At 71.3% G+C, this 56,903-nt stretch carries 52 protein-coding genes, 1 tRNA gene and 1 other RNA gene (1 of these 54 only partly in view); 17 read left to right on the top strand and 37 right to left on the bottom strand.

What is annotated here, in order from left to right; translation table 11 throughout:
• Positions 1–24: 24 nt before the first annotated feature.
• Both AB0K10_RS01465 and AB0K10_RS01460 read right to left on the bottom strand, forming a co-directional pair.
• Positions 25–1,407: a fatty acid--CoA ligase family protein gene (locus AB0K10_RS01465; protein WP_363678799.1), complete on the bottom strand. Its 1,383-nt coding sequence runs from the start codon at positions 1,405–1,407 to the stop codon at positions 25–27.
• Positions 1,397–2,935 (bottom strand): NAD(P)-binding domain-containing protein, encoded by a 1,539-nt coding sequence (locus tag AB0K10_RS01460; protein ID WP_363678796.1) that lies wholly within the window; start codon positions 2,933–2,935, stop codon positions 1,397–1,399. The genes AB0K10_RS01465 and AB0K10_RS01460 overlap by 11 nt, the downstream gene beginning before the upstream one ends.
• Before the next feature lie 63 nt (positions 2,936–2,998).
• On the opposite strand from AB0K10_RS01460, the gene AB0K10_RS01455 reads away from it, so the two are divergent.
• The 8 genes from AB0K10_RS01455 (at position 2,999) to AB0K10_RS01420 (ending at position 11,697) form a co-directional block, all read left to right on the top strand.
• Positions 2,999–4,513 (top strand): aromatic amino acid ammonia-lyase, encoded by a 1,515-nt coding sequence (locus AB0K10_RS01455; RefSeq protein WP_363678794.1) that lies wholly within the window; start codon positions 2,999–3,001, stop codon positions 4,511–4,513.
• Positions 4,503–6,068, top strand: a complete 1,566-nt coding sequence (locus tag AB0K10_RS01450) for an NAD(P)-binding domain-containing protein (RefSeq protein WP_363678792.1) — start codon at positions 4,503–4,505, stop codon at positions 6,066–6,068. Before AB0K10_RS01455 ends, AB0K10_RS01450 begins: the two co-directional genes overlap by 11 nt.
• Before the next feature lies 1 nt (position 6,069).
• Complete coding sequence (locus AB0K10_RS01445; protein ID WP_363678790.1) at positions 6,070–7,059, top strand: alpha-hydroxy acid oxidase; 990 nt, start codon at positions 6,070–6,072, stop codon at positions 7,057–7,059.
• The gene (locus AB0K10_RS01440; protein ID WP_363678788.1) at positions 7,056–8,309 is read left to right on the top strand and encodes a cytochrome P450; all 1,254 of its coding nucleotides are present in this window, start codon (positions 7,056–7,058) and stop codon (positions 8,307–8,309) included. The genes AB0K10_RS01445 and AB0K10_RS01440 overlap by 4 nt, the downstream gene beginning before the upstream one ends.
• Entirely contained in the window at positions 8,306–9,565 is a 1,260-nt protein-coding gene (locus AB0K10_RS01435) for a cation:proton antiporter (protein ID WP_363678786.1), read from the top strand. The genes AB0K10_RS01440 and AB0K10_RS01435 overlap by 4 nt, the downstream gene beginning before the upstream one ends.
• Before the next feature lie 64 nt (positions 9,566–9,629).
• Positions 9,630–10,286, top strand: coding sequence for a response regulator transcription factor (locus AB0K10_RS01430; RefSeq protein WP_266249139.1), 657 nt, complete (start codon positions 9,630–9,632; stop codon positions 10,284–10,286).
• Positions 10,283–11,491, top strand: a complete 1,209-nt coding sequence (locus AB0K10_RS01425) for a HAMP domain-containing sensor histidine kinase (protein ID WP_363678784.1) — start codon at positions 10,283–10,285, stop codon at positions 11,489–11,491. Before AB0K10_RS01430 ends, AB0K10_RS01425 begins: the two co-directional genes overlap by 4 nt.
• A gap of 83 nt (positions 11,492–11,574) precedes the next feature.
• Positions 11,575–11,697, top strand: coding sequence for a 50S ribosomal protein L36 (locus AB0K10_RS01420; RefSeq protein WP_030490864.1), 123 nt, complete (start codon positions 11,575–11,577; stop codon positions 11,695–11,697).
• An 81-nt stretch (positions 11,698–11,778) separates the two neighbouring features.
• On the opposite strand, the gene AB0K10_RS01415 is transcribed toward AB0K10_RS01420, so the two are convergent.
• Complete coding sequence (locus AB0K10_RS01415) at positions 11,779–12,429, bottom strand: hypothetical protein (RefSeq protein WP_363678782.1); 651 nt, start codon at positions 12,427–12,429, stop codon at positions 11,779–11,781.
• 10 nt (positions 12,430–12,439) lie between these two features.
• Positions 12,440–12,922, bottom strand: coding sequence for a sigma-70 family RNA polymerase sigma factor (locus tag AB0K10_RS01410; RefSeq protein ID WP_363678780.1), 483 nt, complete (start codon positions 12,920–12,922; stop codon positions 12,440–12,442).
• A gap of 240 nt (positions 12,923–13,162) precedes the next feature.
• Between AB0K10_RS01410 and AB0K10_RS01405 the strand changes: the two genes are divergently transcribed.
• A complete protein-coding gene (locus AB0K10_RS01405; RefSeq protein WP_363678778.1) occupies positions 13,163–14,422 on the top strand; it encodes a hypothetical protein in 1,260 nt (419 codons plus the stop codon).
• A gap of 24 nt (positions 14,423–14,446) precedes the next feature.
• Here the strand turns inward: AB0K10_RS01405 and AB0K10_RS01400 are convergent, their stop codons facing one another.
• The 3 genes from AB0K10_RS01400 to AB0K10_RS01390 form a co-directional block, all read right to left on the bottom strand.
• Complete coding sequence (locus tag AB0K10_RS01400) at positions 14,447–14,809, bottom strand: SdpI family protein (RefSeq protein ID WP_363678776.1); 363 nt, start codon at positions 14,807–14,809, stop codon at positions 14,447–14,449.
• A gap of 132 nt (positions 14,810–14,941) precedes the next feature.
• A tRNA-Ala gene (locus tag AB0K10_RS01395) sits at positions 14,942–15,014 on the bottom strand.
• Between the two features lie 87 nt (positions 15,015–15,101).
• Positions 15,102–15,692, bottom strand: coding sequence for a YqgE/AlgH family protein (locus AB0K10_RS01390; RefSeq protein ID WP_234583082.1), 591 nt, complete (start codon positions 15,690–15,692; stop codon positions 15,102–15,104).
• Positions 15,693–15,865: 173 nt separating this feature from the next.
• Between AB0K10_RS01390 and AB0K10_RS01385 the strand changes: the two genes are divergently transcribed.
• Together AB0K10_RS01385 and mdlC are read left to right on the top strand one after the other, a co-directional pair.
• Positions 15,866–16,666: an S-methyl-5'-thioadenosine phosphorylase gene (locus tag AB0K10_RS01385; protein WP_363678774.1), complete on the top strand. Its 801-nt coding sequence runs from the start codon at positions 15,866–15,868 to the stop codon at positions 16,664–16,666.
• 142 nt (positions 16,667–16,808) lie between these two features.
• Positions 16,809–18,404 carry a benzoylformate decarboxylase gene (gene mdlC / locus AB0K10_RS01380; RefSeq protein ID WP_363678772.1) on the top strand — a complete coding sequence of 532 codons (1,596 nt, stop codon included), beginning with the start codon at positions 16,809–16,811 and terminating at the stop codon, positions 18,402–18,404.
• Between the two features lie 19 nt (positions 18,405–18,423).
• Here the strand turns inward: mdlC and AB0K10_RS01375 are convergent, their stop codons facing one another.
• From AB0K10_RS01375 to pruA, 10 genes are all read right to left on the bottom strand, one after another.
• Entirely contained in the window at positions 18,424–19,386 is a 963-nt protein-coding gene (locus tag AB0K10_RS01375) for a hypothetical protein (protein WP_363678770.1), read from the bottom strand.
• A gap of 44 nt (positions 19,387–19,430) precedes the next feature.
• Positions 19,431–19,919, bottom strand: coding sequence for a hypothetical protein (locus tag AB0K10_RS01370; RefSeq protein WP_363678768.1), 489 nt, complete (start codon positions 19,917–19,919; stop codon positions 19,431–19,433).
• Between the two features lie 141 nt (positions 19,920–20,060).
• Positions 20,061–20,702, bottom strand: a complete 642-nt coding sequence (locus AB0K10_RS01365) for a hypothetical protein (protein ID WP_363678766.1) — start codon at positions 20,700–20,702, stop codon at positions 20,061–20,063.
• Between the two features lie 150 nt (positions 20,703–20,852).
• Positions 20,853–21,228: a transfer-messenger RNA gene (gene ssrA, locus AB0K10_RS01360) on the bottom strand.
• Between the two features lie 105 nt (positions 21,229–21,333).
• Entirely contained in the window at positions 21,334–21,813 is a 480-nt protein-coding gene (gene smpB, locus AB0K10_RS01355) for an SsrA-binding protein SmpB (RefSeq protein ID WP_007455863.1), read from the bottom strand.
• A gap of 151 nt (positions 21,814–21,964) precedes the next feature.
• On the bottom strand, positions 21,965–22,840 hold the full coding sequence (gene ftsX / locus AB0K10_RS01350; protein WP_363678763.1) for a permease-like cell division protein FtsX: 876 nt from the start codon (positions 22,838–22,840) through the stop codon (positions 21,965–21,967).
• Between the two features lie 67 nt (positions 22,841–22,907).
• Positions 22,908–23,588 (bottom strand): cell division ATP-binding protein FtsE, encoded by a 681-nt coding sequence (ftsE, locus tag AB0K10_RS01345; RefSeq protein WP_007455859.1) that lies wholly within the window; start codon positions 23,586–23,588, stop codon positions 22,908–22,910.
• Positions 23,589–23,706: 118 nt separating this feature from the next.
• Positions 23,707–24,828, bottom strand: coding sequence for a peptide chain release factor 2 (prfB, locus tag AB0K10_RS01340; RefSeq protein WP_363678761.1), 1,122 nt, complete (start codon positions 24,826–24,828; stop codon positions 23,707–23,709).
• Positions 24,829–24,949: 121 nt separating this feature from the next.
• Positions 24,950–25,465, bottom strand: a complete 516-nt coding sequence (locus AB0K10_RS01335) for a PadR family transcriptional regulator (protein WP_363678759.1) — start codon at positions 25,463–25,465, stop codon at positions 24,950–24,952.
• A gap of 175 nt (positions 25,466–25,640) precedes the next feature.
• Positions 25,641–27,269: an L-glutamate gamma-semialdehyde dehydrogenase gene (gene pruA, locus AB0K10_RS01330; protein ID WP_363678757.1), complete on the bottom strand. Its 1,629-nt coding sequence runs from the start codon at positions 27,267–27,269 to the stop codon at positions 25,641–25,643.
• Positions 27,270–27,764: 495 nt separating this feature from the next.
• Here pruA and AB0K10_RS01325 point away from each other — a divergent pair, with 495 nt between their 5' ends.
• The gene (locus AB0K10_RS01325) at positions 27,765–28,913 is read left to right on the top strand and encodes a hypothetical protein (RefSeq protein ID WP_363678755.1); all 1,149 of its coding nucleotides are present in this window, start codon (positions 27,765–27,767) and stop codon (positions 28,911–28,913) included.
• 286 nt (positions 28,914–29,199) lie between these two features.
• Here AB0K10_RS01325 and AB0K10_RS01320 read toward each other — a convergent pair whose 3' ends face one another.
• The gene (locus tag AB0K10_RS01320; protein WP_363678753.1) at positions 29,200–29,709 is read right to left on the bottom strand and encodes a hypothetical protein; all 510 of its coding nucleotides are present in this window, start codon (positions 29,707–29,709) and stop codon (positions 29,200–29,202) included.
• Between the two features lie 218 nt (positions 29,710–29,927).
• Here AB0K10_RS01320 and AB0K10_RS01315 point away from each other — a divergent pair, with 218 nt between their 5' ends.
• Both AB0K10_RS01315 and AB0K10_RS01310 read left to right on the top strand, forming a co-directional pair.
• Complete coding sequence (locus AB0K10_RS01315) at positions 29,928–30,155, top strand: helix-turn-helix domain-containing protein (protein WP_363678751.1); 228 nt, start codon at positions 29,928–29,930, stop codon at positions 30,153–30,155.
• Between the two features lie 218 nt (positions 30,156–30,373).
• Complete coding sequence (locus AB0K10_RS01310) at positions 30,374–30,955, top strand: Rv3235 family protein (RefSeq protein ID WP_363678749.1); 582 nt, start codon at positions 30,374–30,376, stop codon at positions 30,953–30,955.
• Between the two features lie 573 nt (positions 30,956–31,528).
• Here the strand turns inward: AB0K10_RS01310 and secA are convergent.
• Positions 31,529–34,450 carry a preprotein translocase subunit SecA gene (gene secA / locus AB0K10_RS01305; RefSeq protein WP_363678747.1) on the bottom strand — a complete coding sequence of 974 codons (2,922 nt, stop codon included), beginning with the start codon at positions 34,448–34,450 and terminating at the stop codon, positions 31,529–31,531.
• Positions 34,451–34,618: 168 nt separating this feature from the next.
• On the opposite strand from secA, the gene AB0K10_RS01300 reads away from it, so the two are divergent.
• Both AB0K10_RS01300 and AB0K10_RS01295 read left to right on the top strand, forming a co-directional pair.
• A complete protein-coding gene (locus AB0K10_RS01300) occupies positions 34,619–35,770 on the top strand; it encodes a GNAT family N-acetyltransferase (protein ID WP_363678745.1) in 1,152 nt (383 codons plus the stop codon).
• Positions 35,767–36,879: a GNAT family N-acetyltransferase gene (locus AB0K10_RS01295; RefSeq protein WP_363678743.1), complete on the top strand. Its 1,113-nt coding sequence runs from the start codon at positions 35,767–35,769 to the stop codon at positions 36,877–36,879. The genes AB0K10_RS01300 and AB0K10_RS01295 overlap by 4 nt, the downstream gene beginning before the upstream one ends.
• 63 nt (positions 36,880–36,942) lie before the next feature.
• Here the strand turns inward: AB0K10_RS01295 and raiA are convergent, their stop codons facing one another.
• The 8 genes from raiA to efeU form a co-directional block, all read right to left on the bottom strand.
• Positions 36,943–37,575: a ribosome-associated translation inhibitor RaiA gene (raiA, locus tag AB0K10_RS01290; protein WP_363678740.1), complete on the bottom strand. Its 633-nt coding sequence runs from the start codon at positions 37,573–37,575 to the stop codon at positions 36,943–36,945.
• Between the two features lie 246 nt (positions 37,576–37,821).
• Positions 37,822–38,529 carry a ComF family protein gene (locus AB0K10_RS01285; protein ID WP_363678738.1) on the bottom strand — a complete coding sequence of 236 codons (708 nt, stop codon included), beginning with the start codon at positions 38,527–38,529 and terminating at the stop codon, positions 37,822–37,824.
• Positions 38,530–38,533: 4 nt separating this feature from the next.
• Positions 38,534–40,351, bottom strand: a complete 1,818-nt coding sequence (locus tag AB0K10_RS01280) for an LpqB family beta-propeller domain-containing protein (RefSeq protein ID WP_363678736.1) — start codon at positions 40,349–40,351, stop codon at positions 38,534–38,536.
• The gene (gene mtrB, locus AB0K10_RS01275) at positions 40,348–42,105 is read right to left on the bottom strand and encodes an MtrAB system histidine kinase MtrB (protein ID WP_363678734.1); all 1,758 of its coding nucleotides are present in this window, start codon (positions 42,103–42,105) and stop codon (positions 40,348–40,350) included. The genes AB0K10_RS01280 and mtrB overlap by 4 nt, the downstream gene beginning before the upstream one ends.
• A gap of 12 nt (positions 42,106–42,117) precedes the next feature.
• Positions 42,118–42,807: an MtrAB system response regulator MtrA gene (gene mtrA, locus AB0K10_RS01270; RefSeq protein WP_007455837.1), complete on the bottom strand. Its 690-nt coding sequence runs from the start codon at positions 42,805–42,807 to the stop codon at positions 42,118–42,120.
• A 242-nt stretch (positions 42,808–43,049) separates the two neighbouring features.
• Complete coding sequence (gene efeB, locus AB0K10_RS01265) at positions 43,050–44,327, bottom strand: iron uptake transporter deferrochelatase/peroxidase subunit (RefSeq protein ID WP_363678731.1); 1,278 nt, start codon at positions 44,325–44,327, stop codon at positions 43,050–43,052.
• 25 nt (positions 44,328–44,352) lie between these two features.
• Positions 44,353–45,486 carry an iron uptake system protein EfeO gene (gene efeO, locus AB0K10_RS01260; protein WP_363678729.1) on the bottom strand — a complete coding sequence of 378 codons (1,134 nt, stop codon included), beginning with the start codon at positions 45,484–45,486 and terminating at the stop codon, positions 44,353–44,355.
• Between the two features lie 23 nt (positions 45,487–45,509).
• Complete coding sequence (efeU, locus tag AB0K10_RS01255) at positions 45,510–46,499, bottom strand: iron uptake transporter permease EfeU (RefSeq protein ID WP_363678727.1); 990 nt, start codon at positions 46,497–46,499, stop codon at positions 45,510–45,512.
• Positions 46,500–46,667: 168 nt separating this feature from the next.
• Here efeU and AB0K10_RS01250 point away from each other — a divergent pair, with 168 nt between their 5' ends.
• Positions 46,668–46,826, top strand: coding sequence for a hypothetical protein (locus tag AB0K10_RS01250; protein WP_363678725.1), 159 nt, complete (start codon positions 46,668–46,670; stop codon positions 46,824–46,826).
• Positions 46,827–46,904: 78 nt separating this feature from the next.
• Here AB0K10_RS01250 and ahcY read toward each other — a convergent pair whose 3' ends face one another.
• From ahcY to AB0K10_RS01200, 10 genes are all read right to left on the bottom strand, one after another.
• On the bottom strand, positions 46,905–48,404 hold the full coding sequence (gene ahcY, locus AB0K10_RS01245; RefSeq protein WP_363678723.1) for an adenosylhomocysteinase: 1,500 nt from the start codon (positions 48,402–48,404) through the stop codon (positions 46,905–46,907).
• A 264-nt stretch (positions 48,405–48,668) separates the two neighbouring features.
• Complete coding sequence (manA, locus tag AB0K10_RS01240) at positions 48,669–49,832, bottom strand: mannose-6-phosphate isomerase, class I (protein ID WP_363678721.1); 1,164 nt, start codon at positions 49,830–49,832, stop codon at positions 48,669–48,671.
• Between the two features lie 3 nt (positions 49,833–49,835).
• On the bottom strand, positions 49,836–50,843 hold the full coding sequence (locus tag AB0K10_RS01235; protein WP_363678719.1) for a cation diffusion facilitator family transporter: 1,008 nt from the start codon (positions 50,841–50,843) through the stop codon (positions 49,836–49,838).
• Between the two features lie 58 nt (positions 50,844–50,901).
• Positions 50,902–52,101, bottom strand: coding sequence for an SIS domain-containing protein (locus tag AB0K10_RS01230; RefSeq protein WP_363678717.1), 1,200 nt, complete (start codon positions 52,099–52,101; stop codon positions 50,902–50,904).
• The gene (locus AB0K10_RS01225; RefSeq protein WP_030490836.1) at positions 52,098–52,283 is read right to left on the bottom strand and encodes a Trm112 family protein; all 186 of its coding nucleotides are present in this window, start codon (positions 52,281–52,283) and stop codon (positions 52,098–52,100) included. Before AB0K10_RS01225 ends, AB0K10_RS01230 begins: the two co-directional genes overlap by 4 nt.
• Positions 52,284–52,344: 61 nt before the next feature.
• Positions 52,345–53,730: a phosphomannomutase/phosphoglucomutase gene (locus AB0K10_RS01220; protein ID WP_363678715.1), complete on the bottom strand. Its 1,386-nt coding sequence runs from the start codon at positions 53,728–53,730 to the stop codon at positions 52,345–52,347.
• A gap of 69 nt (positions 53,731–53,799) precedes the next feature.
• Positions 53,800–54,864: a hypothetical protein gene (locus AB0K10_RS01215; RefSeq protein ID WP_363678713.1), complete on the bottom strand. Its 1,065-nt coding sequence runs from the start codon at positions 54,862–54,864 to the stop codon at positions 53,800–53,802.
• A 215-nt stretch (positions 54,865–55,079) separates the two neighbouring features.
• Positions 55,080–55,775: an endonuclease V gene (locus AB0K10_RS01210; RefSeq protein ID WP_363678711.1), complete on the bottom strand. Its 696-nt coding sequence runs from the start codon at positions 55,773–55,775 to the stop codon at positions 55,080–55,082.
• A gap of 110 nt (positions 55,776–55,885) precedes the next feature.
• Entirely contained in the window at positions 55,886–56,197 is a 312-nt protein-coding gene (locus AB0K10_RS01205) for a hypothetical protein (RefSeq protein WP_363678709.1), read from the bottom strand.
• 131 nt (positions 56,198–56,328) lie between these two features.
• Positions 56,329–56,903, bottom strand: partial view of a tetratricopeptide repeat protein gene (locus AB0K10_RS01200; protein WP_363678707.1) — the 3' portion only. The gene runs 82 nt beyond the window's last position; 575 of the gene's 657 nt are visible here — the last part of the coding sequence; its start codon lies beyond the right edge, outside the window; it ends in the stop codon at positions 56,329–56,331.

Here is a 56,903-nt window from a genome sequence, read left to right as displayed (position 1 = left end):
CGGTGTTGCAATACCGGCGCACCGTCATCGAGCTTGCAGGAGTTGACTCTTGTCCGGCTTGCCGCTGGGCGCGAGCGGGACCCGATCGATGACCGTGACGGTTCGCGGCACCGCGAGATCGTTCACCTGTGCGGCCACCAGCTTGCACAACACGTCCGGGTCGGGCGTTCTGCCGGCCACCGGCACCACGTAGGCGTGCACGGCCTCACCTGTCGTCTCGTCCGGACCTCCGACGACGTACGCCTCAGCGACCGCGGCATCGGCGGCGAGCGCCCGCTCCACCGGCCCGGCGTAGACGATCTGCGCGTTGACGATGATCACGTCGCGCACCCGCCCGAGCAACCGCAGGTATCCGTCGACGCCGAGCTCCCCCAGGTCACGGGTACGCACCCAGCCGTCCACGAACACCTCGGCCGACTCGTCCGGGTCCTGCCAGTACGAGGATGCCTGCGCGGGTGTGCGGACGTAGATCTCCCCGTCGCGAAGGGAGACGTCCACGGCCGGACGACCGACAGTGGCGAGCGTGGCGACGTCGGCCAGCATCTCGGCGGGGGTCACCATGGCGATCATCGATGTCTCGGTCTGCCCGTAACCGTGGAAGAGCACCGGGCCCAGCACGTCGAGCGCCTCCGCCAGGCGTCCCGGCGCGAGTGGCGACCCGGAGACCATCAGCGCCCGCAGGTGACGCAGGTCCACCGGGTTGGCGCGCTGGTCCCGGATCAGCTGGTGCAGCTTGCCGACGGTGATCACGCTCGCCGTGGCCCGGTGTTCGGCCAGGGCAGCCGGGAAGACCGGCCGGGGCGCCACGACGAGGGTGCCGCCCGCGGCGAGGGCGAGGACGCCGTACTCCAGCATCACCTGACTGGCCAGCGAGCCGAAGACCAGGTAGCGCCGCAACCGGGTGGCCAGTTCGGCGACGGCCGGGGGCCATCGGTCCGGGTACGGGGCCCAGGCCGCCGACATCGCCGCGTAGGTCTGCACCGCGCCCTTCGGCGTCCCCGTGCTGCCGCTGGTCCAGATGATCCGCGCGGGATCCTCAGCCCGTCCCGCTGCGACAAGTGGCAGCCCGTCGTCGGGATGCTCGGCGAGCGAGGCCAGCCGAGCCGAGTCGACCACGAGCGAGCCGGAGAGCTGTGCCGGGCTCAGGTCGGCACGCCACCCGGACACCCGCGCCCCGACGGCGAAGGCGGCCATCGTGGCGGCGAAGGCGGCGGCGGTGACCGGCAGATCGAGCGCGACACCCACCCCGGGTCCGGCGCCGGACAAGCGCAGCCCGGCGGCGATGCGCCGGATCAGGCCCGCCATCTCCGAGGCTGTCGTGACGATCGGTCCGTCCTCGAAGACCGGCCGGTCCCCGCCGGCTGCCAGGAGGTCGAGGACGGGCTGCGGCCAGACGTCAGCGGGCATCGGCGAGGACGCCCTTGACGAAGACCTCGAGGGGCTGCCGATGCACGGTCGGCAGGTCCCAGTTGTTCTCCAGGTTCTCCGCCAGGTGGTGCATGGCGACGATCTGCCCGTCGCGCAGCACCCGGACGACGGGGTGGAGATAGCTGGCGTCGTGCGCGGCGTTCGCGTCGTTCTCGGCCGGACGCGGCACGGTGATGTCGAACGGGTCGACCTGGTCGTGGTCGGGGCCGTACTCGAGGGTGATCAGGAACGCGAACACGTCCGGCTCCGCGTCCCGCAGATAGGCGACCGGCACCTCCTCGCGGTAGCGGGCGGTTTCGCCCTCGACCGTGATGACATCGCCGAGCACCGCGAACTGCTGCCACAGTGCCGAGGTCACGTTGATCCGGGTGATGATCGAATCGGCGATCGCCTCCGGCGTCGGGGCGATCTGCCGGGACGGCCAGGGCTGCCCGTGGTGCCGCTCGCGGAGGATGTGGTGCAGCGCGCGGGTGGCATAGCGGAAGCCGTGGATGAAGCCGTTCGTGGACTTCTTGAAATCACGCTGCTGACTGAGGGTGCCGGCGAAGTAGAGACCGGGGACGTTCACCGACTCGAAGGCAGGCGTCTGCGCCGGGAACCGATCCTTGATGACCAGCTCCGGCCGGGCGGACTCGGCAAAGATGGTCGCGTCGAAGCGGAATCCGGTACAGAGGATGACCCGGTCGTACTCGAGCTCGCGCAGATTCTCGACCGTTCGGGCGTACCGGAAAAGCACCCGGAACCCGCCGCCCTCCCGCTGGCTGATCTGTTCCACCGTGCCGTCCAGGACGGCGTTCTGTGACTTGAGCTGATAGGTGTCCAGGAAGTTGTTGTTCACCGCCCGCAGGTGCCCGACGTAATGGGTCTGCCAGGCCAGCTTGATGGAGTGCGGCCCGGCGACGTGAATCGTGGCGGCGGTCTCGACGAGCGCGTCCGCGGTCTCGAAGGCCGAGTTGCCCTTACCGACGATCAACACGCGCTGGTTGACGAAATCGGCGGGTTCGACGCTGACGGTGTCGTACCGTTCGGCCAGGTGAGCGCCCTCGATCGGTGGCACGTAGAGCTCGGAGACGCCGGTGGCGACGACGACCCTGCGTGCCGTCCAGCTCTGGTCGCCGGCCTGCACGGTGAACACGTCGTCGGCCTTCGACACAGAGGTCACCCGGGTGTCGTAAACGACGTTCAGACCCCGCGCAAAGTCGGCGAGATACCGCACGAGATCGTCCGCGGCGGGAAAGTAGCGTGTGCTGTAGCGCTTGAAGAGCAGCGCCGGATCGTCGGTCAACAGCGAGTTCCAGTCCGACCGTAGATTGAACTCCGGGTCCTCCGACCCGGTCCACACCTTGTTGATCGAGATCAGCTGGCGATGCCGCGGATAGGTCTCGAAGAATGTACCCGCCCGTGGGCCGCCCTCCAGCACCACGTAGTCGTGACCGTCGCGCTTGAGCAGGGCTGCGAGCTGCAGGCCTGCCGGCCCGGCTCCGATGATCAGGCAATCGTGCGTCATGGGCCGCAATTTACTGAGGCAATTTCAGAGTGCTCTGAGAAATTGCCTCTAGCATCCGCTCCCATGACGATTGAGGTGGATCTGGCCTTACCCCTGCGCCTCGCCGACCTGCGTGTCGCCGCAGGCCCGGTCACGGTCGTGGTCGGCGAGGAGGTGCGCGGTCGAGTGGCGACCGGCCGCACATTCCTCGCCAAGGCACTCGGCGACGACAGGGCGATCTACGGTGCCACCACCGGCTTCGGGGCGCTCGTCGGTTACGCGGGCCGCGCCGACCAGCGCGACCAGGCCGACAACACCCTCGCTCACCTCGGGGCGGGCCAGGGCCCGGACCTCGCCCCGGACGTCGTGCGCGCGACGCTGCTGGTCCGCGCCTGGTCCCTGGCCCGGGGCGCCTCGGGGGTCTCGCCGCACGTGATCGACGCGCTCGCGGCCATGCTTGGCACGACGTTCACGCCGGCGATGCCCCGGCTCGGATCGGTGGGAGCCAGCGGTGACCTGATCCCGCTCGGTGCCGCCGCTCAGGCGTTGCGCGGTCGCGGGCACGCCTACCTGGACGGCGTCCGGATGCCCGCCGGGGATGCCCTGACGAAGGCCGGCCTGGAGCCGCTGCCGCTCGATGGCCGGGATGCGCTCGCGCTTGTCAACGGCACGTCGCTCACCACGGCGGCGCTGGCCCTCGCCCTGGGCCGGGTCCGCATCTCGCACCGCGTGGTGCAGACGTTGACCTGTCTGCTCGCAGACCTGCTCGGCTGTGATCCGCAGTTTCTCGATCCCGCCCTCCTCGGCGCCTACGGTCACCCGGGCGCCATCGGGGTCGGCGCCGCGATGCGGGCGACCTCCGCCGGCCTGCGGAAGTCCGGCACGAGAGCGTTGCAGGAGCCCTACAGCATCCGTTGCGCGCCGCAGCTACTCGGAGCGGCCGAGGACGCCCTGCGCTATGTCGACGGCGTCGTGTCGGCGGACCTCGGCGGGGTGAGCGACAACCCCCTGTTCTTCCCGGCCGACGACAAGGTCGTGCACGGTGGCAACTTCTTCGGCCAGCCCGCCGCGTTCGCCGCCGACGTCCTGTCCATGGTGATCGCCCAGGTCGGCAACCTCGCCGAGCGCCAACTCGACCTGCTCGTGGATCCCGGACGCAACGGCGGACTGCCGCCGATGCTCGCGGCGGGACCAGGTCAGCAGCACGGGCTGCAGGGCGTACAGCTCGCGTCGACCGCGCTCATCACCGAGATCAGGCGCGACTGTGTGCCCGCAAGCCTGCAGAGCCTTCCCACCAACCTGCACAACCAGGACGTCATCCCGCTCGGCACGCAGGCTGCTCTGCGCGCCCTGGACCAGGCGGAATTGTTGCGCCTGATCACCGGGTCGCTCGGGCTCGGGCTGCGCCAGGCGGTGCACGTGGGGGCGCGCCGGCCCACGGCGGCGGGCTGTGACGGCATCCTCCGAGCCTTGGAGGAGATCCCCCCGATCGACCCGGACCGGCCGCTCGACTCCGACGTGCGAAGGGCAGCCGCGATTCTGGAAGAGCTTGAAATCTCTCTGAATTCCGGCTCGTACGGTGAGCGCCGTGACGCTTGATTACCTGATCATCGGGGCCGGTCCGGCCGGCCTTCAACTCGCCGCCCTGCTCGAGGCCGAGGGCAGGTCTGACTATGTGGTCCTGGAGGGCGCCGACGGGCCGGGGGCGTTCTTCGCCACCTATCCGCGGCACCGCCAACTCATCTCGATCAACAAGCCACACACGGGCACGGACGACCCCGAGCTGAATCTGCGGCTCGACTGGAATTCCCTGCTCACCGACGACCCGGCGCTGCTGTTCACGCAGTACACCGAGCGGTACTTCCCGGATGCCGAGGTGATGGTGCGCTACCTCGCCGACTTCGCGGCGAAGACCGGCGTCAAGGTCAGTTACGACACTCGGGTGACGCGTGTGTCCAGGCACGACGACGTGTTCACGGTCGAGGCCGGCGACCGGCGCTGGGAGGCCCGCGCGGTGATCGTCGCCACCGGTGTGTCGAAGACCTACGAGCCGGACATCCCGGGGTTCGACCTGGCCGAGGGGTACGACGTGATGAGCGTCGAGCCACGGGACTACCTCGACCAGAAGGTGTTGATCATCGGCAAGGGCAACTCGGCCTTCGAGACCGCCGAGAACCTCATGGAGACCACGACACTGATCCACGTCGCGGGGCCCAGTTCGGTCCGGATGGCGTGGCGCACCCACTACGTCGGGCACCTGCGCGCGGTGAACAACAACTTCCTCGACACCTATCAGCTCAAGTCGGCAAACGCGATCCTGGACGGCACGATCAAGAGCATCGAGCGCGACGGCACGGGCTACAAGGTCGCGTTCAGCTTCTCGCGGGCGAACGAGGTCGTGAAGGAGCTGCATTACGACCGGGTGCTGGCGTGTACGGGATTCCGTTTCGACGACTCGATCTTCGACTCCTCGGCGCGGCCACAGCTCGCCATCTCAGACCGGTTCCCGGCACAGACCGAGGCCTGGGAGTCGGTGAACGTCCCCGGGCTGTTCTTCGCCGGGACGATCTCTCAGGAGCGCGACTTCAAGAAGTCCACAAGCGGCTTCGTGCACGGTTTCCGCTATGCCGTGCGCGCACTGCACAGGATCCTGTCCCGCCGCTACGACGCCACGGCCTGGCCGTTCGACAAGCTCGCCGTCGAGCCGGCGGCCATGACCGCGGCCGTCATCGAGCGGGTCAACCGCAGCTCGGCCCTGTGGCAGCAGTTCGGATTCATCGCCGACGTGCTCACCGTCGCCGGACCCGAGGCCCGCTACCACGAGGAGGTACCGGTGGCCTACTTCGTGTCGACGGGCCTCCGCACCGCCGAACACGACCACGACCAGGCGTTCGTGATCACTCTCGAGTACGGCCCCGACCACGACCAGGTCGACCCGTTCGACATCACCGTGTCCCGCGTCGCTCAGGACGTCGTGGGGCAGGCACACGATGCGGCGTACCTGCACCCGGTCGTCCGTTACCACCGCGACGGCCGGCTGATCAGCACGCACCACCTCGCCGAGAACCTGGAGAACCGGTGGGACCGGCCGGACGTCCACGTACGGCCGTTGCAGGAGTTCCTGGGTCGCTGCCTCGCCGGCGCCGAGGGCTGACATGGACCCGGTTCACCAGGACTTCTTCGAGGGTGGGGCCGGGCGGGAGCGCACCCTGGCCGCCAACGAGCGGGCCTTCGAGCGACGGTGGATCGTGCCACGGGTGCTGCGGGCGACCGGCGAGCGGGACCTGCGGGCCTTAGTGGCCGGCACCTCGCTGGCCGCGCCGGTCCTGGTCGCTCCGACGGCCTTCCATCGGCTCGCGCACCCGGACGGCGAGGCGGCCACCGCGCGGGGGGCCGCGGCGGCCGGCACGACGCTGGTGGTCAGCATGGCCGCCACCCAGCCGGTCGAGGAGATCGCGGTGGCGGGCGGGACGCTGTGGTTCCAGTTGTACCCGCAACCCGACCTCGACTTCACGGAGTACGTGGTCAAGCGCGCCGAGTCGGCGGGTTGCCGAGCGCTCGTGGTGACAGTGGACTCCCCGGTGTTCGGACGGCGCGAGCGTGACATGCGTAACGGCTTCACGGACCTGCCGCCCGGCTACGCCTGCGAGAACATGCGCGACGCGACCGGAAGGGTGCGCTCGATCGCGATGGACGCGACGGTGGGCTGGGATCGGATCACGTGGCTGCGCGGCGTCACGCCCCTGCCGATCCTGCTCAAGGGCATCCTGCATCCCGCGGACGCCCGACTCGCCGTCGAGCACGGCGTCGCCGGTGTGATCGTGTCCAACCACGGTGGACGACAGCTCGACGGGACCATTCCCACGCTCGACGCGCTGCCCGCGGTCGTGGCGGCCGTGGATGGGCGGATCCCGGTGCTGCTCGACGGGGGTGTGCGCTGCGGCACCGACGTGGTGATCGCGCTGGCGCTCGGGGCGGAGGCGGTGCTTGTGGGGCGCCCGGTGGTGCGGGGGCTCGCGGCGGGCGGGGCGGCGGGCGTACGCGAAGCTCTTGAGCGACTCACCACCGAGCTGGATCAGGCCCTCGCCCTGGCCGGAGCGCGGCGGCCGGCCGATCTGACGCCCGACCAGGTGACGACCCGGTGAAGGCAGTGGTCGACCTGCGGGAGTGGATCTTCGAGCGGGTCAACGGGACCGAGGGCATTCCCGTGCCCGGGCCGCTGGTGGGGCCGGAGGACTTCCTCCGGGTCTACAGCGATCCGGCCGCCGACGGGCGCAGCCGCGGGGCCGGCCTGTCGGACCTCTTCTGGTACTGGCTCGCGCCCGGCCCGCAGATGCATCAGGAGCACCTCGAGCCCGGCGAGCGGTACAGGACTGTCGCGCGGACGACCCGGCAGGTGCTCGCCATGCCGCACGCGCGCACCGACGAGCTGGCGACGGCCGCGACCCGGCGGATCCTCGACACGCTCCCGACTGGCCGGATCAGCCACGTGCGACTACGTGACCTGATGATGCCGATCTGGGCCGAGATCTCGTACGAGCTGGTGTTCGGCGCACCCTGCCCGCGCGACGTCCGCGATCTCATCGTGGCGAACGCGGACGACGTGGCGACCGCCCTGAAGGGGATGAGCCTGCGGCACATGTCCCGGCGGAATCGTCTGACTAGCTACCTGCTGGACCGGATCACCTCCGGAACGTGCCCGGTCGTACTGCCGCCGCCCTTCACCGCCCTGGAGACCGCCTGGTACCTGCACGGCGCGTTCTTCACCACGGCAGTGGTGCAGATGTCGGAGGCCATGGCCCACATCCTGCTGTGCTCGGGGTCCGTCACGGACACGTCGAACGAGTCGCTCGACCGGTTGATCGACGAGACGCTCCGCGTGCATCCGCTCTTCGGCATCGCGCACCGGATCACCTCCGGACCCATCACCGTGGGCGATCACGTCCTCCCCACCGGATCCGTGCTCCTCTTCAACTACCGGGCCTATCAGCGCACCGGTCCCGCCGCGGACGATGCGTTCAACCCGGACCGCTGGCTGTCGTTACACCGGCAGGACGCCCACTTCATCCCGTACGGCGTGAATGCCAACCGGGCCTGTCCGGCGCGCGGTTCGGCCCCCGTCCAGCTACGCGCGGCGACCCGGGAGGTGCTGCGGCGCTTCTCGGTCAGCTCGTCGGCAGAGCACACCCGCTCGCTGCCGAGTCGCGGTCCCGCGTACCTGACGCCCCGGGGTCTCCCCGGTCCCGGCCGCAGCCGGCTCACCCTCATGCGGCAGCGCGACCGGATCTTCGACGTGGGGCGCTCGGTCAAGCAGTTGGTCTGCGGTACCTGGATGGTCGTCGACGCCCGACGACAGAAGTTGTGCACCCGTTTCTTCGAGGAGGCCAGCGCGTGACCCCCAGCGAACTCGCCCCGCGGTTCTTCATCGCGGTCGCGGTCATTCTTCTCTTCTGCAAGTTGGTCGCCTGGCTGCTCGGCAAGGTGGGCCAGCCTCCCGTCGTGAGCGAGATGCTCGCCGGGGTGCTGCTCGGCCCCTCGCTGCTCGGCCTGCTCTGGCCGGGCGCGCAGGCCGTGCTCTTCCCCGCGCCGCTGCTGCCGATCCTGTACGTGGTCGGCCAGGTGGGCCTGGTGCTGTTCATGTTCCAGGCCGGGTACGCCTTCACCTCCCACCGGGTGACCGGGCTCGCGGGCACGGCGGGCGCGGTGTCGCTCGCGGGTGTCACCGCTCCGCTGGCGCTGGGGGTCCTGCTGGTCCTCGGCACGGCGGGCTTCGTCCCGATCCGCACGGACGGTGTGCCGCTCGGTGTGTCCGCGGCGTTCGTCGGCGTGGCGCTGGCGATCACGGCCTTTCCGATGCTCGCCCGGATCATCACCGAGCGCGGCCAGACCGGCACCCGCCACGGGTTGCTCGCCCTGGCCAGCGGCGCGATCGACGACATGGTCGCGTGGATCATGCTGGCGGTGGTGCTGGCGTTCGCCTCGGGCTCCGTCGGCCCGGCCCTGGTCTGCGCGGGTGGCGCGCTGCTGTTCGGGGTGGCGCTGTGGCTGGGTGGGCGGCGGGTGACCGGCTACGTCATGGGGCTCCCGGGCGATCGCGCGCGGCTGCTCGGCACTGTGGCGCTCCTCTTCCTGGTCGCCTGGTACACCGACGAGATCGGGCTCTACGCGGTCTTCGGCGCCTTCGCGGTCGGCGTGGTGATGCCACGCTCCGCGCAGACCGACAAGGTGGTCGACACGCTGACACCGATCGCCGCGACGGTGTTCCTGCCGCTGTTCTTCACCTACTCCGGGCTGCGCACCGAGTTCGCGCTGCTGGGCAACCTGGCCGTGCTCGGCTTCGCCGCCGCGTGCGTGACAGTGGCGATCGTCGGCAAGTTCGGCGCCTGCTGGGCCGCGGCCCGGATGCGCGGGGAGCCGAACAGGGTCGCGCTGCGCGTCGGCGCCCTCATGAACGCCCGGGGCCTGATGCAGCTGATCGCCCTGAACGTGGGACTGGAGGCGGGCATCGTCAACACGTCGCTGTTCACGGTGCTGGTGGTGGTCGCGCTCGTCACCACACTCATGACGACGCCGCTGCTCACCTGGATCGAGCGACGCGAGGCACGCGTTCCCGCTCCTACACCGTCGCTCGTGCCCGCCGGAACCCCCTAACATGTTTGTTTGAGGAGACAAGTTTCATAGACAACGATACCCGTCTATCTGTCACGATCGCTGTATGACTCGACTCCTGCTCGTCGAGGACGACTCGGAACTGCGCGGGATGGTGGCCGAGACACTGACCGGCGAGGGATACGTCGTCGACCAGGCCCCCGACGGCCAGCGCGGCCTGCACCTGGGGCTCACCCGGCCGTACGACGTGATGGTGATCGACAGGCGCCTGCCCGCCCTCGACGGGCTGGACCTGGTCGTCCGGCTGCGCTCCCGTGCGGTGGCCGCCCGGGCACTGCTGCTGACCGCGCTCGGCACCGTCGAGGACCGGATCGCCGGCCTCGACGCGGGCGCTGACGACTACCTGACGAAGCCCTTCGACCTGGACGAGTTGAGCGCCCGCATCCGAGCCCTCTGCCGCCGGACCAGCGAGTCCACCGAGGTGCTGCGGCTCGGGTCGGGCCAACTCGACCTCTCCGTACGTGACGCCGTTCTTCCCGACGGCACCCGGATCGCCCTGTCCGCACGCGAGTTCGAGCTGCTGCGGGTCCTCGCGGCCCGACCGCACACCGTCCACTCCCGCTCCGAGCTACGCAGCCGGGTCTTCGACGAGGCGGCCGCGGCGTCGCTTGTCGACACGTACGTCTACTACCTGCGCCGCAAGCTCGGCCGCTCGGTGATCCGGACCGTGCACGGCCTCGGCTACCGGCTGGGCACCCTGTGAGCTTCGAGGACACCATGCTGCGCCGGGCCAGGGCCCGGGTGAGTCTGCTCGTCGGGCTCGCCATGACGACGTTGCTCGCCCTGGGCGCCGCCATCTCCTATGCCGCCCTGCTGCGCAACCAACACGAGCAGATCGAACGAGAGCTCGACTACGGCGCGGTCCACGGCACCATCGCCGGGCCGCCGGGCTGCAGCTGGATCATCCTGTACGACGGCGGCCGCACCGACTCGGGCCGGAACCCGCCCCCTCCGGGCTTCCCGCTGCGGTCCGCCATCGACGCGGTGGCCCTCGACCACCAGGTCCGCAGCGACAAGGTCGAGCGCAACGGCACTACCTACTACGTCCGTACCCAGCCCCGTGGGACCGGCGTCGTGCAAGCGGTGTTCGACGCCCGTTTCCAGCTCGCCGACAGACGTCATCTGCTCGCCGCCTTCCTCCTCGCCGCGATGGTCGGCCTCGCCGCGGCAGTGCTCACGGGCATCACCGTGGGCCGCCGGGCCGTGGCGCCGCTCGCCGAGGCGCTCGGCCGGCAACGCCGCTTCGTCGCCGACGCCAGCCACGAGTTGCGCACCCCCATCGCCCAGGTCCACACCCGCGCTCAGATCCTGGCCCGCCGCGCCGGCGCCGACCACGCCGACTACGACCGCCTGATCGAGACCACCCGGCGGCTCGGCGAGATCGTCGACGAACTCCTGCTCTCCGCCCGCCTCGCCGCCACCCCGGCCGACCGGCACCCCTCCGAGCCCGTCAACCTGGCCCTCCTCGCCGCCCAGGCCGTCGACTGTGAGGCCGACCGCGCCGCGGAGCAGGGCGTCCAGTTACACCTGACCGTCCCGGACACTCCGGTCCTCGTCCCCGGCATCGCCTCGGCCCTGCGCCGCATGGTCGGCGAACTGCTCGCCAACGCCCTCACCCACACCCCGGCCGGCGGTCGCATCGACGTCTTACTGCGTACCTCCCGCCGTGGCGCGGACCTGGTGGTCAGGGACAGCGGAGCCGGCTTCGACCCGGCCGACGCGGCACACCTCTTCGACCGCTTCCATCGTGGCGCCGGGGCCAAGGAACGGCGCTTCGGTCTGGGCCTGGCTCTCCTGCGCGAGGTGGTCACCAGCCACGGTGGGACGATCTCCACCGACAGCCGGCCCGGCGCCGGGGCGACCTTCACGGTCCGTCTACCGACGATTCCGTCACGAGCCTCCGTTTGACCGCCTCGGCCCGTTGCCGCGGGAATCCCCGGGGTGGGCGCGGCGTTTCGATACTCGGAACCGCTGAGACCGAGGAGGCAGACATGAAGGTACGTAGCTCGTTGCGTGCGCTGAAGCAGAAGCCGGGTTCGGTGGTGGTCCGCCGTCGTGGCCGGGTGGTCGTGGTGAACCGCGCGAACCCGCAGTGGAAGAGCCGCCAGGGTTAATCCGCCCCCTACCGGACATACTTGACAAACGCCCCGACCGGAGTGACCCGGTCGGGGCGTTTTCGCGTACGGCTGTCCGGGTCAGCTCACGACGGAGCGGCAGTTCATCGGGGCGCCCTTCGGCACCAGGGCCCAGGCCACCTTCGCGTAGTCCCCGCCCTTGTGCACCGGGAAGACGCTGAAGTGCAGGATGCTGCCCTTGGGCATCTTCGCCGGCGCGATCACCCACTCCGAATCGCCGTAGACGCCCTCCTCGTTGGCCCCGTCGATCCGGTCGAACGTCAGGACGTCCTTGATCTGGGGCAGTTCCCTGCCCTCCGGCGTACACATGACGCCGGACTTGACGACTACCGGAACGCCGGCGTCGGCCAACGCCTTCTCCAACGCGTCGGGATTGATCACCTGCTTGGACTTCAGGCGCAGCTGCACCGACCCGTCGGCCCGCTTGGCCACGGAGAACGCCGCAGGTTCCATGACGGGCGCCGTGGCGTCACCCGCCGATGCCACCGGCGCGGTGCCGCCGGCCGGAGCCGAGCCGGAAGGGCCCGAGCCGATCGGCAGAGCCAGCGCGAGGGCGGCCACGGCGGCGAGCCCGCCACCGGCGACCACACCGAGCACGCCCTGGTTACGCCGCCGCGTGCGGCCGCGCTTCTCGATCGCCTCGACCGGACGGTCCATCCGCACGTCGGTGAGAGTCTTCCTCATCGCGTTCAGCACCTCATCCTCGTTCATATCGAATCCCTCAGGTGGTTACGGGCACGAAGTGCACCCGCAGGGCCGCAGTGGCGCGAGACAGATGGACGGCGACGGTCCGTGGCGAGATGCCCAGTTCAGCGGCGACGGTGTTGGTGTCCAGGTCGAGCCAGACCCGCAGCAGGATCACCTCACGTTGCCGTTTCGGCAGTTGACGAATGGCGGCCAGCACCGCCTCGTCGACGTCGCGGACGTCGTCGTCGAGCCGGGGCAGATCGTGTCCGTCGAGGGCGACCTCGCGTCGACGCCGCCGCCACCAGGACACTCGGATGTTGAGGGCGGTACGCACCACCCACGCCGCCGGTGCCGGATGCCGGCTCACCTTGCGCCAGGACGCCCAGGCCCGCGCGAACGCCTCAGCGACCAGGTCTTCCGCCAGCGCACGATCCCCCGCACTGGCCAGTACGGCACGCAGGCAGTTGTCCCGGCAGCGCTGGTAGAAGTCCGCGAAGTCCTTCCGCTCTTGCTCCACACCTGGCACACGCATGAGCACCGCGATTCATTTACCGCAGCCGGAAAAAATTGCCCGAGGCCGTCGACGGGCACCGTGGTCGCGATGGTCCACAGGCTCACACACCACCGCGGCCCGACCGGCGGGCGGCGGAGCCCCGTCGATGGCATCATGCCCTGATACCGAGCATGTTCATCGATCGAGGGGGCGGCGGTGCGCGGAGAAGACAGGCCTGCGGCGGGACGGCGTACGCGGAGGTTCGTGGCCGGAGCGGTCGGCGCGTTGGCGGTGCTGGCCGCCGTTCCGACGCCCGCCCAGGCCGCCACGTGGACACCGGAGCAGGTGGTGTCCGAGGCCGGCTGGAGCGGGCAGGACCAGCCCTTCGTCGCGGTCGACCGCGACGGTGACTCGCTGCTCGCCTGGGCAGGTTGCGACAGCAGCGCGAGCGGCTGTTACGACCAGGTCAAGGCGCAGACCGTCTCGGCCGGCGGCGTGTGGGGCCCGATCCAGACCCTCTCACCGCTCGGCGCCTCGGCGTCCTGGCCCAAGGTCGCCTCCGACGACGACGGCGACTCCGCCATCGTGTGGAGGCAGGACAGCCGCGTGGTGGGCCGCCGGGTCTCCGCGTCGGGCGAGCTGGGCCCGCTGCAGACGATCTCCACCTGGACCGCGATCAGTCCGGCCGTCGCGGTGGACCCCACGGGTCAGGCGCTGGTCACCTGGACGGAGATCAGCGACAGCGCGTACATCACGAAGGCTCGCTACTTCGGCGCGGACAGCTCCCTCGGCCCGGAGCTGACCCTCGGCGTGGGCGGCGACCAGCCCGCCGTGGCGATCGACCGCGCCGGAACCGCCCTCGTCGTCTGGTCGGAGGACTACCAGCGGGTCGTCGCGCGACGGGTCCGCCCGGACCAGGTCTCGCCTCTGCGTAGCGTCGTCGGGGCGGCCACCGACGTCAGTCAGGGCACCGTATCGGTCGCCCTCGACCGGGACGGGGACGCGGTGATCAGCTACCGGTGGTCGAAGGCGGGGGCGCCGCCTCGCCTGCGGGTGCGGCAGTACAGCCACACCGACACGCTGGGCAACGTCATCGCCGTGTCGCCCGCCGCGCACGAACTGACCTTCCACGACGAACTCGCCACCGACCTGGACGGTGACGCGGTGCTGACCTGGGGCCGCTGGACCCCGGAGGGCACCCAGGTGTTCGGTCGTACGATCTCCAGCGCCGGCACCCTCGGCACGGTCACCAGGCTCGGTGTCGGCGACTGGCCGAAGGTCACCCTCGACGACGACGGCGACGGCCTGGTCACGTGGAACAACCCCAGCCCGGACTTCTCGACCACCCGGGTACAGGCCAGGACGATCGGGCCGGACGGCGCGTTCGGGGCGGCCGAGATCCTCTCCCCGGACGGGCGCTTCGCGCAGCCCGCGTCCAGCCCGACGGGCCGATTCTCGGTGATCTGGCAGAAGACCTCCTACCCGTCCGACATCCGGGTGCGCTTCGGCGGTCAGGCGAGCTGAGCGAGGACGCGACCGAGCATCGGCTCAATGCCCGTCCTGGACGTCGAGCGCGGCACGGTTGCCGACGTAGCCCAGGTAGAACAGGTAGGGCACGACGAGCACCGCCAGCACCAGGACCGCGACGATCACCGGCGGGTCGCCCAGGGCGGCACCCAGGCCGACCGGCAGCGGGGACACGACGGCCAGCGCGATCCCGGTCCGATACAGCGGCCGTTCGATGCGCCGGTGCGCCGCGTACCACTGCGTGGTCGATCTCGTGGTGGCGGTGGTCCGCACCCCGGGACTGCGATATCTGTCCACCGACGGCCGCAGGGCGGCACGGGCGGTGTATGCGACGAGCCACCCCAGGAACGCGTAGACCACCGAGATGAACGATCCCGCCAGCACCACCCACCTCCTGACGTGTCAGGTGCGGATGATTCTAGGTCGCTGCCCGCCGGGGTGCTGGTCGCGGCGAAGTCGGTGGGAACACCGAAACGCCCTGGCCGGATCATCCCGGCCAGGGCGTTCGTCGCAAGGTGGAGCCGAGGGGACTCGAACCCCTGACCCCCACACTGCCAGTGTGGTGCGCTACCAGCTGCGCCACGGCCCCTTGCTGTCGTCCCGGTCGCCCGGGCACTGGGAAACTATACACAGACTGGCCCGCATGGTCATCTCGCGGGGTCCCCGCCCGGCCGGGTCAGTTGAGGGCCACGTCCGGCGGGAAGTGGGCGACGGCGGCCATCATGCCGCCCTGCCGGCGCAGCACCATCGGCCAGAGGTCGTCCGGGCGGTCGACGAAGGCGTCGCCGGGCAGGGCGTCCAGCAGAAACCAGGACCCGTCGGCGATCTCCTGCTCCAACTGCCCGCTGCCCCAGCCGGAGTAGCCGGCGAAGACCCGGATCCCGCCGATGCTCTCCCGCAGTTTCTCCGGGTCGACGGAGAGGTCGATCGTGCCGACCGCGCCGGAGACCTGATGGAAGCCCTTGAGCCGGCGTAGCGGTTGCCGCATCCGGGCCAGGCAGATCGCCGAGTCGGGCTGCACCGGGCCGCCCTCGAAGAGCACCGCCGGATGACGGGCCAGGTCGCTCCAGTCACCCAGCACCTCGGCGACCGGCACCTCGGTGGCCCGGTTCAGGACCACGCCGAGCGCGCCGCCCGGCTCGTGGGCGACAAGCAGCACCACCGTACGGTCGAAGTTCGGGTCCTTGAGCGCCGGAGTCGCGACCAGCAGCCGCCCGGTCATCGACTCCATCGCTCGTCCGCCGATCGCCTGGCCCTCTCCCTGCATCCCACCTACCCGTCAATCGTGAGCCCGCACCCTGGATCCGTCATTCGTCGGATCCGCACGGTGCATCGGGATCAGCCGCGCTGTCAACGCCATGCCTGGCACCATAGCCTGCGTCCCCGGCGCTGGCTAAGGTCTGACCGGCGGGTGATCGGACAGTTGCGACGGAGGGCTCCATGGCACCGACGGCGGACCTCGCGGTGATCGGCGGCTCGGGCCTGTACGCCCTTCTCGACGGCACCCCTCATGAGCTGGGCACCCCTTACGGTCCACCGTCGGACGCGGTGACCATCGCGGAGGTGGCCGGGCGACGGGTCGCGTTCCTGCCCCGGCATGGTTCCGACCATCGGTATCCGCCGCACCGGATCCCGTACCGGGCCAACATGTGGGCACTGCGGTCCCTCGGCGTACGCCAGGTGCTGGCGCCGTGCGCGGTCGGTGGCCTGCGCCCGGAGCTGGGGCCGGGCACGTTCGTGGTGCCCGATCAGCTCATCGATCGGACCAGCGGGCGGGCGCAGACCTACTACGACGAGGGCGCGGTGCACGTGCCGTTCGCCGACCCGTACTGCCCACGGGGCCGACGGGCCCTGCTCGCCGCGGCGGCCTCCCGGGACGTCACGGCCGTGGACGGCGGGACGGTCGTGGTGGTCGAGGGGCCGCGCTTCTCCACCCGGGCGGAGTCCCGCTGGTTCGCGTCGATAGGCGGAACTGTCGTGAACATGACCGGCCATCCGGAGGCGGTGCTCGCCCGGGAGATGGCGCTCTGCTACTCGTCGATCGCGTTGATCACGGATCTGGACGCCGGGGTGCAGGCCGGCGAGTCGGTGACCCAGGACGAGGTGTTCCGGGTCTTCGCGGCCAACACCGAGCGCCTGCGGGACGTGCTGCTGGACGCGGTGGCCGCGCTCCCGGCCGAGCAGGACTGCGCGTGCGGCCGGGCGTTGGACGGAATCACCCTGCCCTTCAAGCTGCCCTGACCTGGGTCGTCGCGGCCCAACGGGCGGCCCGGCCCCCCTCACGGCCGGGAAACGCCCGAAAGGTCTGTCACATCCCGATAGATTCGGCTGATCGGGAGGGCGACCAGGGTCACCCCTGCCCGCGACACGGAGGCAGGTGACGATGACAACGGTCCGGGACGCGACGTACGACGTGCTCCGCACCCTCGGCATGACCACCGTCTTCGGCAACCCCGGTTCCACCGAGGAACCGTTCCTGCGGGACTTCCCCACCGACTTCCAGTACGTCCACGCGCTGCACGAGGCCACGGCGGTGGCGATGGCCGACGGGTACGCCCAGGCGGCCGGCAGGCCGGCGCACGTCAACCTGCACACCGCCCCGGGCATGGGCAACGGCATGGGCAACCTCGTCACCGCCTGGCACAACAAGACGCCCCTGATCGTCACCGCCGGCCAGCAGACCCGGGAGATGCTGCTGCTGGAGCCCCGACTGACCAGCCGTCGGGCCGTGGAGCTGCCCGAGCCGTACGTCAAGTGGAGTTACGAGCCGGTCCGCGCGCAGGACATTCCGGCGGCGCTGCTGCGGGCGTACGCGACCGCCGTGCAGCCGCCCGTCGGGCCGGTCTTCCTCTCCCTGCCGATGGACGACTGGGCCCGGCCCGCCGAGGCGCCGCCCGCGCCGCGCTCGGTGGCGACCCGCTTCGGGCCGGATCCGCAGCGGTTGGAGATGTTCGCCCGGGTGCTGGCCGACAGCCGCGATCCCGTGCTGGTGTTCGGGCCCGGCGTGGACCGTTCCGGCAGTTGGCCGGCGGCCGTCGCGTTGGCCGAGCGGCTGGGGGCACCGGTCTGGTCGGCCCCGGCACCGGAACGGGCCGTGTTCCCGGAGGATCACCCGCAGTTCCGCGGGGTCCTGCCGTTCGCCATCGGACCGCTGGCCGAGGCGCTGCGCGGCCACGACACCGTCCTGGTCGTCGGCGCCCCGGTGTTCCGCTACTACCCGCACGTGCCGGGCGACCACCTGCCCGAGGGCGCCCGCCTGTTGCACGTCACGGACGATCCGGACGAGGCAGCCCGCGCGCCCGTCGGGGACAGCCTGCTCGGCGACCCCGGGCTGACGCTCGCCGCACTGCTCGACCTCGTTCCGGCCGCCAGCCGACAGCCGCCGGCGCCCCGGGCCGTTCCGCCGCCGCCGGAGGTCACCGTCCCGCTGAGCGCCGACGCGATGTTCGCCGCCCTGGCGGCACACTGGCCGGCCGACGGCGTGCTGGTCCAGGAGTCACCGTCCAACCTGTCCGCGCTGCGCCGCCACCTGCGCATCAACCGACCGGCGTCGTACTTCACGATGGCCAGCGGCGGCCTCGGCTACGGCCTGCCGGCCGCGATCGGGGTGGCGCTGGCCGAGCGGGACACCGGACGTGGACGGCCGGTGGTGGCGGTGATCGGCGACGGCTCGTTCCACTACTCCGTACAGGCGCTGTGGACGGCCGCGCGCCTGGCGCTGCCCGTGGTGGTCGTCGTCCCGGTCAATCAGCAGTACGCGATCCTCAAGGCGTTCGCCGAGCTGAAGGACACTCCAGGGGTGCCGGGGCTGGATCTGCCGGGGCTGGACATCACCGCGATCGCGGCCGGCTACGGCTGCGCCACCGAGGTGGTGCAGACCCCCGACGAGCTCGGTGCCGCCCTCGCCTCCGGCCTGCGTGCCAAGGGACCCACGGTGCTGCCGGTGCCGATCAGCACCGACGTGCCCACGATTCTCTGAACTCGCGGGCCTGGTCGGGTCAGCGCGGGGCGAACGACAGCGGAGCGCCGGTGGCCACGTTCAGCACCGCCCGTGCCCCCAGCGGGGCGGCCAGGGTGATGGTGACCGGCTCCAGTTTGAGCTGGTCGGTGCACACTCCGGTCGAGCGGGTGACCCGCCCGCCGACCACCACCACGTCGGGCAGTTCCCGCACCAGCGGGGTGATCCCGGTGTCGCAGGCACCGACGCCGAGTCGGAAGGTCAGTCGCGCGCCGTCCACCGCCGTCAGGTCCTGGGCGGCCACCAGCCCGTCCGGCAGCGAGCGGGGCGGCCCGGTGGGCTCGGGGACCGGCGAGACCGCCGACGGCGCGACGGCGAGTTGCGCGACCGGTGTGGCCAGCTCCTCGATCGTGAACAGCCACGCCGGAACCTGCGCCTCGCCCCGGCTGGTGCGGACCGGCACGCTGGAGAGCGTCACCCCGGTGACGGTCAGCGAGCGGCAGGGGCGAGGCGCAGGTTCCGGCGTACCGGTGACCCAACCGTCCGGCCCTGGTTCGACGGTGGGGCCGCCGGGCGTCGGTCGTCCGGACCGCTTCGGTCGCTCCAGGCAGGGCATGGGGTCGTCGCGGTCGAGCTGCCGGAACGCCTCCGCCGCGCTGACCAGTGGCAGAGTCAACCGGCCGTCCGGAAACCGGATCTCGGCACCGACGCGGGTGGGCGGGATGGCGACCTGGACGCGGAACCAACCGGACCGGAAGGCAGTCTCGGTGTCGGGGGTGAAGCGCGGGTCGCCGGTGAGCACGGTCGGCCCCTGCAACGGGACGTACCCCGTGCGCCAGTCGGGGCCGGGTCGCCACGCCTCGGCGACCTCGGTGGCCCGCTGGTCGAAGGCCTCCGCGCGCGGCGCCGGCCCGGTGGGCCCGGCGGCCGGGTCACCGCCGGTCGCGGTGCAGCCCACAGTGACAAGCAGTGGAAGTACGAGCAACAGAGCCGGCCGACGCATGCCCGCTTCGACGCGTCCGTCGACATGCCGGTTCCCGCTTCGGCTCAGGTCTCGCCACCCAGATCCGTCTGGTACGCCTGCCAGAGCAGATTGGCGCCGCGCCGCCGATGCCGGGTGAGCGTCCGCAGGAGGTGACCCGTGCGGTGTCGCAGCTCGTCGGGGCTGGCCTCGGACCGCTCGGCGAGCCGCTGCACGGCCAGGACCGCCGCGACGATCGGGGCGTGCTCCCGCGTCAACAGCCGGATCCCGTGGTCGAGGCGGGGCGAGTGGGTGAGCAGCTCCCGATAGAGGCCGGCCGGCCCCTCGGTGGCCCGCACGTGCTCGGCGAAGCCCTGCCCGACCGGGTGCAGGCGGAGCAGCACGGTCTCACGCCAGCGCGGCTCGCTCGTCGCGAGGGCGACGGCCCGGGCCAGGGCGTGCAGGTCGCCGGCGAGACCGGCGGGACGCGGCTCACCGGGGAGCCCGACCACATGCGTGCGGGTGGCGGACGACCGGGCGGTGGCTGACGGCTGCTGGGCTCCACCGGTGACCATGGCACCTCCCGCACGGCTCTGCTATCCCATACCGTGATGGTGAACCCGCCCGTTCCCCCTGTCCAGGGGCGTTTCCTGCTCATCTGCCCCAGTGGTCACAGCGGTTCACTCCCGCCTCAACCGCCGCCGTCTGCGTGCCGCTCAGGCGTCCGCCAGGCGGCGCAGATCGGCGGCGACGGCGCGAGCCTCGTCACTGGGCGCCGCGCCGGGTCGACCCGCCGCGAACGCGTCGGCGAGCGCGCGCAGCTCGGACGGCGGCAGGAGGGGCAGACCCATCCCCCGCAGCGGAATGGTGATCCGCTGCCCGCTGGCCCGATCGGTGACCACGACGGCCGGCGACCGACCCGCACGGGCTGGCGAGTCGCCGTGGGGCCGGGAGTCGATGGATGCGGTGGCGAGATCGACGGTACGACTGCGCAGGGCGCCCCGCACCCGTACCCGGCTGCCCTCCAGCCACGCGGCCGTCCGGAGCACGCGCAGCACCAGATAGACACCGAGCAGGACGAACGGCAGCCCGCACAGCCCGAGGGCCGGTCCAGACCCGGCCGAGCCGCCGGACTCCCGCAGCGCGGGCGGCAGCATTCCCGGCGGCAGGTCGCGGGCCTCCTCATAGGAGGCGAATCCGTCCCCCGGGCCGGTGAGGCGGCGCAGCAGCCCGCCGGCGAGCAGGGGGACGAGAAAGAACGTCGCACCGAACGCCGCGACGAGGACTCCCGTCACCACCGCGAGCGTGCGCTGGCCGGCCGACGCGCCGACCGACAGGCGTAGCTGCTGGTTCGTCACAGCGGCAGCGTAGGCGTCGGCGACCCGCCCGCAACCCCCGGCGTCGGTGGCGGTTCGAGTCTCCCGCTGATCCGCTCGCCGTGCTTCCTCGGTCGCCCGTCGGAAACGACGATGCGCCCCGGCCGTTGGCCGGGGCGCATCGCTTCGAGGTGGTGGAGGTGCCGGGAATCGAACCCGGGTCCTTCGCCGGTTTGTCAGGGCTTCTCCGAGCGCAGCTCGCTGTGCCTCTACTCGGCCCCACCGCTCACGCGAGCAAGTTGGTGTGACGGGCCCAGTCGCTGATTGATCTCGCCGCACGGACCCCGCGACCGGGTCCGATTGGCCAGCCTTCTAGCTGATGCCGGCTACTGGGACGAAGGCGTTCCCAGGCCGACAGACTTAGCTACTCGCCTCAGGCGGCGAGAGCGAAGTCAGCGCGTTGGTTCTTGGCGCTTATAAGTTTCCGACGACCGATTCTCGAGACGACGTCGGCTTCCTCGGCTCGCTTCCCCTGTCGCTGCGTACGAAGTCGAAACCAGTCACCCCCTCGACAGGCCACCGATGTGGTGGCACTGACAAGACTAACGCCTGCCGCAACGGCTTTCATCCCGAGCCCCGGTGACGGCGCGCCGACCCGGACAAACAGGGCGAATCAGTCGTCCATGCCCTTGCCGCGTCGACCGGACACCCGGGCGATCTCCCGGTCCGCGTCGCGCTTGGCGAGGTCCTGACGCTTGTCGTACGACTTCTTGCCCTTGGCCAGCGCGATCTCGACCTTGGCCCAGCCGTCGGAGAAGTAGACCTGCAACGGGACGATGGTCAGACCGCCCTCTCGGGTCTTGCCGAGAAGCTTGTCGAGCTCGCCCCGGTTGAGCAGCAGCTTGCGCGTACGCCGGGGCTCGTGGTTGGTCCAGGTGCCCTGGGTGTACTCCGGGATGTGCATGGAGTGCAGGAACAACTCGTTGTCGCGCTCCTGGGCGAACGCGTCGACAAGCGACGCGCGCCCGGCCCGCAGCGACTTGACCTCGGTGCCGGTCAGCGCCATGCCCGCCTCGTACGTGTCGAGGATCGCGTAGTCGTGGCGGGCCTTCTTGTTGGAGGCGACCACCTTGCGCCCCTTCTCCCGTGGCATCGGCGCCACCCCCTCTCCAGAAGTCGTCCGTCGCCGGGCTCACCCCGGCCGGACAACCGATCATGCTACCCGAATGAGAAGGACCCTCCCGCGCCGTTTATTCCGGCCGCGGGAGGGTCCCGAAGTTGCGACGGGACGACCCGTACGCTGCCTAGACCCGCAGGTAGAAGCGCAGGGTGATCCAGGCGGTGCCGGCGCTGACCAGGCCACCGACGCCGGCCATCAGCGGGAAGATGAACAGGATGTCACCCCAGCTGATCGGCGACAGCAGGCCCTGCAACGCCTTGAGCGATCCGTCGAAGAGCAGATACTTCGCCGCCACCAGGGCCACCAGGCCGAGCAGTGAGCCGATCAGGCCGGCCACCACCGCCTCCAGCACGAACGGTGCCTGGATGAACCAGTTGGACGCGCCGACCAGCTTCATGACCGCCACCTCACGCCGCTTGCTGTACGCGGCGACCTGGATGGTGTTGGCCACCAGGAGCAGTGCGGCGATGGCCATCACGATCGCGGCGGCCAGGGCGATGTTCTGGATCGCGGTGAGGACGTCGAAGATCTTGTCGAGCAGTCGACTCTGGTCGACGATCTCGTCGACACCCTCGGTGTCCTTGTACTGGTCGTAGATGTTCTTGTACTGCTCCGGGTTGTTCAGCTTGAGCCGGAACGACTCGGGCAGCTGGTCCGGCTTGACGGCGTTGACCAGGTCCGGCGCGTCCTGGTACATCTCCTGGAACTTCTTGTACGCCTCGTCCTTGTTGACGTAGATGACTTCCTTGACCAGGGGGTCGCTCTTCAGCTTGGCGTCCAGGTCGGTGCGCTGCTGCTCGCTCACCTCCTGGCTCAGGAAGATCGAGACCTCGATGTTCTTGTAGTAGAGGTCCTTCATGTCGTCAACCTGGCGGTACATGAGACCGCTGGCGCCGAGCATGGTCAGCGAGACCGCCATCGTGATGATCATCGCGATGGTCATGGTCACGTTGCGCCACAGTCCGACCAGTACCTCGGACAGGACGTATTTCACGCGCATCGGGATTTCCTCCGGGTCTCCGGCATGAAGTGTTCGTCGTCAGGCTGCGCAGGGGTGGAGCGCCGGCTCACCCGTAGACGCCGCGGGCCTGGTCACGCACGATGCGGCCGCTCTCGATCTCGATGACCCGGCGGCGCATCTGGTTCACGATGTTGGAGTCGTGGGTGACCATCACGACGGTCGTGCCGGTGCGGTTGATCCGGTCCAGCAGGCGCATGATCTCGATCGAGGTGTCCGGGTCCAGGTTTCCGGTGGGCTCGTCCGCCAGCAGGATCAGCGGACGGTTCACGAACGCCCGGGCGACGGCGACCCGCTGCTGCTCACCACCGGAGAGCTCGTGCGGGTAGCGGTGCTCCTTGCCACCGAGCCCGACCAGCTCCAGCACCTCCGGCACGACCCGGCGGGCAACCGCCTTGGTCTTGCCGATCACCTCGAGGGCGAACGCCACGTTCTCGTACGCGGTGCGGTTCGGCAGCAGCCGGAAGTCCTGGAAGACGCAGCCGATCGAACGCCGGAAGTGGGGTCGCTTCCAGGAGCGCATCGACGTGACGTCCTTGCTGTTGACGATGACCCGCCCCTTGTTGGGGGTGACCTCGTGCAGCAGCATCTTGATGATTGTGGACTTGCCGGAGCCGGATGGACCGATGAAGAAGACGAACTCGCCCTTCTCGATCGAGACGGACACGTTGTCGAGCGAAGGCCGGGACGCCTTCGGGTACGTCTTCGTCACTTGCTCAAGCTGAATCACGGGTCGTGAGTCTACGCGGTGTAACAACTGAGCCAAGCCCCACGCCCCGCGGAAGAGGCGCGCGTCGTCGAATCAGGCCCTCACCTGGAGATCGACGACGCGCTCCGCCCGCGAGCCGTCACGCACCGTCGCCGGCGAGCTGCCGCTGCTTACGCCAACGGATGCCAGCCTCGATGAAACCGTCCAACTCGCCGTCGAAGACCGCGCTCGGATTGCCGGTCTCCTGCTCGGTTCGGAGATCCTTCACCATCTGATACGGGTGCAGGACGTAGGAGCGCATCTGGTCGCCCCACGAACCGGCCGCGTTCTCCTTCAGGCCCTCCAGCTTGGCCTGCTCCTCCTGGCGCTTGCGCTCCAGCAGCCGGGCCTGGAGCACCCGCAGCGCGGAGGCCTTGTTCTGTAGCTGGGACTTCTCGTTCTGGCAGGTCACCACGATGCCGGTCGGGATGTGGGTGAGCCGGACCGCCGAGTCGGTGGTGTTGACGCTCTGCCCACCCGGCCCGGAGGAGCGGTAGACGTCGACGCGTACCTCGTTCTCCGGGATGTCGATGTGGTCGGTCTGCTCGGTCACCGGCAGCACCTCCACGCCCGCGAAGCTGGTCTGCCGGCGGCCCTGGTTGTCGAACGGGCTGATCCGGACCAGCCGGTGGGTGCCCGACTCGACACTGAGCGTGCCGTACGCGTAGGGCACCTTCACCGCGAAGGTGGCCGACTTCAGGCCCGCCTCCTCGGCGTACGAGGTCTCGTAGACCTCGGTCGGGTAGCCGTGCCGCTCGGCCCAGCGCAGGTACATGCGCAGCAGCATCTCGGCGAAGTCCGCCGCGTCCACGCCACCGGCGCCGGCCCGGATGGCGACCAGCGCCTCCCGGGAGTCGTACTCGCCGGAGAGCAGGGTGCGGACCTCCATCTCCTGGATGGACTTGGTCAGGCTGGTGATCTCCGCCTCGACCTCGGTCAGCACGCCCGGGTCGGCCTCGGCCTCGGCCAACTCCAGCAGCACCCGCGCGTCGTCGAGCTGGGAGCGCAGACTGCCCAGCTTGCTGATCTCGCCGTTGACGTACGACAGCTGCGAGGTCACCTGCTGCGCCTTGGCCTGGTCGTCCCACAGGTCGGGGGCGGACGCCTCCTGCTCCAGGCGGGCCTTGTCCTCGTGGAGTCGGTCGAGGTTGAGGACGGCCTCGATGTTTCGCAGGGTCGCGTCGAGTTCCTTGAGCTGTTCGGCGTAATCGGCAGCGGTCACGACAGATAAGCGTACTGCGCAGGCGAGGAGTGAGCTTGCGAGCCCCGCAGGCCGACGCCAAATTGACGCTGCGCCGTTGCAGGCTGCTCAGCTCGTTGCCGGTGGGCGAACCCGCCCGGCGTCACCCGACGGGGGCGGACTTCAGCCAGGACAGGGCCGCCCGGTGGTAGGCGACCGCGAACTCCAGCGCGCTGGCGTCGTACGTCTCGCCGTCCCGTTTGGCGTTCTTGACCTGTTCGCGTACCTGAGCGAGGGCCTCGGTGTGGTATTCGTTGGCCGAGGCGTACAGGCTCTTGAGCTGGCTGGACGAGTGCAGGTTGCCGAAGGCCATCCGGAGCGCGATCGGGTTGCGGATGGTGTCCCGCCCCGGGTTCTCCGCCAACCAGCGGGAAAATGTCCGTTTCCCGCTGGCGGTGAGCGCGTACGGCTGGCTCATGCGGGGGCCCGGCTTGCCGAGCCGCACGTAACCTCGCTCGGCCAGCACCGGCAACTCGCGGTAGACCTGACTGCGGGTCATCGACCAGTACGGCGCCAGACGGCGCTCAGCGGCGGCCATCAACTGACCGCCTGTCATCGGGCCCTCATGGAGGAGCCCGAGAAGGGCCGCCGCCGTAGGGTTGACTCCGGAATCCGCCATGCCCGTTACGCTGCCACTTTGCGCTGCCGGCGTCCAGGATTTGGCAGTTTGCCACCCGACAGGACTTCCTAAGTGCACTGTCGGCGACAGACTGTCCGTTGAGGACTATCGATGGATTGCGGCCCTTGGCCGACCGCCGGCGGCGCGGAACACGCCGCCGGCGGGTCGCCGCAGGTCAGCCCATGTGGGGGTACGTGTGGTCGGTCGGCGGCACGAAGGTCTCCTTGATCGTCCGCGGCGACACCCAGCGGACCAGGTTGAGCCAGGAGCCCGCCTTGTCGTTGGTGCCGCTGGCCCGGGCACCACCGAACGGCTGCTGCCCGACCACCGCGCCGGTCGGCTTGTCGTTGATGTAGAAGTTGCCTGCCGCGTACCGCATGCGCTCGCCGACCGCGTCGATGACCCGGCGGTCGGTGGCGAACACCGACCCGGTCAGCGCGTACGGGGCGATCGACTCGGCCTGCGTGACCACCTCGTCGAAGCGCGCGTCGTCGAACACGTGCACGCCCAGGATCGGCCCGAAGTACTCGGTGGTGAAGGTCTCGTGGGCGGCGTCGCCGCACTCGAAGAGCGTCGGCCGGACGAAGTAGCCGACCGAGTCGTCGGCCGTGCCACCGGCGAGGACCCGGCAGCTGTCGTCACCGGCGATCAGCTCCAGCGCCGCAGTGTGCCTGGCGAACGCCTTGTCGTCGATCACCGCGCCACCGAAGTTGCCGAAGTCGGCCACGTCGCCGTAGGTGAGCGAGTCGGCGGTGGCGGCCAGGCGGTCGCGCAGGCCACCCTCCCAGAGCGAGCGCGGCACGTACGCCCGTGAGGCGGCCGAGCACTTCTGGCCCTGGTACTCGTACGCGCCACGGATCAGCGCGGTGTGCAGGGCGTCCACGTCGGCGCTCGTGTGCGCGACCACGAAGTCCTTGCCGCCGGTCTCCCCGACCAGACGCGGGTAGCCCCGGTAGCGGGCGATGTTGTCACCGACGGTCCGCCACAACTGCTGGAAGACCTTTGTCGAGCCGGTGAAGTGGATGCCGGCCAGATCCGGGTCGGCGAGCACCACGTCGGAGACCTCCTCGCCCCGACCGGTGACCATGTTGATCACGCCGGGCGGCAGGCCGGCGGCCTCGAACAACCGCATGGTGAAGTGCGCGGCGAACTGCTGGGTGGGACCCGGCTTCCAGATCACCGTGTTGCCGAGCAGCGCCGGCGCCGACGGCAGGTTGCCGGCGATGGCCGTGAAGTTGAACGGGGTGACCGCGTAGACGAAGCCCTCCAGCGGGCGGTGGTCGAAGCGGTTCCACACACCGGGCGAGGACGCCGGCTGCTCTTCCAGCAGGCGGCGGGCGAAGTGCACGTTGAACCGGAGGAAGTCGATGAACTCGCAGGCCGCGTCGATCTCCGCCTGGATGGCGGTCTTCGACTGGCCGAGCATCGTGGCGGCGTTGAGGGTGTCGCGCCAGGGACCGGCGAGCAGCTCGGCTGCGCGTAGGAAGATCGCGGCGCGCTCCTCGAACGGCAGCGCCCGCCACATCGGAGCGGCGTCCTTGGCAGCCTTGATCGCGGCGCGGGCGTCGTCGTGGGTGGCGTGCGCGGTCACGCCGAGCACGTGGGCGTGCTTGTGCGGCTGCACCACGTTGATCGGGTCGCCGGCCGCCATCCGCTGCTCGCCGCCGATGGTCATCGGCAGGTCGACGCGCTCGGCAGCCAGCTCGGTCAGCCGCCGCTGGAGCCGCTCCCGGTCTCCGCTGCCCGGCTCATAGTTGCGAACCGGCTCGTTGCGCGGCTCGGGTACGGAGAACACGGCATCCATCAAGGCTCCTGGCGATCTCGACAGCGGTGGCGAAACCGGACCCGCGGGCACCGACCGGACGGCCGGACACCGGACGCCGCGCGGGAGGGCCGAGCAGCGGCGGGACCTCCCACGATTCTTTCATGCGGGGGTGCTGGACTCGCCTCCACCACCACCCGGACGCGAAGGACCGGCCGACGTTTCTCTCCTTACCGCTCGCCGGGGTGGGGGTGGGGCGACAGTCCTCGGCTCCGGGACATGGCCGCGGTGGTGGGGCTGGGGCGACCGTCCCCGGCTCCGGGCGGTCAGGCTTGATCCCTCCGCCGGGGACGCTCGCCCCAGCCCCGACGTTGGTCGCGGTCCGTGGGCCCGATGCGCTGCGCCGGGGTACGGCATTGGGGTACAGATGGTCGACTGGTAGCCCTCCCGACTCAGGGGGTGCGGCTCGTTCGGTGGGGGTCGCGGTGGTCCGCGTACCCTGAATGGTCGGTGACCTGGCGCCTCGAAGGGGAGACGATGACCAAGCAGCCCGGCCGCGTCCCAGCCGCGGATTCGGACCAGCCGGCGGTCGACGCGGCCACCCCCAGCGGGCGGCCGGTGCCCGCGCCCGGCGCGGCCGTGCTCGCGCTGCTGGCGCTCGGCTGGCTGGCCGCCATGTTGTGGTCGACCCGGGAGGCCATCACCTCGGCGGCGGCCGGCATCACCGCGATCAGCCTCTCCGCCTTCGCCCTGCCCGGTGTGATCTCGGCCGCGCTGGTGGCCGGGGCCGCCACCGCCCTGGCCGGCGGCAACCTGTTGACCAGGCGGTACGGCGACGGGGCGACCCTGCGCTTCGTCGGCGCGATCGGCGCGGGGATGGTGGTCGGGCTGGCCGCCGCGCTGGCGATCAACCTGACGTACTTCGACACCTCGACGACCAACGTGATCGCCGGCACCACCGCGGCCGCCGCGATCATCGGCGGTGCGATCGCCGGCGCGCGAACGGCCCCGGCGGTCGGCGCGGTGGTGACCGCCGCGCTGGGCGCGCTGGTCTTCGTGGTGGCGTTCAGTCGCGCCCGGGACCCGCTGTTCGACCTCTTCGGCGCGGGCGACAGTCAGCAGTCGCTTGTCGACGCCGCCAAGTGGGTGTCGCGCACCGAGTCGCTCATCGCCGGGCTGCTGGCCGGGCTGCTCGCCTTCGGCTACCTCACCTGGGCACGACGGCGAGCGCTGCGCCGGGATCCGCTGACGCCCACGCTGCGCTGGCCGGCCTACCTGCTCGCCGGCGCCGGGCCGGGGCTGCTCCTGCTCCTCGCCGAGGTGATCATCCGGATCGGCGGCCGGTCGCTGCTGGACCTGGCCAGCGCGCTCAGCGAAGCGGACGCGGTGGCCCAGACCTCGCTGGGCACCTCGCGGGTGGACAACGGCATCTGGATGCTTTTCGTGGGGGCGCTGACCGCGCTCATCGCGTTCGGTCGCACGCTCGGCCCGACGCACATCGACGACGACCCCGTCGTGGCCGACGACCCCAGCGCCGCACCGTCAGCGACGGGGAACGCGACTGGGGCCGGGACCGGGACCGGGACCGGGGCCGGGACCGGGACCGGGACCGGGGCGGACGAGCCGGAGACGACCGCTCGCGACACCGTTGATGTCGACCCGGCACGAGCCGACCCGGCTCGCTGACCTCTACCGCCTTGCCCGACCACAGTCGGTCGGTGGTCCGGTACCGGCCTGTCTGCGCGTCTCAGCAACGAGGGCCGGCCTACGGGGCATTTCGGTCTGCCCGATCACCGAGGGGCTGCCCGGCCGCTGCCGGCCCGGCCTGCTGGCCGCTGCCGGCTCGGCGGCCCACGGCCGGCTCGGCGGCCCACGGCCGGCTCGGCGGCCCACGGCCGGCTCGGCGGCCACGGCCGGCTCGGCGGCCACGGCCGGCTCGGCGGCCACGGCCGGCTCGGCGGCCACGGCGGGCTCAGTCGGTGGCGTGCAGCAGCAGGTCCAGCTCCGTCACGTCGTACCACTCCAGCTCGTGATCCTCGGCGCCGTCGACGGTGAACTGCGCGTCCGGATCGCCGGCAGCGGCCTCGGCCACCACCTCGGCGGCGGCGGCCACCTCCTCGACGGCGTCCGCGCCGTCCACGTGGATAGCCGCGACGGCGCCCACCGGCACGGTGTCCGCCAACGTCACCGTGCTGGAACCCAGCTCACCGTCGCCACGACCGAGCGCGCCGGACGGCAGGTCGACCGAGACGACCACGCGGCGGCGGGGCGCGGCCGGATCGGCCCTGAGTAGGTGCAGCGCGTCCTGGGCAGCCCGGGTGAACGCGACGTACTCCAACTCCTCCTCGTCACCCTCCGCGTACCACTCGCGCAACGCGGGCGTCACCGCGTGCGCCCGGTCGGCGGTCAACCCCTGCTCACGCAGGCGGGACAGCATGGGTACGGTCGCCGGCACGTACACCCGGACAAGCTCGTCGGTCACCGGTCGTCTCCCCGCTCGGTCGTGTGTCGGCGGCAGCCGGCACGGGCGCAGATCATGCCGCACGCCGTGACCGTCATACACCCCGCCTCCGGCCGGTGGAAGTTTCCCGCCGGTGTGTCCGGCCAACGGTTGGCCCGCCGTCGAGCCGGGTGGATGCTGGGCGGTGCGCTCTGTCGATGGCAAACTGAGGCAAACGACGTCAACCCCTGGAGTTTCCGGTGGAGCCGAGGTTCCTGCTGCTCTCCGACGTGGCCGCCGAGCTGAACGTGTCGGACTCGCAGGTGTACCACATGGTCCGCAGCGGAGAGCTGCCGGCGATCAAGATCGGCGGACGCGGCCAGTGGCGGGTCGAGCGCGCCCGGCTGGAGGAGTACATCGCGCAGAAGTACACCGAAACCGCCGACTGGGTACGCGGTAACCCCCTGCTGGACCGCGACCCGGAGTAGGCCGGCACCAACCGAGCGTGCAGCCTCCGTGATCCACTCCGGTTCGCCGAAATGGGGGTGTCCGACCCGCTTGGATACCCCGATGTCGGCGAACTCGAGTGGATCACGTTGGTGGGCGACGCGTTCGACGCGGAGGGCATTGACCGAGGCCGTTATAACGCGCAGAATGAGGCAGTCGAAGGCAAACGAAAGCAAACGCAAGATCAAAGGGAGCAGCGATGAGCGAACGGCGACCCGGTCCCTTCCGGCCACCTGTGCGCCTGCGCCCCGTCCCGCCCATCGATCCGCCGTATCCCGACGAGACGTACTGGCCGGGGTCGACCGATGGGCAGCTCGCCCTCGACCTGTTCGCCTCGACACGGCCGGATCCGGTGCGGCCGGCGGAGCGTCGAACGACCCCACGACGGACGCCCTCGCGGCCGGCCAGTCACCCGGGTGCGCCGCTGCCACCGGCGACCGCCCCGGAGGCGACCCGGGCCGCGCACCGCTTCGTCGGCACCTGCCTGGAGGTGGCCAACGGCTACCGCTCGCCGGCCCAGGTACGCCCACTACTCGACCCGGGCCGGGCCGTCGAACTGCTCACCGAGCTCGCCCGGGCGACCGGCCGGGCCGGTCCGGTCCGCCGTCGGGCGGCGCGGCCGGCTCTGCGGCTGCTTCGGCTGCGCGTCTGCGAGCCCGCGGACGCCGCAGTGGAGGCGGCCGCCGTGGTGAGTGGCAACGGTGGTCGAAGCTGGGCCATGGCGCTGCGCCTGGAGCACCGGCGGGGCCGCTGGCTGTGCACGGCCCTGCACGTGCTCTGACCACCCACGGAAGCCCGATCGGCCACCGTCCCGACGCTGGGCGTAGCCACGCGGCTGACGCATGCCCAAGCGGTGACGCTCCAGGCCGGACACGCGCTCGCGATCCGCGCGCGCTCGCCGCAGCGTTGGCGCTCGCCGTACAGTGCCCGTCGCGGCGTTGGCGCTCGCCGCAGCGCGCCCGTCGCAGCGCGGGCGCTCGCCGCAGAGCGGGCGCCCACCGCAGCGCGCCCGTCGCAGCGCGGACGCTCGCCGGGCGCGGACGCTCGCCGGGGCGCCCTCGCGGAGCTTGCCCACGTTGATCGACTCGGCTTTCAGGAAGACGCGGTATCAACCCGCCGCTGACCCCCCAACTTCCAAGAAACCGAGATGATCTTCGCCCGGCCACGGGTGACCTGATCACCGGGCGCCCGGCCCACGGGCGACCCGGCCCACGGGGCGCCAGGCGGCGGGACACCGGACGCCGGGACGGCGGGCGCCAGGGCTCCAGGCGCCGGACGTGGCTCGGGGTGCGGGAATGGAGACGCCGATGGGCCCCGGCCTCGTCGGCCAGGGCCCATCGGGACGTGCGATCGGTCAGTTGCCGCCGTTGGGGGCACCGTGGCAGCGCTTGTACTTGCGGCCCGAGCCACACGGGCACGGCGCGTTGCGGGAGGGGCCGGCGTCGGCCTGGTTGGGGACCGGCCGTCGGGACCCGGCGGTCGGGAGCGTCGGGCCACGCAGCCCGGAGGCCGGCCGCTGCGGGGCGGACGGTGCGTTCTGCCCGGGTGCCGCCGGCGTGCCCTGGGGCGGCCGGCCCACACCGAGCGCCGGTGCCTGCTGCTGCTCCTGCTCGATGCTGACGGCGCCGGGGCTGGCTTCACCGTCGATCGTCGGCGCCGAATACTGCAGGCCCCGCCGCTGCGGCGAGCGGTCGATACCCTTGGCGCGGATCTCCACCGGCTTGTCGAGCAGCGTGACCTCTTCCGAGTCGGCCGCCGGCTCCGGCTCGGTGACCTGGACGTCCACGTTGTAGAGGAAACCGACGGTCTCCTCCTTGATGCCTTCCATCATCGTGGCGAACATGTCGAAGCCCTCGCGCTGGTACTCCACCACCGGGTCGCGCTGGGCGTACGCCCGGAGGTTGATGCCCTCCTGGAGGTAGTCCATCTCGTAGAGGTGCTCGCGCCACTTGCGGTCGATGACCTGGAGCAGCACCATCCGCTCGAGCTGGCGTACGCCGTCCTCGCCGAGCTCCTCCTCGCGCCGGTCGTACGCGGCGTTGGCGTCGTCCTTGAGGCGGGAGACCAGGAAGTCCGCGTCCATGCCGGCCCGGGAACCGCCGGCCTCCTCCTCCAGCTCCTCGATCGTCACGCCGACCGGGTAGAGCTGCTTGAGGCTGGACCAGAGCTGCTCCAGGTCCCAGTCCTCGCCGTAGCCCTCGGAGGTGGCACCTCGCACGTACGCCTCGACGGTGTCGTCGATCATGTTGCGGACCTGCTCGGACAGGTCCTCGCCGTTGAGCACCCGCAACCGCTCGGCGTAGACGACCTGGCGCTGCTTGTTGAGCACCTCGTCGTACTTCAGAACGTTCTTGCGGATCTCGGCGTTCTGGCCCTCGATCTGGGCCTGGGCGCTCTTGATCTGGCGGGTGACCATCTTCGACTCGATGGGCACGTCCTCCGGGATGTTGAAGCGCTCCATCACCGCCTCGACCGCGCCGGCCCGGAAGCGCCGCATCAGCTCGTCCTGCAGGGACAGGTAGAAGCGGGACTCGCCCGGGTCGCCCTGCCGGCCGGCGCGACCGCGCAGCTGGTTGTCGATCCGGCGGGACTCGTGCCGCTCGGTGCCCAGCACGTACAGGCCACCGGCGGCGGCGACCTCGTCCGCCTCGGCGTCGCAGGCCTGCTTCCAGGTGGGCAGGACCTCCTCCATCGCCTTGGCGTAGTCCTCCTCGTTCTCCAGCGGGTCGAGACCACGCTGGCGCAGCTCGTTGGCCGCGAGGAACTCGGGGTTGCCGCCGAGCAGGATGTCGGTGCCGCGGCCGGCCATGTTGGTGGCCACGGTGACCGCGCCCTTGCGCCCGGCCTGGGCGACAATCTCGGCCTCCCGGGCGTGGAACTTGGCGTTCAGCACGTTGTGCGGGATGCCGCGCCGGCGCAGCAACTGGGAGAGGATCTCCGAGTTTTCCACCGAGACGGTGCCGACCAGCACCGGCTGGCCCAGCTGGTGCCGCTCGGCGATGTCCTCGATGACGGCGTTGAACTTGGCCTTCTCGGTCTTGTAGATGACGTCCGGCCGGTCCTCGCGGACCATCGGGCGGTGCGTCGGGATGCTCACGACGCCGACCTTGTAGACCTTGTTGAACTCGCTCGCCTCGGTCTGCGCCGTACCGGTCATCCCGGACAGCTTGTTGTAGAGGCGGAAGTAGTTCTGGAGGGTGATGGTGGCCAGGGTCTGGTTCTCCTGCTTGATCTCCACCCCCTCCTTGGCCTCGATCGCCTGGTGCATGCCCTCGTTGTAGCGACGGCCGTGCAGGATGCGACCGGTGAACTCGTCGACGATCAGGACCTCACCGTCGCTGACGATGTAGTCCTTGTCGCGCTTGTAGAGCTCCTTGGCCTTGATGGCGTTGTTGAGGTAGCCGACCAGCGGAGTGTTCACCGACTCGTACAGGTTGTCGATGCCGAGCCGGTCCTCGACCTTGGCGACGCCGCGCTCGGTGACCGCGATGGTGCGCTTGGAGTGGTCGACCTCGTAGTCGCCCTCGCCGTCGGTGCCGGGCTGGAGCCGGGCCACGACGCCTGCGAACTCGCCGTACCAGCGGGCCGAGTGCTCGGCCGGGCCGGAGATGATCAGCGGGGTGCGCGCCTCGTCGATCAGGATGGAGTCGACCTCGTCGACCACCGCGAAGTTGTGGCCCCGCTGGACCAGCTCGTCCTTCGACCAGGCCATGTTGTCGCGCAGGTAGTCGAAGCCGAACTCGTTGTTGGTGCCGTAGGTGATGTCGCACTCGTAGGCGGCCTTGTGCTCGATGGCCGGCCGGTTGGGCAGCACCACACCGACTGTCAACCCGAGGAACTCGTGCACGCGACCCATCCAGGCCGCGTCGCGCTGGGCGAGGTAGTCGTTGACGGTGACCACGTGCACGCCGTCGCCGGAGAGCGCGTTGAGGTAGACGGCCATGACCGAGGTCAGCGTCTTGCCCTCACCGGTCTTCATCTCGGCGATGTTGCCGAAGTGCAGTGCGGCGCCGCCCATCACCTGGACGTCGTACGGCCGTTGGCCGAGCACCCGGGCGGCCGCCTCGCGGGCCACCGCGAACGCCTCCGGCAGCAGGTCGTCGAGGGTCTCACCGTCGGCGAGCCGCTCCCGGAACTGCTCGGTCATGCCGCGCAGCTCCTCGTCGGTGAGGTTGACGTAGTCGTCCTCGATCGAGCTGACGGCGGCGGCGATGGCCTTGAGCCGGCGCACCATGCGGCCCTCGCCCGCATTAAGGACCTTTTCCAGAATCGACACGGATCAACGCTCCCCTAGACAGTCTCGAACCATCGTAGGCGCAACATCGGCGCGATGGTCACTGGTGGCGGCGGTCCGCTCCGCCGAACCCGACATAACTCGCGCACGGGATGCGCCCGGGACGTTATCCGGTTACGCCTTCGGCGAACGTTCCGGCACGATGCACGGGTGGAACCTGTGGAGATCGTCGAAGACGGCGTGCTGCTGCGACCCTGGCGGGAGGCCGACGCCGACGGCGTACACCGTGCCTGCCAGGATCGGGACATTCAGCGTTGGACCACCGTACCGCGCCCATACCTTCGCGAACACGCCCACGGTTTCGTCACCGAGCTGAGCGCGCGGGCCTGGGCGGAGGGCACCGGGGCGCCGTTCGCGGTCTGCGACGCGGCCACCGGCGAGCTGCTCGGCTCGTGCGGGCTGATCTCCATCGATCGTGCCGGCACCGGTGAGATCGGCTACTGGACGGCCCCCTGGGCACGCGGGCGGGGCGTAACCGTCCGGGCCACCCGGGCGGTCGCCCGCTGGTCCTTCGAGAAGCTGGGGCTGCGCCGGCTGCTCTGGCAGGCCGAGGTGGGTAATCACGCCTCCCGGCTGGTCGCGCTGCGGGCCGGGTTCCGGATCGACGGCCGGGTCCGGTCGGCCGAGACCGCGCCGCACAACGGCGCGGACACCTGGATCGGCTCGCTGCTGCCCGGCGAGGTGCCCGAACCCGGAGCGACCGCGCCGGCCGGCGCGGGCACCCTGGCCGCTCGCCGGGCCGCCGTCTTCGGCCGCCCACAGCCGACCCTGTTCGCCACCTCGGCGACCGGTGAGCTGCGACTGCGGCCGATGGAGGAGCGGGATCTGGATGCTGTGGTGCAGACCTGCCGGGACCCGGAGTCGATCCGGTGGACCACCATCCCGGATCCGTACGACCGCGCGGACGCGCAGGGGTACCGGGCCTTCGGCCAGAACAACTGGGCCCGGGGGGACGCCGCCTGCTTCGTGATCGCCGATCCGGACGACAGGTACGTCGGCTCCCTGGACCTACGGCTCTCCCCCGCCGACCCGCTGCTCGCAGACGTGGGCTTCATGACCGCCCCGCCGGCCCGGGGCCGGGGGTACATGCCGGCCGCCCTGGTCGCGCTGGCCGCCTGGGGATTCACCACGCTGGGCCTGGCCCGGATCGAGTGGAAGGCGAACGTGGGCAACACCGCGTCCCGGCGTGCCGCCGAGAAGGCGGGCTTCACGTTCGAGGGGACCGCCCGAGGCGGCGTCCAGCACCGGGGTGAACGGGTCGACACGTGGGTGGCAGCGCTGCTCGCCGGGGATCTGTCATGAACCCGCAGCAGGTCGTCGAGGCGCACGGGGTGCGGCTGCGGCCGTTTGCGGCCGGCGACATCGCGGACCTGGTCGAGGGCTGCGCGGACCCGCTCAGCCAACGGTTCGTGTCCAGCATGCCGGCCCCGTACACCGAGGTCGACGCCCACTGGTGGGTCGAGGCCGGCGCACCGGCGGTCTGGGCCGGCGGCGGCGCCGCGTACGCCATCGCGGACCCGACCACCGACCGGCTGCTCGGCGGGGCCGGGTTGAGCAACCCGATGCCCGGCCGGAGCCAGGCGGAGATCGGCTACTGGCTGCGGCCGGCGGCGCGGGGACGCGGGGTGGCCACGGCCGCGACCCGCGCGTTGAGCGAACACGCCTTCGACGCCGGCACGCTCCGGCTGGAGCTGCTCACCGAGCCGGACAACGCGGCCAGCCAGCGGGTCGCGCTGGCCGCCGGTTTCCGCTACGAGGGCCTGCGGCGGTCGGGCGGGCAGCGCCGGGACGGCGGCCGGCACGATCTGCTTACCTGGGTACGCCTCGCCGACGACCCACCCGGCCCGACGGCCCGGCTGCTGCCCGACCTGCCCGACGGGGTGCTCACCGATCAGGTGGTGGCGTTGCGCCGCCTCGCGCCGGACGACGCGGAGATGATGTACGGACTGCACAGCCGGCCGGAGGTGGTCGCCAACCAGGCCCCGCCGGTGCCGCCGACGCGGGAGTCGATCGAGCGGCGCTGCCGGCTGGCGGAGAGCGCGTGGCTGACCGGTGACATCGCCCGGCTGCTGATCGTCGACGTGGCGAGCGGCGAGCCGGCGGGCAGTTGCGGCCTGTCGTACACGGAGGTGAGCAGCGGTGAGGGCTCGATCGGCTACGCGCTGCTGCCCGAGTGGCGGGGGCGCGGGTACGCCACCCGTGCGGTGCGGCTGCTCGCCGGCTGGGCGTTCGGCCCGGCCGGTTTCGCCCGGCTGACCGCAGGCACCGTGCCGGAGAACACCGCCTCGCACCGCGTGCTGGAGCGGGTCGGCTTCCAGCGTGAGGCCCTGCAACGTGGTCGCCTGCCCGGTCTGGCGGGCGCTCGCCTCGACGACCTGGCGTTCGCCCTCCTGCCGGCCGAGGTGCGCTGACGACGCACGGGGTTGCGGCGGTCGCCCGCCACAACCCCGTGCTCGACGCGGGTCAGGGACACCTCACGTGTCGAGGGAGATGATGCCGTAGTCGTAGGCGTGGCGTCGGTAGACGACGCTGGGGCGGCCGGTTTCCTTGTCCTGGAACAGGTAGAAGTCGTGGCCGACAAGCTCCATCTGGAACAGGGCGTCGTCGATCGTCATGGGCTCCGCCGGGTGCACCTTCTCCCGGGCGATGTGCCACGGCTGGTCCTGCTCGTCCTCGACCCGTTCCGCGACGGCGGTGCCGGCGCGAGCACCCGCGCCCGACGCGGACAGCGGGGCGGCCACCAGGTCCGTGACCGGCAGGTCGGCGGTGGCGGCGGCGACGGAGATCGGGGCGTGCCGACCACGGTGTACGCGGCGGCGGTCCGCCGCGCGGCGCAGCCGGGTGTCGAGCTTCGCGATGGCGGCGTCGAGCGCGCTGTAGAAATCGTTCGTGCAGGCCTCGGCCCGAATCACCGGGCCGCGGGAAACGCACGTGATCTCCACCCGCTGGCAGTGATCGGCCTGGCGCGGATTGCGCTCGTGAAACAGCTCGACATCGATGCGGATAATCTTGTGGTCGTAGCGTTCGACCTTGGCGAGTTTCTCGGCTACGTGTACCCGGTAATGGTCCGGCACTTCGACGTTGCGGCCCTTGACCACGATGTCCACGTGACCTCCCTTGTTCGGACGTCTTCGATCCGGTTTTCCCGGTCGCGCGCCGTGGGGAGACCCGCTGGCGTCGACCGGTTGGTACGGCTACGCCTCCTCTCACCGCCGGGGGCGGGATGGAACGACCTCCTACCCCGGACAGCGAAACGCTAACTCCTGTTCGCCCGGCAGTCACCCCATGTCGCCAAGACCGCCCAGAATTTTTCGCACCTCATACACCAATGGGTGAAACGGAAACACTGTCGGTTACAAGTGGTGTCTTTTCTCGGTCGCGGCGAGCACCGCGGCGACACCGGGTGGCCAGCCGCTCGCGGTCAGCACCCGGGTCGCCGCGGCCAGGGTCACGCCTGTGGTGACGATGTCGTCCAGCAGCACCACGACGGGTGCGCCGCCCGCCCGGCCACGCCCACCCGACGCGCCGGCGCGCGGTCGGAACGCCGCCTCGGCCGCCGCGGCGCGGCCCGCGCTGTCCAGCGTCACCGAGTCCGGTCGGGGCAGCGCGCGCAGCGGACGGCGTACCCGCGCCGGCCAGCCGCCCCGACGGAGCCGGCTCGCGCAGTGCCGAGCCAACCGGTCCAGGTGGTCGCCGTAGCGGGCTCGGGCCGCCGCGGCGGTGTCGGGCACGGGCACCAGCTCCAGCGGGCGGACCTCGCCGACCGCCGACACGACCACCTCGGCCAACAGCGCGCCCAACGGACGGGCCAGACCGTGCCGGCCGTGCTCCTTGTACGCCAGCAGGGCCTCCCGCAGCGGACCGGCGTACGGGCCGAGGGCGACGCAGGGCGGGAGCCCCGGCGGGGCGGGAGTGGGACGGACCGGCCGGGGACGCAGCACGCCCAGCGCCGTCACGCAGGCGGGGCAGAACCCGTGCCGCAGGACGGGGTGACGCTCCCGGCAACCGGCGCAGTCCGCGGGGAGAACCAGGTCGGCGAGATCCGCCCAGAGCCCGCGCACGGCGTCAGAAGAGGAAGAACGGGGCCGACGGATTGCTCGGGCGGACCCCCGCCGGCGGCGCGGGGACGTCCCGCACACGCTCCGGATCGATCCGCTCGAACGGGCTGCTGCGGTACGCCACCTTGTTCGCCTCGCACATGTACGCCCCGGTGGGCACGCGCACGCGGCGGTTGCTTGGGTATGCCGTCAGGTGGTTGACCTTCGCGCCCACATCGGTGCGCAGCGGCGTCTCCAGAGCGCCGTCCACGCTGATCTCGTAGATCGCCGGCTGGCCGGCCGATCCGGCCACCACCAGCCGATCCTCCCCGATCCAGTCCACCGCGGTCGGGCCGGTCAACGAGGTGACCAGGGCCCGGGGCGGGCCGACCGACATCCCGCTCCCGGCGCCGTCCAGGTTGATCGCCGCGACGTAGAGCCGCCCGCCGGCGATCAACGCGATCCGCTGGCCGTCCAGCGCGGCGGCGACCGCGGTGACCTGCGGTGAGGGCAGGTTGAGCGGCACCTCCGACATCCGGGCGGCCTCGTCGAAGCGGTAGAGGTGGCCGTCGGCCACCACGAGCCCCTGCGCCGGGCGCGAGTCGACGGTACGCAGCCACACCGGGCGGCTGATCGAGGCGTACGCCGTGCCGCTGCGGTTGAGCGCGGTCACCGTGGTCGCGCCGGTGCCCACGGCGAGTCGCTGCCGGTCCTTGCCGCTGGCCACCACCATCGCGGCGAGAATCTGGTCGGTGCCCCGCGCGAGGCCGGCGGACACGATGTTGCGGTTGACCTCGGCCGCCAGGGGCACCACGCCGCTGGGCTCGCCGACGAAGTCGAGCGGGCGGATCGCGCCCTCGTAGACGCCGAACCGCTGCGGGCTCTCCCGGACCGGGTAGAGGGGTTTGGCCAGCCGGCGCTCGTTGAGATCCTGTACGGGCTGCGAGTTGTTGCGGATCTTCAACTCCAGCTCGCCCGGCAGGTCGCCCAACGACCAGGCGAGTTGGGTGATCACCTGGTCGACCCGGCTCTGGTCGTCGCCGGACATGTCCAGGTTGACCTCCCAGCGGTTGTTCGCGCCGGTGGCGTTGTTGATCAGCTCGGTGCCGTCGGGCAGGCCGACGACGCCCGGCCGCAGCCAGTCGGACGGGCCACCGACAAGCCAGCGCACGACCTCGTTGACCCGGCGCTCGTCAGGTACGGCCAACGGCAGGTAGCGCTGGTCGGGCACCAGTCGGGTGCGGTCGGCACTCCAGAAGTAGATCGACTCGTCCTGGTAGTACTGCTGAAGGGCGACGTCACTGAGCAGCAGCACGTTCGGCGGGTCGAGGACGTACTGGCCGGCCCGTTCGTCGTTGTCGGCCCCGCCGAGCGAGGCGCTGCGCAGCCGAAACTCGTACTGCGTCTCGGTCGCCACCGGGGGTGCCAGGGTGCCGTTGGTACGCAGCACACCGATCTGCTGCACCGAGATCCGGACGGTGGTGGTCGAGTCGCTGTTGAAGGTGAAGACCGTCTCCCGCAGCCGCACCACGGTCAGCGCGACCTCGCTGCCCTTCTTGTCCTGCAGGCGGGGCTTGTGCTCCGGGGCGACGAACGCCTTCACCCGCTCGTACGCCCGATCCGGCTCACCGGCGGCGGCGGACAGGAAGTTTCGCACGAACGCGTCGTTGTCGCTGCCGCTGGCCGTACGCGATGGTGGTTCGCTGCGGCGACCGTTGTCCGACCCGGCCTCGGTCGCCGTGCCGGCCTTGCCGTCCACCCGCACGTCGGACGATGCCGGGATGCCACAGCCGGCGCTGAGGAGCAGTGCCGCGCCGACGGCGCACAGCAGTGGCCGAGCCCTCATGAACGCACCTCCGCCCGCTCGCCGTCCCCGGACGACGCCGGCCCGATCGCCAGCGCTCCGCCGGTACCCGGCCCGATGGCCAGCGGACCGCCGTCGCGGGGGCCACCGAACGGCAGCGCCGCGTCGGCGGGCACCAGTCGCAGCGGCGACGTGGTGAGCCGGTCACCGGCGCGGGCCGGCAGGGTGAGCCGGAACTGGGCGCCCTGACCGGGCGCTCCCCAGGCTTCCAGCCAGCCGCCGTGCAGGCGGGCGTCCTCCAGGCTGATCGACAGGCCCAGCCCGGTCCCGCCGGTCTGCCGGGCCCGGGACGGGTCCGCCCGCCAGAACCGGTTGAACACCAGCTTCTCCTCGCCCACCTTCAGCCCCACCCCGTGGTCGCGGACGGTGATCGCCACGGCGGTCTCGTCGATGCCCAGGGTGATCAGCACCGGCCGGGCCTCGCCGTGCTCGACGGCGTTGCCGACCAGGTTACGCAGCACCCGCTCGACCCGGCGGGGGTCGACCTCGGCGATCACCGGCGTGGTCGGCAGGTCCAGTTCGATAGGGACGCCCACCCGCTCGGCCAGGCCGGCCAGCCGGTCGACGACCCGGTGCACGACCGGCACCAGGTCGGTCGGCTCGGCGTCCAACATGGCGAAGCCCGCGTCGAACCGGCTGATCTCCAACAGGTCGGTGAGCAGCTCCTCGAAGCGGTCCAGCTCGGCCTGGAGCAGCTCGGCGCTGCGGGCCACCGCCGGGTCGAACTCGTCGCGTTCGGCGAAGATCAGGTCGGCGGCCATCCGTACCGTGGTCAACGGGGTCCGCAGCTCGTGCGACACGTCGGAGGTGAACCGACGCTGCAACCGGGACATCTCCTCCAGGCGCAGGATCTGCCGTTGCAGGTTGGTCGCCATCTGGTTGAACGAGGCGGCCAGCAGCGCGAGGTCGTCCTCGCCGTTGACCACCATCCGCTGGTCGAGGAGGCCGGCGGAGAGCCGCTGGGCGGTACGCGCGGCGACCCGCACCGGGTTGACCACCAGCCGGGTGACCAGGGCGGCGAGCAGCCCCAGCAGGACCACCAGGGCGAAGCCGGTGGCGACGACTGTCGCTCGGGCGTCCGCTGCGGTGGTGTCCTGCCGGGTCAGCGGCACGAGGTAGTAGAGCTCGATCTGCCCGAAGCGGGTCGGCACCGGCGAGCCGTAGACCAGGTATTTGGTCGGCTCGCCGGTGAGCCGACCGGTCTGGATCTGGCTGGCCACCTTGCCGCTGGCGACCGCGGCCCGCAGTTCCTTGCTGATCAGGGGCTGGACGTTGGTCGCCGGCGCGGTGCGGGTCTGGATCATGGTGGGGTAGTCGGCGGCGGTGATGGCCACCACCACGCCACTGGTCTGCTGGGGGTCACCGCCGGCCAGGTAGTTGACCGTGTCGTCGATGGTCTCCTGAAGCTGCGCCTCCTGCGGCTGGCCGTAGAGGGAGACCTGCTTGGCCGCGTAACCGGCGCCGCCCTTGACCCGCAACTGGACGTCGGTGCGGGCGTTGTCGAGCAGGATCGTCGTGATCTTGTCTGCGATCAGGTACGCGAAACCGCCCACCAGCAGGCTGGAGGCGACAAGCGTGATGGTGACCACCCGGACCTGGAGCGAACGGCGCCAGGTCTGATGCACCCGGGCCACCAGCCGTGCGCCCCGGCCACTCAGCGCGCGCCACAGGTCCCGACCGGCATTGAGCCGGCGGGCTGTCGTGGTCTGGGGGTGCGGGGGCGGCGAGGTCGACACAGTGTGACCAGGCTATCCGGTGCCCGCCTTGTAGCCCACGCCCCGCACGGTGAGGATGATTTCCGGCCGCTCCGGGTCTGGCTCGATCTTGGCGCGCAGCCGCTGCACATGCACGTTGACCAGCCGGGTGTCGGCCGCGTGCCGGTAGCCCCAGACCTGCTCCAGCAGCACCTCGCGGGTGAAGACCTGACGCGGCTTGCGGGCGAGCGCGACCAGCAGGTCGAACTCCAACGGCGTCAGCTTCACCTCCTCGTCGTTGCGGCTCACGGTGTGGGCCGGCACGTCGATGGTGATCTGGTTGCCGGGCGGGCCGATGGTCAGCATCTCCGGCGCCACGTCCTCGCCACGGCGCAACCGGGCCCGCATCCGGGCCACCAGCTCCTTGGGCTTGAACGGCTTGACCACGTAGTCGTCGGCGCCGGACTCCAGGCCGAGGACGACGTCCACGGTGTCGCTCTTGGCGGTCAGCATGACGATCGGCACGCCGGACTCGGCACGGATCGACCGCGCCACGTCAATACCACTCATTCCGGGCAACATGAGGTCGAGCAGGACGATGTCCGGCCGACTGTCACGAAACGCGGCCAACGCCCGCTCGCCGTCGGCCACGAACGAGGGCAGGAAACCCTCGCTGCGCAGCACGATGCCGAGCATTTCGGCGAGTGCGGGGTCGTCGTCGACCACCAGTACCCGGGCTCTCATGGGATTAATATTGCATCCCCGTTCAGTTCGGTGGGACCGGCGTCACCCGGCACGGGATAGCGCCGCCGGGAAACCAGTCACCGCGACCCGCGGCGGCGGCGCCACGGGGTGCGAGGGCCGGCACAGGCATCGGCCGGTTGTCACCATGATCCCCCCTCGGCGCCGTCCGGCGCCACCGCAGCCTCCGGCCGGTCGTGCTGTCGCGATCCGGACGCGGGCCGCCGCCGCGATCGCGCTGGCGCTCAGCCGAAGAGCGCCCGGCCCCAGTGGTCCCCACCGTCGCGCACGCCGGGCGGGCAGGCGAACAGGCCGCTGGAGACGTGCCGCAGATATTCGTTCATCACGTCGTGACGGGCCAGTTGGGTCTGGATCGGCACGAACTGCCGGCGCGGATCCCGCTGGTAGGCGATGAAGAAGAGGCCGGCGTCGAGCCGGCCGAGACCGTCCGAGCCGTCGACGAAGTTGTAGCCCCGCCGCAGCAGGTGCGCGCCGTTGTTCCTGCTCGGGTGGGCCAGGGCGACGTGGGCGTGCTCGGGGATCAGCGGCTTGCCGTCGTCACCGCGTGCCGCGAAGTCCGGCTCGTCGAATTCCTTGCTGCGCCCGAGTGGGGCGCCGCTGCCCTTGGCACGACCGACGATCTCCTCCTGCTCGGCCAGCGACGTCCGGTCCCAGGTCTCCACGAGCATCCGGATCTTGCGGGTGACCAGGTACGACCCACCGGTCATCCAGTCCGGCCCGTCGCCCGCCTGCACCCACAACTGGTCGCGGAGCCTGTCGGTCTCCTCGGCCTTGAGGTTGGCCGTGCCGTCCTTGAAACCGAACAGGTTGCGGGCGGTCGTCTGGTCCCGGGATGTCGACGACGTACGGCCGAAGCCGAGCTGCGACCAGCGGACGCTGACCACCCCCATGCCGATCCGCGCCAGGTTGCGGATCGCGTGCACCGCCACCTGGGGGTCGTTGGCGCACGCCTGCACGCACAGGTCGCCGCCGGAGATCGGGGCCTGCAAGGCGTCACCGGGGAACTTGGGCAGCTCGGCAAGGGCGGCCGGGCGGCGGTCGGCGATGCCGAACCGGTCCCGGCCGTCGGCGTCGCGGAAGAGCGTCGGGCCGAAGCCGATGGTCAGGGTGAGCTGCGACGGTGGGAGGCCGAGCGCCTCACCTGTGTCGTCCGGCGGGGCCTCCGGCATGCCACCGACCGCGCCGAGCACCCCGGCGTCGCGGCCGGCCGTCATGCGGGCGGCGGCGGCCGACCACTCCTCGAGCATCTCGACCAGGCGGGCCCGGTCCTTGGTGATCACGTCGAAGGCGACGAAGTGCAGCCGGTCCTGAGCCGGGGTGACGATGCCGGCCTGGTGCTCACCGAAGAACGGCACCGCGCCCGCCGGGTGGTCGCTGGCGGCCGCCGGGCCACGGGAGTCGCCGACCAGCGCGCCCGCGCCGGCGGCCACACCGGCGACGCCGGCCACCCCCGCGCCGGCGAGCGTGATGGCCCGCCGGCGCGTCAACCTGCTTGCGCTCATCGACTCGACTCCCCCTGCGTCCCGGTCACTTGGCGACGACTGCGGCGACCTTGCTGATCGGCTCGGCGAGCGCGTTGATGCCGTCGGAGAGCTCCTTGAGCTCGGGCTTGCTCAACGCGGTGTGCAGCTTCCACCCGTCGCCGTCGCGGTGCTTGCCGAGCTGCGCCTCGACGTTCGCGAACTCGGTGTCGAGCTGCTTGACCAGCTCCGGCGAGCGCTGCTCCAGCGCGGGCCGGAGGGCGGACAGCGCCGCCTTGGAACCTTCCAGGTTGGCGGCGAAGTCCCACAGGTCGGTGTGCGAGTAGCGGTCCTCCTCGCCGGTGATCTTGCCGCTGGCGACCTCGTCGAGCAGCTCCTTCGCGCCGTTGGCGAGCTGGAGCGGGGAGAGCTTCTCGGCGTTGGCCTTCGCCACGATCTCCTTGACGTCGACAAGCAGCCGGTCCGCGATCGGGCCGTCCTTGCTGACGTCGCCGGACTGCCAGAGGTCCTTCTCGATCCGGTGGAAGCCGGTGAACTCCATCCCCTCCTCGATGACCTCCTCGCGGCCGTCGATCTTGGGGTCGAGGTCGCCGAAGATCTCGGCCACCGGCTCGATCCGCTCCCAGTAGGTGCGCGCGACCGGGTAGAGGGTCTTGGCCTTCGCCACGTCGCCGGCCTTCACGGCGGCGACGAACTCCTCGGTCTTCTCCAGCAGCGCGTCGGTCTGGCTCTTGACGTAGCGCTGATAGTTGTCGGTGGCCCCGGCCAGGGCGGCGTCGGCGGTCAGCGGCTGCGCCGACCCGCTGACCTTGAGCGCGCCCCGGATGCCCTTGCCGCTCATACCCGGCTTGCAGGCCGTCTCGTAGGTTCCGGCGGGCAGCTCGACGTGCAGCTCACGGCTCAGCCCGGGGGCGATGTTCTCCACCTCGCCCATCACCCGGTCACCGGAGGCGTACACGTAGAACTCGGTGACCTTCGCGCCCGAGTTGGTGATCTTGAAGTTGGCGGTACCGGCGCCGAGGTCGGTCGTGCCGACCTCGCAGGCGGTGTCGGTGGCCTTGACCACGATCGGGCCGCCGGCCGCGCCCGCCTCATCCTTCTTGGAGTCGGAGCACGCGGCGACGCCGGCCGTCGCCAGCACGCCGGCAGCGGCCAGCGCGAAGAATCGGGTGGTACGCATCTGAGCTGTCTCTCCTCGTGGGGTCAGGCACGTTGCGGCGTGGATGCCGCCTCGGCCTCGGCCTCGGTGCCGGTGTCGGCCCCGCGCTCGGTGGTGGTGGTCGTGGGGTCCGGCGACGTCGACCCGGCCGGCGACGCCGCGACGGCCGGGCCAGGTTCCGGCGCGGGGGGCGCGGCCGGCGACGCGGTGGCCGCGGCCGGTGCGGGGGTACGCCGGGTCGGGCGCAGGAAGAGCAGGAGGACGGGCACGGCGTACCCGATCCAGGCGATCGTCTCCAGCACGGTGGGCGCGGGGGTCACGTTGAACATCCCGGCCAGCAGCGCCGCGTACCAGGTGGTCGGGTCGAGCGCGCCGGTGATGTCGAAGGCCAGGTCGTTGAGGCCGGGCAGGACACCGGACTCCTGGAAGTCGTGCACGCCGTACTTGAGGATGCCGGCGGCGACCAGGATCAGCAGCGCGCCGGTCCAGGTGAAGAACTTGCTGAGGTTGATCCGCAGGGCGCTGGCGTACAGCAGCACGCCGAGCACCACGGCGGTGACGATGCCGCCGATCAGCGCGAGCAGCGGCCCACTGTCGCCGGCCGCGCCCTGGGCGGCCGAGTAGAAGATCAGGGCGGTTTCCAGGCCCTCCCGGATCACCGCGAGGAAGGCCATTCCGGCGACGGCGAGTGACCCCACGGCCAGCGCCTCGGTGAGCCTGCCGCGCAACTCGCCCGCGATGGTGCGAGCCGCCTTGCGCATCCAGAAAATCATCCAGGTGACGAACACCACGGCCGCGACGGAGGTGATCGCCTCGAACAGCTCGCGGTCCTCGGAGCGGGACAGCAGCGAGGTCGACGTGTACTCGATGAGCCAGCCGAAGAGCACGGAGAGCACCACGGCCAGGCCGACGCCCGCCCACACCTGGGGCAACCGGTCCCGGCGCTGCGACTTCACCAGGAAGGCGACCAGGATGCTGACCACCAGGGTCGCTTCCAGGCCTTCCCGCAGGCCGATCAGGTAGGTGGCGAACATCCGGGCTCCGTGTTCATTAGGCACGCCTCAGCTAACTTAGGGCAGCCATACCTTCCTCCAGTTCAGGGGCCTCGTCAAGTCGTTCATGACAAGCTCACTCTCGCTGTGACCTGGGCTTGCGCGGTCGTCATGAGCCGGTAACCGGCCGAGCGTGGAAGGATCCCTGCCGTGAAGGCTTTCCTGCCGTGGCTGGCGGTGCTCGCCGTGGTGATGCTGCTCAGCGCGCTGCGCCTGCGGGCACTGGCCACCGTCGTGTCTTTGGCCTGGTTGGCCTGGTGTGCGTGGACGTGGTTGCGCCCCCGCAGCCGCGGCTCCCGCTCCGGCTGACCCGATCCCGTCCCGCCCCGGCGGGAACGACGAACCGGGCCGGCTGCGAACAGCCGACCCGGTGCGCAGAGACGTCGATCAGTAGCGGTAGTGGTCCGGCTTGAACGGCCCCTCCTGGGAAACGCCCAGGTACGAAGCCTGCTCCTTGGTGAGCGTGCTCAGCTTGGCGCCGAGCGCGCCCAGGTGCAGGCGGGCCACCTTCTCGTCCAGGTGCTTGGGCAGCACGTAGACGCCGACCGGGTACTCCTCGGTCTTGGTGAACAGCTCGATCTGGGCGATCGTCTGGTTGGCGAACGAGTTCGACATCACGAAGCTCGGGTGCCCGGTCGCGTTGCCCAGGTTGAGCAGACGCCCCTCGGACAGCACGATGATGGCGTGCCCGTCGGCGAAGCGCCACAGGTCGACCTGCGGCTTGATGTTGATCCGCTCGACGTCGGAGCGCTTGGCCAGGCCGGCCATGTCGATCTCGTTGTCGAAGTGGCCGATGTTGCCCACGATGGCCTGGTGCTTCATCCGGGCCATGTGCTCGTTGGTGATGACGTCGAAGCAGCCGGTGGCGGTGATGAAGATATCCGCCTGCTCGACGACGTCGTCCAGGGTCGCGACCTGGTAGCCGTCCATCGCGGCCTGCAGAGCGCAGATCGGGTCGACCTCGGTCACCACGACCCGGGCGCCCTGCCCGCGCAGCGACTCGGCGCAGCCCTTGCCCACGTCGCCGTAGCCCATCACGACGGCCATCTTGCCGCCGATCAGGACGTCGGTGGCCCGGTTGATGCCGTCGATGAGGGAGTGGCGGCAGCCGTACTTGTTGTCGAACTTGCTCTTCGTCACCGAGTCGTTGACGTTGATGGCCGGGAAGAGCAGCGTGCCGGCGCGGTGCATCTCGTAGAGGCGGTGCACGCCGGTGGTGGTCTCCTCGGTGACACCCTTGATGCCGGCGGAGATCCGGGTCCAGCGCTGGCCGTCCTCGGCGAGCGAGCGGTGCAGCAGTTCGAGGATGACCCCGTACTCCTCGGAGTCGGCGGACTCGACCGGCGGAACAACGCCTGCCTTCTCGAACTCGGCGCCCTTGTGGACCAGCAGGGTGGCGTCGCCGCCGTCGTCGAGGATCATGTTCGGCCCGTGTCCGTCGGGCCAGGCGAGCACCTGCTCGGTGCACCACCAGTACTCCGGCAGCGTCTCGCCCTTCCAGGCGTACACCGGGACGCCGGCGGGGGCGTCGGGGGTGCCGTTCGGGCCGACGACGATCGCGGCGGCGGCGTGGTCCTGGGTGGAGAAGATGTTGCAGGACGCCCAGCGAACCTGCGCGCCGAGGGCGACCAGCGTCTCGATCAGGACGGCGGTCTGGATGGTCATGTGCAGCGAGCCGGTCACCCGTGCTCCGGCGAGCGGCTGCGCGTCGGCGAACTCTCGCCGGATCGCCATCAGGCCGGGCATCTCGTGCTCGGCGAGCTGGATCTCCTTGCGCCCGAACTCGGCGAGCGACAGATCCGCCACCTTGAAGTCGCCCTCGGCGAGCGTGCTCGGCCGGGCCTCGGACGGCGTGCCGCTGGCGGCCGCCGGGAGGGTGCTGGTCATGAAAGCTCCTGTCGAACGATGTCTGCGCCGATCCTCCACCTTACGCGCGTTGACGCCGGGCGCCGGGGGACGGGATGCGGACAGCGCACGGGGCGGTCGGTGGTGGACAGACCCGCTGCCCACTGCCGCCCGCCCCGTGCATCCCCCCGGTTTGGTTCCCCGCACGTTGCCGGACCGTCGTCGCGATAACGCTGCGTACTCATAGAGTCACATTCAGCCAGGAGCACGTCAAGCTATTCCGGGAAAGTCGGACTTGTGGCGAGCTCAGCGCAGGCCCGACGTCGCCACGTACGCCTCGCCGTTGCCCCCGACCCGCAGCGGCTCGCCTGCCGCCGTGCCGATCGCCGCCTCGCCGGAGACCAGCGTCAGCGCACCCGCCCCGTCGTCGACCGTGACCGAGCCCGCACCGCAGAGCACCACCCGGGGGCCGGGCAGCGACAGGGTGACCTCCGGCACGGCGGCGCCGACCCGCACCCGGTGCAGCGCGAAATCGTCCACCGGCACCGGCCAGCAGTCCACCCCCGGGCCGACCGGCTGCGCGGCACGTACCGGCTCGTCGAGAACCTCGAAGCGCAGCACCCGCAGCAGCTCGTCCACGTCCACCCGCTTCGGGGTCAGACCCCCGCGCAGCACGTTGTCGCTGGCCGCCATGATCTCCACGCCGCAGCCGCTCAGGTAGGCGTGCAGGTTGCCCGCGGGCATCCAGATCGCCTCCCCCGGCACCAGCCGCAGGTGATGCAGCAGCAGCGCCACCAGCACGCCGGGGTCGCCCGGATAGAACGCCGCCAGCCGGCGGGCCAGGTCCGCGTCCGGGCCGTCGGCCGCCGACGCCAGGACGGCGCGCAGCAGCCCGTCGCGCTGGGCGACCGGCCAACCGAGCAGCGTCCGCACCGCCGTGGCCAGCCCCGCCGGCCCGGCCCGCAGCGCGGCGACCACCGGCGCCAACTCCGGTACGCCGAACGCGGCGAGCGCCTCCGCCGACTCCAGCGGGTCCCGGAAGCCGCACAGCGCCTCGAACGGGGTGAGCGCGACAAGCAACTCCGGCTTGTGGTGCGGGTCGGAGTAGGTGCGCTCCTCCACGGGCCGACACGCCTCCGCCGCGAAACCCACCCGGGCCTGCTCGGCGTCCGGGTGCGCCTGCAGGCTCAGCGGCGCGTCGGCGGCGAGGACCTTGAGCAGGAACGGCAGCCGGGTGCCGAACCGGTCGGCCACCCGCTGGCCCAGCCACTGCCCCGGCTCGTCGCGCACCAGGTCACAGAGGCTCACCCGCAGGCCGGCACGCTCCACGCTGGCCGGGGCGCCCGGGTGGGCGCCCAGCCACAGCTCCGCCTCCGGACCGGCGCTCGGCACCGGTCGGCCCTGCAACATGGCGATGGCTGAGCGGGATCCCCACGCGTAGTCCCGGATCGGTCCGTAGAGCGGTTCCACAGGTCAGCCCCTGGGCCGCCCGACCGCCTCGCCCGACACGTCCTCGGGCTGCGGTACGGCGGTGTCGGCGGCGGCGCCGGTGCCGGCCGCAGCGGCGGCGGCGCTGTAGATGTCCGGCTCCAGGTAGATCACCCGGGCGATCGGCACGGCGGTGCGGATCCGCGCCTCCACGGTGTTGATGCCGCGGGCCAGCTCGTGGGCGCTCTCGCAGGCCGGCACCCCGATCTTCGCGGCCACCATCAGCTCTTCCGGGCCCAGGTAGAGCGTCTTCATGTGGATGATCCGCTCCACCTCGGGACCCTCGGTGATGGCCCGCTCGATGGCGTCAAGGTCCTGCTGCTCGGCGCCCTCACCGAGCAGCAGGCTCTTGGTCTCGATGGCCAGCACGATGGCGATGACCACCAGCAGGACACCGATCATCGCGGTGCCGGCCGCGTCCCACCTGCCGTCGCCGGTGATCAGCGTCATGCCGACGCCGAACAGCGCGAAGACCAGACCGACAAGCGCGCCGAAGTCCTCCAGGAGCACCACCGGCAGCTCCGGGGCCTTGGCCCGCCTGATGAAACGCACCCAGGACTGCTTGCCCCGGATGTGGTTGGACTCCTTGATGGCCGTCCGGAAGGAGAACGACTCCATGCCGATCGCCGCCAGCAACACCGCCACCGGAAGCCACTGCCACTCGGTGATGCCCTCCGCGTGCGACCACTTGTGGTACGCCTCGTAGAGGGCGAACAGGCCGCCGATGCTGAACAGCACGATCGACACGATGAACGCGTAGATGTAGCGCTCCCGGCCGTACCCGAAGGGGTGTTCCGGGGTCGCCGCGCGCTTCGCCCGCTTCCCGCCGAGCAGCAGCAGACCCTGGTTGCCGGAGTCGGCGACCGAGTGGACCGCCTCGGCCAGCATCGACGAGGAGCCGGAGAGCAGGAACGCGATGAACTTGGTGACGGCGATGCCGATGTTGGCCAGCAGGGCGGCGACGATCGCCTTCGTCCCGCCGTTCGCGCTCACGCTGCCACTCCGCTTCGCGTCGTGGTGACGTCCGTGACGCGCCGCGCCCTGCGTACGTTCACTGGTTCGACAGCTCCTTCATCTCGGTGATGGCCGGAACGGCCATCGGGTCCAGTCCGTGTGCCAGAGCAAGATAGATCGAGGCGAAGTCCGGTACGGCGATCAGTGAGGCCAGCCGCTCCAGGGCCGACCCACCCTCGGCGGTCACCACGTCGCAGCGCACACCACGGCGCTCGGCGAGGGTCTGCACCGCGTCCGCGCGGCGCTCCTCGACCGCGAGCGGCTCGTCCGTGTCGTCCTCGGCGTTGAGCCCGCCGTCGCGCAGCAGGACCAGCCGCAGCCGGGTGCCCTCGCCGTCGTCGTCCTCCGCCCGGTCGGCGAAGATGTCCCGCTCACCCTCGGCCAGGCCGCCGAAGACGCCGTCCAGCAGCCCGACCCGGCCCCGGCCGGCCTCGCCCAACGCCCCGGTGACCACCGGATAGCGGGCGTTGGCGGACAGGGTGTCGCCGAACCGGCGAGCCGCCACGGTGGCCAGCGGGGACGAACCCCAGACGATCGGGATCGAGCCGGCCAGGCCCAGCGCCAGCGACTTGGCCGGGTTGACGAACGACTCGGCGGCGGAGCGGCAGCGGTCGGCGTCCGCGTCGAGCCGGGCCGCCGTCTCCGCCAGATCCGCCTCGTTGACCTTTACCAGCCCGAGCGAGCGCGCCGCGAGCAGGACCGGCACGGTGAGCGCCCAGAGGCTGGCGCGAGCCGGTGCGCGTCGCGGCACCGGGATGAACGGCGCGCGGGCCCGCTCGGCCACCGACTGCAACTGCGAGTCCGGGGCACCCACCGCGACCAGCCGGGCGCCGCGACGGTGCGCGGCCTCGGCGGCGCCCAACGCCTCCGGGCTCCGACCGGACGCGCTCACCGCGATCACCACGTCGGCGGCGCCCACCCAACCGGGCACGCCCGCGCTGCGGTGCCCGATGATCGGGACCGGGCAGCGCGGCCCGGCGACAGTGGCCAGCACGTCACCGGTACGCCCGGCGGTGCCGATGCCCGCGATCACCACGGCCCTGGGCCGCCCGTCGTCGGCGAGCACCGCAAGGTTCGCCTCGGCGGCCAACGCGGCGCTCTCGCGCACCTGGGCGCCACCCGAGGCGGTGTGCCGCAGCATGCCGCCCGGGTCGTGCTCGGCCAGCGCGTCCGGGTTGTCGAGCAGGGCCTCGTCGGCGTCGCGACGCCCACTGACCCCGGCCGTACCGTCGATCATGAGGGCTGCCCCGGGCCGCCGCGCGCCTCGTCGAGCAGCAGCACCGGCACGTCGTCGCGGACCTCGAAGATCCGGCCGCACTCCGTGCAGGTCAACGTCTGCGCCTCCGCGTCGTAGGTGAGCGGGGCGTGGTGCGTGTCCGGGCAGGCAAGGATCTCGAGCAACTGCGGATCCAGGGCCATGGCGCGGCTCCTTCCACGAGTGCGGGGTCACCGGCGGCGGTGCCGACCGGCGCAGGCGATCTTATCGGCGAACGCGGTCGAGCACCTCGTCCCGCAGCGATACCATCCGCTCGCGGGTGGGCGCCTCGACGTTGAGCCGCAGCAACGGCTCGGTGTTGGAGGCACGCAGGTTGAACCAGGCGCCGTCGGAGAAGCGCAGCGTGAGCCCGTCCATCTCGTCGGCCGTCGCGTCCGGGTACGCGGCACGCACCTCGGCCACCGCCGCGGCCTGGTCGGCGACCGTCGAGTTGATCTCGCCGGAGGCGATGTAGCGCTCGTACTCGCCGGCCAGCACGGACAGCGGCAGCGACTGCTCGCCCAGGGCGGCCAGGGTGTGCATCGCGGCGAGCATCCCGGTGTCGGCGAACCAGAAGTCCCGGAAGTAGTAGTGCGCGGAATGCTCGCCACCGAAGACGGCGTTGGTACGGGCCATCTCGGCCTTGATGAAGGAGTGCCCGACGCGGGCGACCACGGGCTCCCCACCGTGCTCGCGGATGATCTCCGCGACCGCGCTGGAGGTGATCAGACCGTGGATCACCGTGGAGCCCGGGTGCTTGGCCAGCTCCCGTGCCGCGACCAGCGCGGTGATCGCCGACGGCGAGACCGGCTCGCCGCGCTCGTCCACCACGAAACACCTGTCGGCGTCCCCGTCGAAGGCCAGCCCGATGTCGGCACCGTGCTCGACCACGGCACGCTGGAGGTCGACCAGGTTCGCCGGGTCCAGCGGGTTCGCCTCGTGATTGGGGAAGGTGCCGTCCAGCTCGAAGTAGAGCGGCACGATCTCCAACGGCAGGGCCGACAGGGCGACGTCGCCGAGGACGGTGGGGACGGTGAAGCCACCCATCCCGTTGCCGGCGTCGACCACCACCTTCAACGGCCGGATGCCGGAGAGGTCGACCAGCTTGCGCAGGTACGCGGCGTAGTCGGGAAGCAGGTCCCGTCGCTCGGCCGGCCGGGTCGGCTCACCCGCCGGACGCGACGCCCCCGAGTCCAGCAGGGCCTGCGCCCGCTCCCGGATCTCCGCCAGTCCGCTGGCCTGGCCGATCGGTCGGGCGCCGGAGCGACACATCTTGATGCCGTTGTACTGCGCGGGATTGTGACTGGCCGTGAACATCGCCCCGGGCAGGTCGAGCGACCCGGAGGCGAAGTAGAGCAGGTCGGTGGAGGCGAGCCCGATCTCGATCACGGAGCGGCCCTCGGCCCGAACCCCGGCCGCGAAGGCGGCGGCCAGGCCGGGCGAGCTGGCCCGCATGTCGTACCCGATGACGACCGCGTCGCCGGGCTCGTCAGTGCTGTTGAGCAGCTGGGTGAATGCGGCTCCGAGCGCCTCCGCGGCCCGTTCGTCCCACTGGTCCGGCACCGTCCCACGGACGTCGTAGGCCTTCACAATCTGGGACAAATCAGACACTAGTTCCGCTCCTTGGCCGCAGGTTACCAACGAACCTGAGCGTATCGGAGCGCCCGGGCCCGACCCCGCTCAGCCGGGGAGCCGGGGCATGAACACGGTGTGATCGCCGCCGTCGGGCGGCTGGGGCGGGTCACCGGGCAGCGGCCGGGCACCCGGACCAGCGGGACCAGCCGGCGCACCCGGCATCGGTTGCGTGGCGTCCGGGCTCGGCGTCGTAGGCCGCGCTCCGTAGACCCCGCCGGCGGGACGGGGCAGAGGCACCTGGCCGGCGGTCGGCGGCTGCTGGCCGTACACCGGGCCGGGTTGGCCGGGAACGGCCGGCGACCCACCCCCGGAACGGTAGGTGGTGCCACCGGGGTTTCCCGGCAGCGGGCCCGGCGCGTCGGCCGCCGTGCGGTCCTTTCGGGAGCGGCGCACCAGCAGCACGATGAGCAGCAGGCCGACCACCACCATCGCGATGCCGAAGAACATGATCGGCGAACCACCGCCGGACTCGGCGGCCACCGCGGTCGGGCTGGGCGCGGCGGACGTCGGGTCTGCCGCGGCCGGGTTCACCACCTCGCTGGCCGCCGCGACCTCGGTCGGGCTGGGGGTCGGGGTCGGCTTCTTCGACGGCGTCGGGGTGGGCGACGGGGAGAGCCGCGCGGTGACCTTCGCCGTGTCGGCGCCGTGCCCCAACTGCTGGCCGGTCGCGGTGAGACCCACACCTGTCACGGAGAGCCGGCCGCCCGGCGCGTCGGCGGCGAACGCCACCCGGTATCGCACGGTGATGCCCTTGCCCTTGCACAGGGTCGGCTTCGCCGGCGAGGTCTGTTGAGTCTGCACGGTGCCACCACCGCCGCCGACGGCCACCGGGAACCAGCGCCCGCCCGCGTTCACCTGGACCGCCACCTGGCTCGGCTGGAGACCTTCGAGGCGCAGACCCAGGGCGGTACGCAGCAGGACGCAGCCGCCGGAGCGCTTGCGCACCGCGACGTTCACCCCCTGGGCCGAGCCGCCGGCGGCGAAGCTGCTGGCCGCCCCCACATGGACCGAGTCGGCATCGGCCAGCGCGGGTGACGCACCGAGCGGCACCAGGCCGACCAGCAGACCGCAGACCGTCGCGAGCCGTGCCGCGCGTCGACGCACCGTCATGATCACCTCACCGTTCCTCCCCGGGTGGGGTCCGCGGGCCAGGCTACTACCGGGCCACCCCCGCCACCGGTCATAGAGCGGCCCGCATGTGTGCCGCGTTACGGTTTGCGGCGCTGGTCGCGCGCCGGCGAGCGTCTGCCTTGATCCACTCGGTATCGGTGAAGGCGGGGTGTCCGCGGCCGCGCGACACCCCGATTTCGCCGACGTCGAGTCGATCACGCGCGACGCGGGCCGCTGGGTGCCTCGCCCGATCCGTCCCGGTCGGACGGTGCCGTCCGGGCGAGCGTGTCCCGACAGAGCCGGTCGGCCGTCCGGGTCGTCTCGGGAAGGCGGTACCGCGGAGTCAGCGCCAGCACCTGCGCTGTCGCGTTGTCCAGGCTCATCCGGTGCCCGACGCTCACGAAGACCGGCTTCACCCCGGCCTGGGTGCGCAACACCCGGCCCACGACCTCGTCCCCGTCCCGCAGCGCCGACCAGGCGCCCCGGTCGACCGGCGGCGGCGCCCACGCACCGACCAGCGGCGTCTTGCCCACCCCGATCGCGGGCAGTCCGGTGACCACCCCGAGGTGACAGGCGAGCCCGAACCGACGCGGATGGGCCACGCCGTGCCCGTCGCAGACGAGCAGGTCCGGGATCGTCGTCAGCGCGTCCAGCGCGGCGAGCAGAGCGGGCAGCTCACGGAAAGCGAACAGCCCCGGCACGTAGTCGAACGCGGGCCTGCCCACGCTGACAGCCGAATCCACCACGGCCAGCGTCCGGGCGTCCAGCACGGTCACGGCCGCCGCGAGAAGGTCACCGCTCTCGGCGTACGCCACGTCCAGGCCGGCCACCGTCGCGGGCGCGGCCGGACCCGGCCCGACCAGGTCGGCGAGCGGCCGCAACTCCTCCTGTACGGCCACCGCCTCGGCCACGGTCGCCGGTCCCGTCGCCCAGCCGGGTGGCGGCGTTGATCCACTCGGGATCGACGAAATCGGGGTGTCCCAGGCCGGGTGATACCCCGATTTCGCCGAAGTCGAGTCGATCACGCTCGACGAGCTCCGTCGGCCGAACTCCCGGCTTCCTCGCCGTCCGATTCGTCCTGGCGGGAGAGGTGAGCCGGGGTGCCGTCCTCGTTGGAGCCGACGGCCTCCACCGATCCACCTCCGGTGGCATCGCCCTCGACGCGCCCGCGGGTGGCGCCGAGGGCGATCGCGAAGGCGATCCCGAGGGCGACACCGAACGCGACACCGCCCTTCGAACCGAACGTGGGAATACCGACCGCGAGGCCGATCAGGATGCCAACGGGCCAAGCCCAGGGACGGGACTTGCTGCTGCCGGTCTCGGATCTCGCCATGGACCGATGCTAATCAGCGCGACGACAGGTGCGAGCGCTCGCGTTCCGCGCCGCAGACTCCCGAGTCCACCCCGGCTGCCAACCAGCGGATTCTCGGCGGGACGAGCGGCGCGCCAGTCGGCGACCGCTGATCAGGCCAGACTCAGCTCGTCGCGGGCCTCCTCGACCCACCGGCCCACACCGTGCGCGCCGCTGCCGGCCGCCAGTTCGGCCGCCTCGTCGAGCAGGTCGCGGGCGGCGTCCCGATCGCCGTCGGTCGCCGCGAGGTCCGCCAGGCCGATCAGGTTCGCCGCGACGCCGGGCGTGAAGGACAGCTCCCGACGCAGCCGGGTCGACTCCGCCAGCAACTCGCGCGCCGCTTCGACACGACCGGCGGCCTGCTCGCCGAAGCAGAGGTGCCGCAGCACGTACGACAGGGTCAGGTCATCCCCCGCCTCGGTCGCCAGCTCACGCGCCCGCGCGAAGGCCGGGTCGGCGGCCGCCTGGTCCTGCCGGATCACCTGGTGGACGGTGCCCACCCAGAACAGCGACTCCCCCTCGCCGCGAGCATCCCCCAGCTCACCGTAGAGCTGCGCCGCCCGCTCGAAGAGCCGCAGCTCGGCTGCGTCCTCGGCGCCGGTCTCCAGGAAGCGGGCGTGCAGGAGCCGACCCCGGGCCAGGGCCGTATCCGCCTCCAACGCCACGAGATCCCGCTCCGCCTCGTCCA

The organism is Micromonospora sp. NPDC049274 (genome assembly GCF_040678875.1).
In the GTDB taxonomy this organism is placed as follows: Bacteria; Actinomycetota; Actinomycetes; order Mycobacteriales; family Micromonosporaceae; genus Micromonospora.
The sequence above is the reverse complement of the archived record's forward strand: the minus strand, read 5'-3'. Positions and strand labels throughout refer to the sequence as shown.

Coding starts and splice junctions, on each gene's coding strand:
- AB0K10_RS01465 (WP_363678799.1), bottom strand. CDS start 1,407: ATGCCCGCTGACGTCTGGCCGCAGCCCGTCCTCGACCTCCTGGCAGCC.
- AB0K10_RS01460 (WP_363678796.1), bottom strand. CDS start 2,935: ATGACGCACGATTGCCTGATCATCGGAGCCGGGCCGGCAGGCCTGCAG.
- AB0K10_RS01455 (WP_363678794.1), top strand. CDS start 2,999: ATGACGATTGAGGTGGATCTGGCCTTACCCCTGCGCCTCGCCGACCTG.
- AB0K10_RS01445 (WP_363678790.1), top strand. CDS start 6,070: ATGGACCCGGTTCACCAGGACTTCTTCGAGGGTGGGGCCGGGCGGGAG.
- AB0K10_RS01430 (WP_266249139.1), top strand. CDS start 9,630: ATGACTCGACTCCTGCTCGTCGAGGACGACTCGGAACTGCGCGGGATG.
- AB0K10_RS01420 (WP_030490864.1), top strand. CDS start 11,575: ATGAAGGTACGTAGCTCGTTGCGTGCGCTGAAGCAGAAGCCGGGTTCG.
- AB0K10_RS01415 (WP_363678782.1), bottom strand. CDS start 12,429: ATGAACGAGGATGAGGTGCTGAACGCGATGAGGAAGACTCTCACCGAC.
- AB0K10_RS01390 (WP_234583082.1), bottom strand. CDS start 15,692: ATGCAGGGAGAGGGCCAGGCGATCGGCGGACGAGCGATGGAGTCGATG.
- AB0K10_RS01385 (WP_363678774.1), top strand. CDS start 15,866: ATGGCACCGACGGCGGACCTCGCGGTGATCGGCGGCTCGGGCCTGTAC.
- mdlC (WP_363678772.1), top strand. CDS start 16,809: ATGACAACGGTCCGGGACGCGACGTACGACGTGCTCCGCACCCTCGGC.
- AB0K10_RS01375 (WP_363678770.1), bottom strand. CDS start 19,386: ATGCGTCGGCCGGCTCTGTTGCTCGTACTTCCACTGCTTGTCACTGTG.
- AB0K10_RS01370 (WP_363678768.1), bottom strand. CDS start 19,919: ATGGTCACCGGTGGAGCCCAGCAGCCGTCAGCCACCGCCCGGTCGTCC.
- smpB (WP_007455863.1), bottom strand. CDS start 21,813: ATGCCACGGGAGAAGGGGCGCAAGGTGGTCGCCTCCAACAAGAAGGCC.
- ftsX (WP_363678763.1), bottom strand. CDS start 22,840: ATGCGCGTGAAATACGTCCTGTCCGAGGTACTGGTCGGACTGTGGCGC.
- AB0K10_RS01335 (WP_363678759.1), bottom strand. CDS start 25,465: ATGGCGGATTCCGGAGTCAACCCTACGGCGGCGGCCCTTCTCGGGCTC.
- pruA (WP_363678757.1), bottom strand. CDS start 27,269: ATGGATGCCGTGTTCTCCGTACCCGAGCCGCGCAACGAGCCGGTTCGC.
- AB0K10_RS01325 (WP_363678755.1), top strand. CDS start 27,765: ATGACCAAGCAGCCCGGCCGCGTCCCAGCCGCGGATTCGGACCAGCCG.
- AB0K10_RS01310 (WP_363678749.1), top strand. CDS start 30,374: ATGAGCGAACGGCGACCCGGTCCCTTCCGGCCACCTGTGCGCCTGCGC.
- AB0K10_RS01295 (WP_363678743.1), top strand. CDS start 35,767: ATGAACCCGCAGCAGGTCGTCGAGGCGCACGGGGTGCGGCTGCGGCCG.
- AB0K10_RS01280 (WP_363678736.1), bottom strand. CDS start 40,351: ATGAGGGCTCGGCCACTGCTGTGCGCCGTCGGCGCGGCACTGCTCCTC.
- mtrA (WP_007455837.1), bottom strand. CDS start 42,807: ATGAGAGCCCGGGTACTGGTGGTCGACGACGACCCCGCACTCGCCGAA.
- efeB (WP_363678731.1), bottom strand. CDS start 44,327: ATGAGCGCAAGCAGGTTGACGCGCCGGCGGGCCATCACGCTCGCCGGC.
- efeO (WP_363678729.1), bottom strand. CDS start 45,486: ATGCGTACCACCCGATTCTTCGCGCTGGCCGCTGCCGGCGTGCTGGCG.
- efeU (WP_363678727.1), bottom strand. CDS start 46,499: ATGTTCGCCACCTACCTGATCGGCCTGCGGGAAGGCCTGGAAGCGACC.
- ahcY (WP_363678723.1), bottom strand. CDS start 48,404: ATGACCAGCACCCTCCCGGCGGCCGCCAGCGGCACGCCGTCCGAGGCC.
- AB0K10_RS01230 (WP_363678717.1), bottom strand. CDS start 52,101: ATGATCGACGGTACGGCCGGGGTCAGTGGGCGTCGCGACGCCGACGAG.
- AB0K10_RS01225 (WP_030490836.1), bottom strand. CDS start 52,283: ATGGCCCTGGATCCGCAGTTGCTCGAGATCCTTGCCTGCCCGGACACG.
- AB0K10_RS01215 (WP_363678713.1), bottom strand. CDS start 54,864: ATGACGGTGCGTCGACGCGCGGCACGGCTCGCGACGGTCTGCGGTCTG.
- AB0K10_RS01205 (WP_363678709.1), bottom strand. CDS start 56,197: ATGGCGAGATCCGAGACCGGCAGCAGCAAGTCCCGTCCCTGGGCTTGG.